The organism is Streptomyces sp. NBC_01451, from assembly GCF_036227485.1.
Lineage (GTDB): Bacteria > Actinomycetota > Actinomycetes > Streptomycetales > Streptomycetaceae > Streptomyces.
Genome location: NZ_CP109479.1, coordinates 745,823 through 803,493, shown reverse-complemented (window position 1 = coordinate 803,493; position 57,671 = coordinate 745,823). Strand labels below are relative to the sequence as shown.

Sequence of the window (57,671 nt, the reverse complement as noted above, 5' to 3'; positions counted from 1 at the left end):
ACGCCAGGAACACCACCGAGGCCACGATGTTCACCCAGCCCACCATGAAGCCGAGCCACGGGCTGAGCGAACGCCCCACCCACACATAGCCGTTGCCCGCGTTGGGCTCCACCCGGTTCAGCCGGGAGTAGGCGCCCGCGATGCCCAGGACCGGCAGGAACGCGAGCAGCATGATGGCCGGCAGATGCAGCCCGACCACCCCGGCGGTGACCCCGAGACCGATACCGATGCTGGTGGTCGCCGCCGTGCTGGACGCGGCGATGGCGACGCCGTCGAGCATGCCGAGGGACTTGCGCAGCGCGGGGTGCGTGGGCTGCGTGGGCGACGGGGTCGGCGTGGGTGGGGCAGCTCCGTAGGGCTGGGGATCGGTCATGGCGGTCTCCGCTCACACCTGGGGGCCTCGGTCGACCCCGGTGAACGCACATGAAACTGCCCGGGGCCTTAACAGGTCAACGGTGTTGTCATAAGGTGCCCGCACCGGTCGCCGCGCAGGGCCGGGTGCGACCGTGAGCGACCGCGCAGGAGGAGGCCCCATGAGCGAACGTGTCGTCCCGCCCGGTGCCAGGCGTCGCAGGCGCCCCACCAAACAGGGTGTCGTCCTCTCCGAGGAACTGATCGTCGAGACGGCGATGCGGCTGCTCGGGGAACACGGCGCCGAAGCCCTGTCCGTGCGCCGCCTCGGCCGCGCCCTCGGCGCCGACCCGAGCGCCCTGTACCGCTACTTCCGCGACACCGACGACCTGCTGCTCGCCATCGCCGACGAACTGATCGGCCGTACCCTGCGCACCTGGCGCCCCAGTGGCGACTGGCGCGCCGACCTGCGCGACCTCGGTCTGCGGATGCACGCCGGAGCGCTCGCGCAGCCGCAGGCGGCGGTGCTCAGCTCGTACCGGGTGACCGGACGGGCGTACGAGATCCAGGCCGTGGAGACCGGCCTCGGGGTGCTGCGCGGTGCCGGGTTCCCGGACGCCGAGGCGGTACGGATCTACCACGCCTTCGTCGACCAGGCGCTCGCCTTCGGCGCCCTCGACTCGGCGAACACGGCACTGCCGAAGGCCGCGCGCGAGGCTGAGACAGCCGTGTGGCGGGCGACCTACGCCCGGCTGCCCGCAGACACCCACCCGCACATCAACGCGACCGCCCGCCACCTCGTCACGGACATGCGCCGCAGCTCCTACCCGGCGGCCCTCGACCTCTTCCTGACGGCGGCGGCGGCCCGCCTCGCACAACTCACCGCGCCCGACGACGCGCCGCCCGTGTGATTCCCGTGTGCGGGGTACCCGCACAGAAGAGGGCAGCGGCGAACAGTCCCGCCCCGGACTCCGTGCGGAGGAAGAATGACCTTGGTGACGGCAGGCGTCGTGGTGCTGGACTGTGCCGAGCCCGAGAAGCTCGCCGCCTTCTACATGGAGTTGCTGGAGGCCGAGGAGACGGAGACGACCGTCAACCGGATCGAGATCAGGGGCGCCGGGGGAACCCGGATGGAGTTCCGCCTCGACGCGAACATGACTCCGCCGAGCTGGCCGCGCGCCGAGGCGTCCTTCCAGGTTCACCTCGACTTCCGCGTGTGCGATCTCGACGAGGCGGAACGCAGGGTGGTCGGCCTCGGCGGACGCGCGCTGGAGACGAAGGACGCAGGTACCCCGTTCGAGGAGCGCGGGTACGCCGACCCGGCCGGCCACTCCTTCACCCTCCGCCAGGTGACGTCGACGGCCCCCGAACAGCGTTGACGGCGGCACCGGACCGGGAGGAGCCGAGCGGCACGCCGTCCGCGGACCGGCGTACGCGTGTGACCGTGCTGGTGGCGCTGGGCGCCAACCTGCTGATCGCCGTCGCCAAGGCCGTGGGCGGCCTCCTCACCGGGTCGCCCGCGCTGCTGTCCGAGGCCGCGCACTCGGTGGCCGACAGCCTCAACGAGGTCTTCCTGCTCGCGGCCCTGCGCCGCAGCCGCCGCCCCGCCGACCAACGGCACCCCTTCGGCTACGGCAAGGAACGGTTCTTCTGGTCGCTGCTCGCGGCCGTCGGCATCTTCGTCATGGGCGGCTGCTTCTCCTTCTTCCAGGGCGTGGAGGCACTCAGCAGCGACAAGGAGGAGTCCTTCGGCGGCTATGTCGCGGGCCTGGTCGTGCTCGGGGTCGCGTTGCTCGCCGAGGGTGCCTCGCTGCTGCGGGCCGTGCACCAGGCGCGCGGGGAGCGCGGGAAGGCCGGGAAGGGCACAGCGGGCGGTGCGGGTGCTCTGCGGGACCCCGCCCTGCGTACGGTGATCGCCGAGGACGGCACCGCGGTGCTCGGCGTGACGTTCGCCATCGTGGGCATGGCCCTGCACATGGTCACCGGGCAGGTCGTGTGGGAGGCGTCCGCCTCCGTCGCCATCGGGGTGCTGCTCGTCTGCGTCGCGTTCTGGCTGGGCCGGGACGCGCGCGCCCAGCTCATCGGCGAGGCCGCCGACCCGGAACTGAGCCGCGAGATCCGCGCCCTGCTGGCGGAGCAGCCCGAGATCGACAGCGTGGAGGCGCTGTTCACGATGAAGATGGGTCTCGACTCCACCCTGGTGGCCGCCCGGATCGACCTCGTCCCCGGCCTCGACAGCGAGCGGGTCGAGGAGGTCGCCGTACGCATCAAACGCTCGGTCGCCCGCGCGGTCCCCGAGGCCGGTGAGATCTTCCTCGACGTCACCGACGCGGCGGCGAAGGAGGCAGCGGAAAGCCCCGCCGCGACGGGGGGACGCGGCGGGGCCTGAGACGCGGGTGCCCGGAGGCCGGGAGTTCACTCCTCCGGGCACCGAAAATGTCTCTGCCCGGCCGGGATCAGCTTCCGTCGGCCGCTTCGAGGACGAACACGGGGATCTCCCGGTCGGTCTTCTTCTGGTACTCGGCGTACTGGGGGAACGCGGCGACCGCCCGCTCCCACCACACGGCCTTCTCCTCGCCCGTCACCTCACGGGCGATCCTGTCCTGGCGCACCGGCCCGTCCTGTATGTCGACGTGCGGATCGGCGAGGACGTTGAAGTACCAGACCGGATGCTTGGGGGCGCCACCCAGCGACGCGACCACCGCGTACACACCGTCGTGCTCCACCCGCATGAGCGGCGTCCTGCGGATCTTGCCGCTCCGGGCGCCGCGGGTGGTGAGCAGGACGACCGGAAGGCCGGTGTCGAGCAGGGTCGTTCCCTCGGTGCCGCCGGAGCTCTCGTACAGCTCCACCTGCTCACGCACCCACTGTGTCGGACTGGCTTCGTACTCGCCCTCAAGAGGCATGGAGTTCGTCCCATCGTCTCGTCGCGTCGTCTCGCGTGTGACTGTTGTGCACGAGGGTCAACACGCGGGCGGGGCGGATTCATCCGCCGGCGTCGGGACGGCGGCCGGAACATCGACGTCAACATCGACCGGCACGTCGACCGGGACAGGCACCGGGTCATGGGCTGTGACCGTCATCATGTCGGCGACACCACCATCCGCACCGCCAGCGCCATGATCACCGCACTGGACACGAGGGCCGTCACCAGCCGCCCGCGGTGGCCCGTCAGAACCCGTCCGAGCAGCGCGCCGCCGGAGGCGATCAGCAACTGCCAGCTGGCCGATGCGAGGAAGGCCGCGAGCACGAACACGCCCTGCTCCCAGGGGGACACGGCGTCCGAGGCCCGGCTGCCGAGCACCAGCGCGGCGAAGTAGATCACGGTGGTGGGGTTGAGCAGCGTGATGCCGACCAGCATGAGGAACGCCCGCAGCGGGCTCGGCGGTGCGGTGTCGGCCCGTACGGAGAGCAGACCGGCACGGTACTGCCGCAGGGCGCCGGCCCCGCCCCGGACCGCGAGCGCGGCCAGCACCAGTGCGGAGGCCCAGCGCAGCGGCACCAGCACCGGCTGCAGGGCGCCGGCCAGGGCAGTCCCGCCGAGCGCGGCGAGGAGGGCGTAGAGACCGTCGGCGGTGGCGATGCCGAGCGCCGCGCAGAGACCGGTCCGAAGGGACGTACGTGCGGTGAGGGAGACGAGATAGGTCGTGACGGCTCCGACCGGGACGGCGATGCCGTACCCCGCGAGAAGCCCCGCGACGAGCGCGGCCGTCATGACCGGGGAAGCACGGGCCTCCAGGGGCGGCCGGGCTGCTGCTGGACCCGCACCGGACGAGCGGCGGTGAGGGACAGCGGCCGGGAGGCTTCGATCGTAGACATGGCGTGATCCTGGGGCCGGGGACCGGGTACCGGCAACTCATTTAGGGTTCCCGGATGACCAAGACGTCCGCGCAGGCCCCGAATCCCTTCCTCTACGTCATTGTCTGCGCCGCCGGGATCGCCTCCGACGTCGGCACGCTGATCACCGCCGCGCAGGAGCGGGACTGGGAGGTCGGGGTCATGGCGACACCCCTCGCCATGGGGTTCTTCGACACCGACGCGGTCGAGACGCAGACCGGACGCCCGATCCGGTCCGCCTGGCGCAGGCCCGGTGATCCGCGGCCCTTCCCGGCACCCGACGCCGTGCTCGTCGCGCCCGCCACCTTCAACACCGTCAACAAGTGGGCGGCCGGTATCGCCGACACCCTCGCCCTGGGCACGCTCTGCGAGGTGTGCGGGCTGGGGGTGCCGATAGCCGTACTGCCGTGCGTGGGCGAGGCGTTGGCAGCCCATCCCGCGTACCGGGCGAGTCTGGAGCGGCTGGGCGGGATGGGGGTGCGGTTCGGTGATCCGTACGCCGGTGACGTCCAAGTGGGCGATGGACGGCGGGAGTTCGATTGGGAGCGGGGTCTGGAGCTGCTCGGCGCACGGTGATCGGTCGCGCGGGACCGGTCACACGGTGATGTCGAGCGGTGCTCCCATCGGCAGCCAGCGGAACCGGTCCCGGATGTCCGCGGGTGCCCTCGCCAGCTCCGCCTCGATCGACCGGCGGCCCTCCTGGAAGTGGCGCCAGCCCTCGTAGTGCACGGGCAGGGCGGTCCGGGGCCGCAACTCGCCGCACAGGGACACCGCTTGGGCCGCCGTCATGGTGTAGCGGAGGGGGCCGGTGAGCGGGAAACGGACGCCGCCGAGGTGGAGGAGCGCCGTGCCGACGGTCAGACGGTGGGCCACCTCGCGTACGCCGCCGTGGAGGACGGTGTCCCCGGAGATCCACAGCGCGCCGTGCCGCTGCCCCTCCCAGCGCAGGGCGAAGCCCGTCACCTCGCCGACGACCACGCGGGAGAGGGGCGGGCCGTGCCGGGCCGGGGTCGCGGTGACCTCGATCGTCGGGCGGTCCGGGGCGGTCAGGCGGTACGTCGTCCAGGGGGCGAGGCCATGTGCGTCGCCGCCGAGCCTGCGCGCCCCGGACGGTGTCGTCAGGACGGTGCCCACCCCGGGCAGCAGGGCCCGGCCCGCCCGGTCGAGGTTGTCGCCGTGGTGGTCGTGGGTCAGCAACACGGCGTCCAGCGGGGGGAGTTCGGCGGCCGACAGTGCCGGTCCCGAGGTCTTCACCGACGAGGTGCCCCAGCCGAAGGAGTAGCGGCGCCCGGGCGGGTCGAACGTCGGATCCGTCAGCAGCCGCCAGCCGCCCGCCTCGATCAGCGCGGTCGGACCGCCGATGTGGGTGATACGGGCCTCGGTCATACGGGTTCCCTCCGGGTTGCGGATGTCCGGGGCGGCCGGTGTCCGGCCGCCCCGGGCTCCTCACGGTCTACCGGGCGTTCCGGACCGCCCACTCCAGGACGTCGTCCGCGATCTCCTCCCAGCCGGGGGCGGCGGGGAGCAGATGCGGCCGGCCCGGGTACTCCTTGATCTCCGTGACCGTCTTCGACTTGTAGTGCCTGGCGTTGGACTGCTGCACCCTGGGCGGCATCAGATGGTCCAGCTCGCCCGAGACGAACAGCAGCGGTGCCCGGTCGTCGTTGTGGTAGTCGACGTACGTGCTCTGGTGGCCGGGGCGCAGGGTGGCCAGGGCGCTGTCGAAGAAGATGCTGCCGGACGCCGGGACCGCGTACCGCTCGTACAGCCTCCTCGACTCGGCCTCCTCGAACGTGTTGGTGAACGCGTAGTGCCACTGCTCGAAGTTCAGCCCGACCGCCCGGTGCCGGTTGGCCGGGTTCCTCAGGACCGGGAAGGCCGCCTTGATCTGCGTCAGCGGCAGCACCGCGACCCCCTCCGTCGGCGCGGAGTTGATCGCCACGCCCGCCGCTCCGTGGCCCCGGTCGAGCAGCAGCTGCACGAAGACGCCGCCCGCCGAGTGGCCGACGAGGATCGGCGGCCTGTCCAGGGAACGGACGACGCTCTCCAGGCTCTCGACGATCTGCGGGACCGTGACCTGCTCGACCGGCGTCGGGTCGGCGTTGAGCGACTCCACCTCGGCCTCGAAGCCGGGGTAGGCGGGCGCGAGGACACGGTAGCCGCGCTTCTCGTAGTGGGCGACCCACTGCTCCCAGCTGCGGGGCGTGACCCAGAAGCCGTGGATCAGGACGATGGTGTCCGGTGTGCTCATCGGTGCTCCTCAGTCGGTGGCGCGGTACGCGGCCTTGATCTGGCGGACGACCGTGTCCGGGCGGGACATCATCACGACGTGCGAGGCCCCCTTGACCTCGACGGTCCGGCTGCCGGCCCGCTCGGCCATGAAGTGCTGCACGGCCGGCGGGATGACGTTGTCGGCGGTCGGGATGACGTACCAGGAAGGCAGGGACTTCCAGGCCGGTACGCCGCTGCCCTGGCTCAGCCCTTCGAGGCTGCCCGGGCGCTGGGTCGCCGCCATGACCTGGGTCGTCCTCCTGGGCAGGTCCTGGGCGAAGACGTCGTGGAACTTCGCCGGGTCGACATACCCGTCATGTCCGTCGGGCGCGCCCGGCTGCGGATACGTCCGGACCAGGAGAGCCGTCGGCAGTTTGCTGCCGGGGAACTTGTCGGCCAGGGCCAGCGCGGTCTCGCCCTGGTCGGGCGCGAAGGCGGCGACGTACACCAGTGCCTTGACGTTGGCCCGGCCGCGCGCCGCGTTGGTGACGACCTCGCCGCCGTACGAGTGGCCCACCAGGATCACCGGCCCGGCGATGCTCGCCACGACCGACGAGACGTACGCCGAGTCGCCCGCCAGGTCGCGATGGGGGTCCCCCCGGGTCGAGCGGGAGTCGGGACTTGGGGGAGGGTTGGCCGGGGCGATCACCGGGAAACCGGCGTCCTGGAGGGACGTGACGGTGGCGTTCCAGCCCGACGCGTCCGCGAACGCGCCGTGGACGAGGACGACGGTCGGCTTGGGAGCGCCCTTCTCCGACGAGGAGGGCGCGGGGAGGAGTGTGCGACGGCGCCGGTCAGTCCGACGACCGGGGCGCAGCTCGCGAGGACCGTGCCCAGGGTGCGGTGGAGTCGCATGCTCACGAAGTTCCTTTCAGGGATCAGGAGTTGAGGAAGTCGAGGAGATCGGCGTTCAGTTGGTCCCTGTGTGTGTCCGTGATGCCGTGCGGCGCGCCCGGATAGACCTTGAGCGTCGCCGACTTGATGCGGGCCGCCGACGCCTTGCCGCCGACGTCGATCGGTACGACCTGGTCGTCGTCGCCGTGAACGACCAGCGTCGGTACGTCGAAGGCGTCCAGGTCGGCGCGGAAGTCGGTGGCGGAAAAGGCGGCGATGCTCTCGTAGGCGTTGCGATGGCCGGCCTGGAGGCTCTGCCGCCAGAACGCGTCCCGGATGCCCTGCGAGACGTGTCCGCCGGGCCTGTTGTTGCCGAAGAACGGCCCGTCGGCGAGATCCCGGTACAACTGGGAGCGGTCGGCCAGCGAACCGGCCCGGATCCCGTCGAACACCTCGCCCGGCACCCCGCCCGGGTTGTCGTCCGTCTTCAGCATGAACGGCGGTACGGCGGACACCAGCGCGAGCTGTGCGACGCGCCCGGTGCCGTGCCGGCCCACATAGCGGGCGACCTCGCCGCCGCCGGTCGAGAACCCGACGAGGGTCACGTCCCGCAGGTCGAGGGTGTCGACGAGGGCGGCCAGGTCTCCGGCGTACGTGTTCATCTCGTTGCCGTGCCAGGTCTGGGTGGAGCGGCCGTGGCCGCGCCGGTCGTGGGCGATCACCCGGAAGCCGTGGGTGGCCAGGAACAGCTGCTGTGCCTCCCAGCTGTCCGAGTTCAGCGGCCAGCCGTGGCTCAGGACGACCGGGCGGCCCTGGCCCCAGTCCTTGTAGAAGATCTCCGCGCCGTCCGCTGCGGTGACGTATGGCATGGGTGTGTGCTCCCGTCTGCGGGACTCGTCCGACCCCCTGAGCCTCGTCGGGGACCGGCGGGCCCCGTATCCCGTGGAGCGCGTAGTCGTGACCCCGGATCAGAGTCCCGGGAGCTGGGCGAGCCGGCGCCGGGACGTCACGTCGAGCTTGCGGAAGATCTTCCGCAGGTGGTAGTCGACGGTGCTCGCACTGATGAACAGCTGGGCGGCGATCTCGGCGTTGGTCGCGCCGTCCTTCGCGAGGCGGGCGATGGTCAGCTCCTGCGGGGTGAGCGCGTTCGCCGTGCCGGCCGGTCCGCGCCGGGGGTGCTCACCCGTCGCGGCCAGTTCCCGGGCGGCGCGCGCCGAGAAGCCCGTGGCGCCCATCGCGTCGAACAGCCCCATGGCGGTGCGGAGTTGCTCGCGGGCGTCCTTGCGGCGCCTGCGTCGGCGCAGCCACTCGCCGTAGTGGAGACGGGCGACGGCCAGATCGGACCGTGCCCGGGTCCCGGACAGCAGGTCGATCGCCTCGGCGTAGAGCGGTTCGGCCTCGTCCGCGGAGGCGAGCAGGGCCCGGCAGCGGGCCAGCACCCCCAGCCCCCAGGGGGTGCCGGCGGCCGTCGCCCGGGAGGTGAGCGTCCGCAGGGTGGCCGTGGCGAGGACACGGTCGCCGCAGCGTACGGCGGCCTCGATCAGATGGGGGAGGATGCGGGAGTGGACGGCGCACCGGTCGTGCTCGACCAGCGCCCAGGTGTGGTCACGGGCCGTCGCGTAGTCACCGCGGCTCAGGGCCACCACGGTCATCCCGATACGGGCGATGGACTCGACGGCGCCGTTGCCGAGCCAGGTCCCCGCCTCCATCGAACCCCGCAGGACGGCGTCGAGTCCGTCGGCGTCACCGTGCCAGGCGACGAGTTCGGGATGCCGGTAGATCGCCCACACGTCGTCGGTCGCGCCGATCGCCGCCCGGATCTGGTTCCCCTCCGCGTGCAGGGCGTCGGCGGCGGCCAGCTCTCCGAGGTTCGTCTCGGACATCACCCACGTGTACAGGGCGATGTCCAGCTGGGTGAGCGCGCCGGTGGCCCGGGCGACGTCCGCCGCCCGGCGCATCACCGCGGTCTGTGTCTTCTCGTCCCACCGGATCATCGACATGGTGATGGCGGGCAGATAGGCGCGCAGTACCTCCTCGTCGGAGGTGCGCGGGTCCAGGACCATCGCGCAGGCCCGCCGCAGATGCGGGACGGCACTCGCGTAGCCGTCGAGGGCCAGCACGGCGAACGCCCGCAGCACGAGATCGACGCCGGTGGCGGGCCCGGAGCGGGGCAGCAGCGTCTCGATGGCCCGGGCGATCTCGGCCGCCGAGGTGTCCCGGATCAGATGTTCCGCGGTGATGACGCCCTGGATCGCCTGCAGGAACGCCTGGCGGGCCAGATCGGGTGCCCCCTCGGTGAGCAGCAGCGCGGCCCGCAGGCACAGCGCGGGCGCCCGCGAGAACGAGTCCGCGTCGCCGAGCGCCAGGATCGCGTACGCCCGGACCAGCAGTATCCGGCCCCGGCCCACCGCGTCGAGCCGGTCGACGTCCACCCCGTCGACCAGCGTCTCCGCCTGCAGGGGTGCCCCGGCCCGCAGCGCGGCCTCCGCCGCGGCCAGCAACCGCCCGGCCCGTTCACTCTCCTCGGGCGTGAGCTCGGCGGCCCGGGTGAGGAAGGTGGCGCGGGCCGCGAACCCGCCCCGGGCGCCCGCCCGGTCGGCCGCGCGCTCCACCTCCGCCGCGACCTCGGAGTCCGGGCCGAGCGCGGCGGCGGCCAGGTGCCAGGCCCGCCGGTCGCTGTCGGCGGGGCGGTCGGTGGCCTCGGCGAGTGCGCGGTGGGCGCGCCGCCGCTCCACGCCGGTGGCACCCCCGTACACCGCGGAACGCACCAGTGGATGCCGGAACGCGACGGCGGTCCGCAGCACCACCAGCCGGGCCGCCTCCGCCGGGCCGGACGCCTCGAAGCCGATCCCGAGCCGCCGCGCCGCTCCCGTGACATACCCGAGGTCGCCGCCCGGTTCGGTGGCGGCGAGCAGCAGCCAGGTCCGCGCGGCCGACGGCAGGGCGCGCACCCGCTGGAGGTAGTGAGCCTCCAACCGCCCGCCCACGGGCAGCGGTTCGGGCAGCGCGAGGCCGCCGGCCAGCTGGTCGGCAGACAGCTCCTGGCCGAGGTCCGCCAGCGCGAGGGGGTTTCCGGCGGTCGCGGCCACGATCCGCGCCGCGACCCGGGCGTCCAGCGGCCCGGCGACGGCCGCGCGCAGCACCTCCAGCGCGAACGGCTCGGCCAGCCCGGCGACTTCGGTCACGGGCAGCCCCGCCGGCACGTCGAACCCGGTGCGCGCGGCGAACAGCAGCCCGACGCCCTCCGCGTGCATCCGGCGCCCGACGAACGCCAGCACGCCGAGGGACTCCTCGTCGAGCCACTGGGCGTCGTCCACGAGCGCCAGCACCGGCCGCTCCTTCGCCGCCTCCGCGAGCAGGGTGAGGGTCGCGAGGCCGACGAGGAAGCCGTCGGCGGGCGGTCCGTCGGCCAGTCCGCAGGCCACCCGCAACGCCTCGCGCTGCACCGCGGACAGCGGCCCGGTCTCCTTCAGCCCTTCCAGGAACGGTACGAGCAGCCGGTGCAGGGCCGCGTACGGGAAGCCGGCCTCCGCCTCGACGCCCGCAGTCCGCAGCACCCGTAGTCCGGCGGCCTCGTTCGCCGCATGGTCGAGCAGTACGGTCTTCCCGATCCCGGCGTCCCCGCGCAGCAGCACGACCCGGCTCAGGCCCGCGCGAAGATCGCCGACAAGGTGACCGAGTTGCTCCCGCTCCGCCGCGCGTCCTGTGAGGATCAACCCAACACCCTTCAGCAAGGCCCCAGTTGGGGACGAGAGCGGGAATGCTCGGTTACGGTGAAGCGCTCCCATTCAAGCAGGGTCGGCGCCCTGCCCGGGGGCGGATGTCCCGGTTCGGCCTCAGCGCGTCCTGCGGACGTACCCGGCACTGCCCGGTGTCGACACATCGACGTCCCTGCGGACGATGCTCAGCCGGTCGCCGAAGGCCTGGCGGGCCTTGCGCAGCCCCGAGTCGGTGTACTCGATCACGACCACCCGGTCGTCGAACGCCGCCGCGTACTCACCGCACTCGTCGTACTCGCCGCACTCCTCCGCGACTGCGAAGTCCAGCCCTGTCTCCTTCCGGATCCCGGCCAGCTCCACGGTGTTCTTCTGGCCGATGGCCAGCCCGCGGGTGTGCGCGTGCCGGGAGAGGAGGGTGATGAAGGCGGTGGCGTCGTCGGCGGTGAGGAGGCCGTCGGAGCGGGTGTAGCTGTCGTAGTTGTCGGGCTCGACCGCGTCGAAGCCCTTGTCCGCGCAGCCGTCGATCCACTCGTTCACCCGCTCCGCGACCCGCTTGCGCTTCGCCGCCGTGCCGATGTCGAGCAGCGCCTCGTCCCAGTCCTCGTCGACGACGGTCTCGCCGTTCGCGTCGCGCAGCAGCAGATCGTCTGGCCACGCCCGCTCGTCGCCGGGCTGCGCCTGGAAGGCGTTGACGTAGCAGATGTTGTACAGGCCGGGCGCGGGAGTCGCCGTACGGTCGCGGCTGACGATGCGCACCCCCGCCGGGGGCGGGTAGGCGCCGCCGATCTGGTAGTCGAAACCGGCGTGCAGCGGCGGCAGTCCGACCTCGGCCGACGTGGTGGGGGAGGGCGTCGACCCGGGCCCGGCTCCGTTCGTCGTCTCCGGCGGGCCGCCGCACGCGGTCAGTCCCCACCCGGCCGCGCAGACGGCCGCCAGTACGACGGCCGTCGTCCGGATACCTCCGGCGCGGGGTGCACCCTCGGGGAACATGTCCGCTCCATCGATCGCGGGTACGACCACTACCGGCTGGGCGCACCTCTGCGCACCGGGCGCTCGGCCCGGCACGGACAAGATCAAAGCGTCCTGCGCATCCGTCGGTCAAACAGGCCCCGGTGCGCCGACGCGGGCCAGACCCAGTCACTTGACAGAAGCCCGCGGTCCGTCGTCCCGGACATGCTCGGGACGTGCCCTCGCACGCTCGTTGTCACCGGGTCAAGGAAGGCACGTCATGCGTATCGGCATCATCGGCGCCGGAGCCCTCGGGCAGGCCCTCGCGGTCCGGTTCGTGGCCGCCGGGGCGGAGGTGCTTCTCGGCGACAGCCTGGGACCCCGGTCCCTGCGGGGGCTCGTCGACTCGATCGGACCGGGGCTCACACCGGTGACCGTGGCGGAGGCGGCCGACCCCGAGATCGTCGTGCTCGCGGTGCCCTGGCGGGGGCTGTCCGAGGCGGTGCGGGCGGCCGATGTGTCCGACTGGCAGGAACGGATCGTCATCGACACCGTCAACCCGCTCGGCCCGCCCGACTTCCGGCTCGCCGACCTCCAGGGGCGCCCGTCCAGCGAGGTCGTCGCCGGTCTGGTGCCCGGGGCCCGCCTGGTGAAGGCGTTCAACACCCTGGCGCCGGCGCTCGTCGGAGCCGATCCGCGCACTCCGGCCGGACGGCGGGTGATATTTCTCTCCGGCAACCACGCGGGCGCCAACGACCGGGTCGCCCGGCTCGTCGAACACGTCGGCTGGGCGGCCGTCGATCTGGGCCCCCTGGCTGATGGGGGCCGCCTTCAGGAGTTTCCCGGCGGCCCGCTGCCGACGCTCAGTCTGCTCCTCCAGCCCTGAACCGAGGGCCGGTCCGGGAGCACTCCGGGAGCTCCCCGGGACCGATGGACAGCCGACTCACCGTTTATTGTCATGACATGATCGGAGACCTCGACCCGCTGGACTTATACCGCTCGCCGACCCTCGCCGACCGGTCGTTCGCAGCCGGTTCGGCAGGTGGACCAGCCACGTCGGCCGTCAGGCCGGACGGTTCCGCCGTATGAGCCCCTCCCGCTTCGGCGCGGAGTGGATAGTCGGCCGCGACCGCGAACTCGCCCTGCTGGACGACCTGGTGAACGAGGTCACGGCCGAACCCGCCGACCTGTTGGGGGGCCTGCCCGGCGTCCTGGTCGTGACCGGCGGACCGGGCGCGGGCAAGAGCGTCCTGCTCGACGCCGTCGGCCGCACCGCGCTCAGGGCCGGACTGCGTGTCCTGCGCTGCCGTGGCTGCGAAGGCGAGTCCGGGCTGGCGTTCGCCGGACTCCACCAACTGCTGCGCCCCGTACTGGACCTCGCCGGGGAACTGCCCGTACGCCAACGAGGCGCGCTGCTCGGTGTGTTCGGGCTGGACCCCGAACAGGCGCAGGACAAGGTTCCCGACCCGCTGCTCACCTCGCTCGGCACCCTCACCCTGCTCTCCGACGCGGCGAACCGGGGACCCCTGCTGCTCGTGATCGACGACGCCCACTGGCTCGACGTGGGCACGCTCGACGTCCTCGCCTTCGTCGCCCGGCGCCTCGAAGGGGAGCCGGTCGCCATGGTGCTCGCCGCCCGGGACAACGCCGTACCCCGGCAATTCGCCAGTGAGAGCCGGCAGTTGAACGTCGAGCCGCTGACCCCGGCCGCCGCCGGACGCCTCCTCGACCTCCAGCCCGAACCGCCCGTCGGACGCGCCCGCTCCCGCATCCTCGACCAGGCGGCAGGCGTTCCCCTCGCCCTCGTCGAACTCGCCCGCGCGGTCAGCCGCGACCCCGCCGCCGGGCAGGACGGCGCCACCGACGCACTGCCCCTCACCGACCGCCTGGAGGCGATCTTCGCCGCCGACCTGCCCGAACTCCCCGCGCCCACCCGCCGGTTGCTGCTCCTCGCGGCAGCCGCCGAGACGGCCGAACTGCCTGTGATCCTCTCCGCCGCCGGAGACACCGCCGCCCCGGCCGACTGGCGGCCCGCCGAGAGCGCGGGACTCGTCCGCATCGACGACGGCCGCCTCCACTTCCGGCACCCGCTGATCCGCTCCGCCGTCTACCAGTCCGCGACCTACGCCGAACGCCACGCGGCCCACACCGCCCTGGCCGGCGTTCTCGCCGGCGACCCCGACCGGCGCGCCTGGCACCTGGCCGCCGCCGTCTCGGGCGTCGACGAGGAGGCCGCCCAGGGCCTGGAGGACAGCGCGGGCCGCGCGCAGCGCCGGGGCGGTTACGCGGGTGCTGCCGCCGCCCTCGAACGGGCGGCCCGGCTCAGCCCCGACCCCCACGTCCGCTCCAGGCGGCTGGTCCGGGCCGCGACCATGGCGATGTACGCCGGACACCCGCGCTGGGTCGGAGAGCTGGCCACCCACGTCCTCACCCTCACCGACGACCCGGCCGTGCTCGCCCAGGCCTCGCTCCTGGCCGGCTGGGCGCTCGCGGTGACCACCCGCTTCGAGGACTCGCTCGGCTTCCTGCTGCCGGTCGCCGAGGCCGCCGTCGAGACCGACCCCGCCCTCGCCCTCGACGCCCTCGGCACGGCCACCACCCCCGCCTACCACTCCGGGGACCCCTCGTTCCGCGAGCGGATCCAGCGGATCACCGAACGCGTTCCGCCCCAGGACGACGAGGGGGAACGGGTGTGGGCGCTGGCCGGCTGCGATCCCGTACGCAACCGTGAGCAGGCATTGGCGCTGCTCAGGGGCACCGACTGGACCCAGGACCCGCCCGGACTCCCGCCCGGCGCCCTCCCCCAGGACCGCAGGCTGTCCCGGCTGATCGTCGTGGGGGCCGCCGCCTGGGTCCTGGACGAGACCGCCGAGGCCGTCCGTCTGCTCGGCGCCGCGCTGGACCATCTGCGGCGTTCCCCGACGGCCGGCGCCAACGCCACCGTCGCCAACGCGCTCGGGCTCGCGCTGTACGAGAGCGGCTCCTGGACCCGGGCCCGCACGATCTTCGACGAGTCGTACCGGACGGCGGCCGAGGCCGGCCTGGAGATCGTGGCGGCCGGCTCGCCCGTCGTCGGCGCCACCATCCTCGCCCGGCGCGGCGACACCGAGGCGGCCCGTGCCGCCGTGCAGCGCGCCGTCCACGGCGTCGATCTGCCCAACTCCCGCAGCCTCCAGGTACGGAGGCACTACGCCCTCGGCACCGCCGCCCTCGCCGAGGGCGACCACGCCGCCGCCTGCACCCGCTTCCGGGCCGTCTACACCCAGGACGCCGAACCCGAACCGGTGCACTTCCACGCCTCCGACTACTACCTGGCCGACCTCACGGCAGCGGCCGTGCGCACCGGCCGCGCCGACGAGGCACGCCGGATCGTCGACGCGACCCGCCGCCGCCTCGCGGCAGGCGGGATCTCCGCCCGGCTGGACGCCGTACTGCACCGGGCGGACGCCCTGCTTGCCGACGGAGACGAGGCGGAGGAGCACTTCACCGCGGCCCTCGCCGACCCGGCCGGCGAACAGTGGCTGTTCGAGCGGGCGCTGGTCCGCCTCGACTACGCGGAGTGGCTGCGCCGCCGACGCCGCTCGGTGGAGGCGCGCCCGCAGCTCACCGCCGCCCTCGACGCCTTCGAACGGGTCGGCGCCCGCCCCTGGACGGAACGCGCCCGCGCCGAACTGCGGGCCGCCGGCGTCACCCCCACCAGCAGCGCACCCCGCGACGTCCTCGCCGAACTCACCCCGCAGCAGCTCCAGATCGCCCGCCTGGCCGCGGCCGGTCTCACCAACCGGGAGATCGGCGAACGCATGTTCCTCTCGCCCCGCACGGTCGGCTTCCACCTCTACCGCATCTTCCCCAAACTCGGCATCACGGGCCGCGCCCAGCTCCGCGACACACTGCCGGAGTCGTCGGCGGCCCTGGAAGGCACCCCGGGCCCGTGATCGGGCCGGGCGTACGCTCCCTCTGACACCCCACTCGAAGGCAGGAGCAGCAACGATGCAGTACGTGAAGCTCGGTTCGACGGGCCTGGACGTGTCGCGGATCTGTCTGGGCTGCATGAGCTACGGCCTGCCCGACCGCGGCAACCACGAGTGGACCCTCGACGAGGAGGCGTCCCGTCCGCTGATCCGGCAGGCCCTCGACGCCGGGATCACCTTCTTCGACACGGCGAACGTCTACTCCGACGGCACCAGCGAGGAGATCGTCGGCAGGGCGCTCGCCGACTTCGCCCGCCGCGACGAGATAGTGCTGGCCACGAAGGTGCACGGCCGGATGCGGCCCGGGCCCAACGGCGGCGGCCTGTCCCGCAAGGCGATCCTGACCGAGATCGACCACAGCCTCACCCGCCTCGGCACCGACTACGTCGACCTCTACCAGATCCACCGCTACGACTCCGTCACCCCGATCGAGGAGACGATGGAGGCCCTGCACGACGTCGTCAAGGCGGGCAAGGCCCGCTACATCGGAGCGAGTTCGATGTACGCCTGGCAGTTCTCCAAGGCCCAGTACACGGCCCGCGAGCACGGCTGGACCCGGTTCGTGTCGATGCAGAACCACTACAACCTCCTCTACCGCGAGGAGGAGCGCGAGATGCTGCCTCTCTGCGCCGACCAGGGCGTCGGCGTCCTGCCGTGGAGCCCGCTGGCCCGCGGCCGGCTCACCCGCGACTGGGACACCACCACCGGGCGCAGCGAGACCGACGACTTCGGCCGCACCCTCTACCCGGAGGGCGACCGCACGATCGTCGACGCGGTCGCCCGCATCGCGGACCGGCGGAACGTCCCGCGTGCCCGCGTCGCCCTGGCCTGGCTGCTGCGTCAGAGCCCGGTGACCGCCCCGATCGTCGGCGCCACCAAGCCGCACCACATCGACGACGCGGTGGCCGCCGTCGACCTGGAACTCACCGACCAGGAGATCGAGGAACTGGGGCAGCCCTACACCCCGCATCCGGTCAGCGGCCACTGACGGGACCCCGGCGACGCGTCAGTGCGGTGCGGACGGCGACCCGAACTCCGTGCCGCACGGTCCCGCGCCCTCGCTCTCGCGCAGCCGGACCCGGTCGCCGTCCATGGAGATCGTGCGGTAGAAGTGGCCGATACGCTCGGCCGAGCGGCCCACGTAGTGCCCGATGAACGAGCGCCGGAACCGGTCGGCGCTCCGGTTGGGCTGCGAGCCGTGCACCAGGCTGCCGTTGAAGAACAGGACGTCGCCCGGGGCCATGTCGACCGGCACCGTGGCCAGACCGGGCGGCGGAGCCACGTACTCCCGGGCGAAGGACACACCGGCGTCCGCCGTCTCCGGACAGAACAGGTCCATGCGGTGCGTGCCCGGCACCACCTCCAGACCGCCGTTGTCCCGGTCGATCGTCTCGCACGCGATCCACGCGGCCACACAGGTGCCCGGCTCGACCCGCAGATAGAAGTTGTCCTGGTGCAGCGCCTGCCCCCGGGCGCCCGGCGGCTTGAAGTAGAACATGCTCTGCGCGGCCAGTACCTCCTCGCCGAGCAGCACCTCCAGGACGGCGCGCAACCGCGGATCCAACAGCCAGCCGAGGGACGGCTCGTGGAACTCGTGCGGCTGCATGACGCGCGGATAGGCGTCCAGCGGGTCGGCCGGGCGCCCGTCCTGTCCGGACGGGCGCGGCTCGAAATGTCCCGGCACCGGACCGGCCGCGTGCAGCGCCGTGAACTCGGCGCGCAGCGCGGCGATCTCGTCGGCCCCGAACAGTCCCCGCACAACGGTGAATCCGTCCTCCTCGAACCGCCGGCGCTCCTCCTCCGGCAGGATGGGGGCCCCGGGGGTACTGATGCCTGTGACTGTCATCGTCGACTCCTTCGGTCAGCTCTCACCGGCCGCCAGACTAGGGTTGCCACTCCCTGGGGAGGATGCCCATGAACGCTGACGGATTGTCCAGGACCGCTGTCCCCGCGCCGCCGCCCGGTCTGGTGACCGTCGGGCGCTACGACGAGGGGCCCGGTTACGCCGTCAACCGGCCGCAGGGCGCCGACAGCTGGCTGTTCACCTGGACGACGGACGGCCACGGGCTGCTGACCCAGGGCGCGGCCGAGGCGCGGGCCGGGGCCGGGGACCTGGTCGTCCTCGGCCCGGGGGTGCCCCACCGCTACCTGGTCCGGCCGGGTGCCCGGCACTGGCGGTTCTGGTGGACGCACTGCCAGGCCCGCCCCTCCTGGACGGCCTGGCTGAGCCCGTACGCCGTCGGCATGTACGTCGTCGCCCCGGTGCCGGAAGCGCTGCACGACCGTATGGCCACGGCGTTCGCGCGCATGCTGGCGGACGCCCGCTGGCCGGGCAGCGACACCCGGCCGCCCGGCTCCTCCGCCTCCGCCGCCCCGGCCGTGCCCGACGGTCCGACAGCCGTCGCCCACGGCGCCGCAGCCCGGGAACTCGCCCTCTGTTCCCTGGAGGAAATCGTGCTGCTGGCCTCCACGGCCGCCCGCCCCCTTCCGGAACGGCCGGGCGTCGACCCCCGGGTGAGCCGGGCGGAAGCGCTCATCGCCGCCGACCCGGCCGCTCCGCACACCGTCCGCTCGCTCGCCGAGGGGGTCGCGCTCTCACCGTCGCGGTTCGCGCACCTGTTCACCGAGCAGCTCGGCCGGTCCCCGATGCGGGCCCTGCGCGAGGCCCGGCTGCGCCATGCGGCCCGGTTGCTGGAGGCCACCGACCTGCCGGTGGAACGCGTCGCCCTCGCCTCCGGCTTCGCCAGCCCGTTCCACTTCAACCGGGTGTTCCGCGAGCGTCACGGGACGCCACCGGGCGCGTACCGGGCCCTGTGCAGACGCGATCCGGCGGAAACCACGCCCGCTATTGGTTTCGCGGCTGTTCCCGGACGGAGAGGCGAAGGAACCGGTCAACTGCCATGACGACGCTCTGGGTTGCGGCGGCGGTTCGCACGCCCGCAACCATGAGCTGCGGAAACGCACAAGAGGTGGTGACAGGACACCGGAGACGGGCGGTTTTGCGCCACCGGTGGAGAGCGTCCTTCAATGGTTGCGAAACGATGCTGAGCGAAGTGAATACCGTTTGCAATGAGGATGTTGATACAGTGGCAATCCCTAAAGGTGCATCCCATTGACACGCCGTCAACCGCTTTAGGTCACAGTGCAATGTGGAAAACGGCGTGATCTCTTGTTACGGCTCGATGAGCTGTGCAAAGGTGTGCACGTCGGCGTGCGGACAGTCTTTTTCCCCTGCACGCACGCGACGCCCCCGCTGACTCCCCGCTCCAAAAGAGCTGTCCGCTGCGGGCGTTCGCGATACCGATCCCCTGTTTGGTCGGATCCTGTCGTTTCGTCGACAGGGTCGCATACCTCTTGGTATGGACTAAAACCCGCGTTGTCCGTGGAGGAATACAGACGTGAAAGACGCAGGCCTGTCGAATTCCCCTACACCGGTTCCCGCGTACGACGCTTCGGATGTCGAACTCAGCGCGGAGCTGAAGAAGTGGACGGGGACGACGCCCGCGCTCCATCCCGTCGGTGAACTGCTCGACCGGCACTGGGAAGCGGCCTTCGCCTATGCCCGACTGTGCACCAGTGGCCCGCGCCCCGCCGGAATGCTCACCACCGCCGCGTTCACCCGCCTCTTCGGGGAATCGCTGCGCCAGAGCGGCCCCACCTCCGCGTGGCGGCCCCACCTCCTGGTCACCGTGCGCCGGCTGGCGGCGGAGTGGGAGGGCGACCACCGCCACGAAATGCTCCACCCCGAGCTGCGCACCAGACCCGGCGGCGAGAGCCGCGTCGCCGCCCGACTGCTGCCCGCGCCCGACCGGCGGCTGCTCTCCAGGGCCTTCCAGAACCTCCCGCAGTCGGCGCGCTGCCTGCTCTGGCACGCCGAGGTCGAGGCCGAACCGCTGGAGATACCCGCCGGCCTGCTGGGCCTGAGCGTGGAGGACGCCGCCGTCGAACTGGGCCGGGCCCGCGGACGGCTCCGCGAGGAGTGCCTGCACGTCCACCGCGAGGTCGTGCCCCAGGAGGAGTGCCGCCGCTACATCCGGCTGATCGACGTCACCTGCCGGCGCCGCAGCTTCGACATCGACCCCGACCTCGCCAAGCACCTCGCCGACTGCATGCACTGCCGGTACGCCGCCGACCAGTTGAACCAGTTCAACGGCGACCTCGCCCTCGCGCTGGCCGAGGGAGTGCTCGGCTGGGGTGCGCGCGCCTATCTGGAGTCCCGGCCGGGACGCGCCGCGGAGAGCGCCATCGTGGAGGTCGAACAGGCCCCCATCATCGAGATCGCCACGGTCGAGAGCGTGCTCCCGGTCCCGCGCGTCCTGGCCCAGGCTCCGCCCATGCCCGCGAACCCGCCGGTCTCCACCGAGCTGGTCGTCCGCCCCGGATCGCACCGGTCCGCGCACAAGGCGGCCCGGCGCGCGGTCCGTCGCCGCAACCGTGTCCTGGCCGCCGCGACCGTGAGCGCGCTGGTCCTCGTCCCGCTGGCCCTGTGGTCCGTCCTGGGTTCGGACGACGAGGACGGCCCGACCGCCGAGAACAGCCCCCCGGACACCGCTACCACCGGCTCCGACACGGCCGGCGATCCCTCCTGGGCCGGTTCGGGCGAGACCACCAAGGGCGCCCTGCGCGGCCGACTGCACAACGTCGAGTCCGGACTGTGCATCGGCATCGTCGGCGGCAAGGCCGTCCAGGGCGCGGAGGCCGAGCTGACCAGCTGCTCGTCGGAGGCCGGCCAGGAGTGGTCGTACGAGAAGGACGGCCTGCTGCGCAACGTCGCCGCCCCGGACCTCTGCCTCGACTCCCACCTCGGCTACTCGGTCCAGCTCGCCCCGTGCACGGGCGCGTCCCAGCCCGCCGCCAAGAACGTGCGCTACGACTTCACCCTCCAGGGCACCCTGGTCCCGCGCTGGGACCAGGAGCTGGCCCTGACCCCCGCCGACGCCGCGGACGAGGGCGACGCGCCGCTGGTCCTGAAGTCGCGCGAGGAGTCCGCCGACCAGCACTGGGTCTTCGACTCCTCGTCACCCTCGCTCCAGATGCAGGCCGTCAACTGGGACGCGGCGTCCGAGGCCGGTCCCCCCACCACCAAGAAGAGCCCCGAGCCCTCGACGACCCCGGCGCCGACCCCCACACCGGCCCGGCCGACCCCGACACCGTCGGCCGCCACCCCGACCCCCTCGGCCTCGAACCCGACGACCGTGCCCTGCTACTACTACGGGTACTACAACTGCGGGAACGGCCAGAACACCGGCGGCGGCAACTACGGCGGCGGCTACGGATACGGCTACCCCTACGGCGGCGGATACGGCGGCTGGGGAGGCCGCTGACGACCGGGCCCGCCCGCGCCTCAGCCCCCGAGGACGACCAGCGAGCCCCACAACGCCACCACCGCCGGGATCAGCGCGGCCGGCACGGAGATGAGCCCGAGCCGGGTGAACTCCCCGATCCCGACATCGCGCTCGTGCTGGTGCACGATGCGCCGCCACAGCAGGGTCGCCAGCGATCCGGCGTACGTGAGGTTCGGGCCGATGTTCACCCCGAGCAGCACGGCGAGCACCGCACCGGGACCGGCTGTGGCGGTCAGCGGCAGCAGCACGAGCACCGCGGGCAGGTTGTTGATCAGATTGGCGAGTACGGCGGCCAGCGCGGCGATCCCGAGCAGCGCGGCCAGCCCGGTTCCGTCGGGCAGCACCCGGCCGAGCGCCTCCGCGAGCCCGTTGTCCACGACCGCGCGGACCACGACACCCAGCGCCAGCACGAACGCGAGGAACCCGGGTGCCGTGGCGCGCAGCACTGTCACCGGGGTGGCCTGCCGGCGCAGAAGCGCGCGTCCGGACAGTACGAGTGCTCCCGCGAGCGCCGCCCACGCGGGATCGATGCCCAGCGCGGAGGCCACGACGAACCCGGCCAGTGTGCAGGCCACGGTGACGAGGGCGAACAGCGGGAGCGCGGGCGCGTCCGCCGTACCGGGGCCGGGGTCCGCGGGCGGCGTGTCCGGTGCCGGTGCGGCCAGGTCGGCGGCGAAGAACCGACGGAACACCAGGTACTCGGCGCCGATCGCGACCAGCCAGGGCAGCGTCATCAGAGCGGCGAACCGGGTGAAGCTCAGGCCGCTCGCGCTGAACGCCAGCAGGTTGGTGAGGTTGGAGACCGGCAGCAGCAGCGACGCCGTGTTCGACAGATGCGCGCAGGCGTAGGAGTGCGGCTTGGGCCTGACCCCTGTCCGGGCGGCCGTGGCGAACACCACGGGCGTGAGCAGCACGATGGTCGCGTCCAGGCTCAGTACCGCCGTGATCGCCGAGGCCAGCACGAAGACCGAGGTCAGCAGCCGTCCCGGCCGGTTCTTCGCCCACCGGGCCATCCACCCGCCGCAGGCCCGGAAGAGCCCCTCGACATCGCAGAAGTGGGCCAGGACCAGCACCGCCGCGAGGAAGCCGACCACCGGCCCGAGCCGCTCGGCCTCCTCCCACGCGTGTTCCGGCGAGATCGCGCCGGTGACGACCACCAGCCCGGCGGCGGGAACCGCCACGACCGCCTCAGGCAGCCCGAACGGGCGCACGACGGCGCAGGCCAGGACGGCGATGAGCAGGGCGATGGACAGGGCCTCGGCGGACGGGGCGTTCAGAGTTCGGTCCTCCGGGACAGGGATGTCGGTACCCCTCCATGAAAGCAGGCCCAGCTCACCGGCCCACCGACCGGGTCAGGATCCGGTACCGGGACCGAAGACCGTCAGGAACACCGACGACTCGTTCCCGCCGACCGGCACCTCGCCCTTCTCCCATGCCACCTTCAGCTGGTCCCGTTCGTCCGGCGGGGTCACCAGCAGCTCGGCCGGGGTCGCCGTCGCGGCCTCGCTGAGCTCCGGGTTCGCGAAGCTCAGGCCCGCCCAGGCACTGTCGCCCGGCGCCAGATGGACCGTTGTCACCTGGGCGTCGGAGCGCTTCGGGTCGGCGCCCAGCTGTTCGCCGGCCGCGTCCACGAAGGCGACGCCCGGGTAGCCGCGCAGGGTGCAGGCACGGGCGGAGTCGTTGGTGAGGACGACGGGGAAGTTCTTCTGCCCGGCGCCCGGATCGAGCCGCCCGACCGAGGCGCGCAGCTCGGAGGCACGGCAACGGCTGTCGCCGGTCGAAGGGGCGGTCGACGTCGAGACAGTCGTCGTGGTGGCGGTCGACGGGACGGTCGTGCCGTCGCCGGTGTCGCTGCCGCAGGCCCCGAGCAGGACCGGTAGCGCCATCGCGCTCATGAGCAGCGCGGTCCGACGGGCCGGCCGGGTGGTTCGGAAGGTCGCCATGTCCACACTCCTGGAGGTCACTGCGCGTACGGCGTCTCGTGCACCGTCACGAGTGTCCGGTGGGACCGGAACCCAAAAGCCCATGCGGCCCCGAATAAAACCGTCGTCAGTGAGAGCCGGGACTCACATCTCGTCGGTCAGGGACAACTCCGCCCAGATCGTCTTCCCGTCGGGCGTGTGGCGGCTGCCCCACCGCTCGGTGAGCTGGGCGACCAGCAGCAGACCGCGGCCCCCCTCGTCGAAGGTCCTGGCGCGCCGCAGGTGCGGGGCGGTGTGGCTGGAGTCGGAGACCTCGCAGATCAGGGTCGCCGCGTCATGGATGAGCCGCAGCCGGATGGGGTGCGAGCCGTAGCGGATGGCGTTGGTGACCAACTCGCTCACCACCAGCTCGGTGGTGAACGAGGCCTCGCTCAGGTCCCAGACGTCGAGCTGCTCGCCGACCTGTTTGCGGATCGGTCCGACGAGCGCGGGGTCGGCCGGGATGTCCCACGTCGTGACGTGGGAGGCAGGCAGCCCCTGGGTGCGGGCCAGCAGCAGCGCCACGTCGTCCGCCGCGCCACCCGGCGGGAGCAGGGTGTGCAGGATGCGGTCGCACGTCTCGTCGAGCGAGTCCGCGTACGCGGCCAGCGCGTCGCACAACAGCTGGTGACCGGCGTCGATGTCCCGCTCGCGGCTCTCGATCAGCCCGTCGGTGTAGAGCGCGAGGACCGTGCCCTCGGCGAGCTCCAGTTCCGTGGACTCGAACGGCAGCCCGCCGAGCCCGAGCGGCGGACCCGCCGGGAGCCGCACCTGCCGGGGCGTGCCGCCCGGGGTGAGCATGACCGGTGGGGGATGCCCGGCGCGGGCCAGGGTGCAGCGCCGCGACACCGGGTCGTACACCGCGTACAGACAGGTCGCCCCGACCTCGCCCGGGCCGCCCTCACTGCCGGCCTCGGCGGACAGCCGTACGACGAGGTCGTCGAGGTGGGTGAGCAGCTCGTCCGGGGCGAGGTCGATGTCGGCGAGCGTGCGTACGGCGGTGCGCAGCCGGCCCATGGTGGCGGAGGCCTGGATGCCGTGGCCGACCACGTCACCGACGACCATCGCGACCCGCATCCCGGACAGCGGGATCACGTCGAACCAGTCGCCGCCCACGCCGGCCCGCGCCGCCGGGAGATAGCGCGAGGCGGCTTCGAGGGCGGCGGTGCGCGGCAGGGTCCGGGGGAGCAGGCTGCGTTGCAGGGCGAGAGCGGTGTCGCGTTCGCGGGAGAACCGGCGTGCGTTGTCGATACAGACGGCGGCCCGGGCGGTGACCTCCTCGGCGAGCAGCGCGTCGTCTGCCGTGAACGGGTCGGGCCGCCGGTACCGGGTCAGGACGGCGACGCCGAGCGTCGTACCGCGGGCCGTGATCGGCACGGACATCATGGAGTGGATGCCGAATTCCTTGACCCGGTTGAGGCGGGCCTTGTTCCAGGCCAGCCGCTGTTCGAGGTCGTCGGAGGGCAGGGTGGCCACGATGGTGCGGCCCGCGAGGAGCGAGTCGGCCTGCGGTGAGAGGGCGGGGTACTCGTCCAGCTGTCCCGGCTTGGCGACGGCTTCGGGGCTGCCCGGGATGATCGACCGGTGGGCGGCCCGGCGGAGGCTGAGGGGCGCGCTCAGTTCGGCCGGGCGGTGGTCGCCGCCGTGCTGCGGCGGGTCCAGCAGGTCGACGCTGACGAAGTCGGCGAGCGCCGGGACACAGACGTCCGCCAGCTCCTGGGCCGTCCGGGTGACGTCGAGGGTGGTGCCGATGCGCACACTCGCCTCGTTGACCAGCTGGAGCCGCTCCCGGGCGAGGTACTGATCGGTGAAGTCATGGGCCGCGAGACAGACCCCCCGCACCCGCCCCTCGGCGTCCTTGAGCGGTGCCAGCCGGGCCAGCCAGGCGTGTGCGTGGTCCTCGCCGCCGGTGCGCAGATAGGTCTGGATGTCCTTCGGCCGGCCGCTGGTCAGTACGTCGAGCATGTGCTGCTCCAGCTCCGCGCTGCGCTCCCGGCCTCCTATCTCGGCGATTCTGAGCCCTCGGATGCGCTCCAGCGGCAGCCCGATGACCCCCGCCATGGCGTCGTTGACGCCGTGCAGTCGAAGCCGGTCGTCGTAGACGGCCGTCGCACAGGGCGCCTGGGCGAGCGCGGCCCGCATCAGCGGGTCGTCCTCGGGCCGGGAATCGTTCTCCAGGGGTGTGACGAGCAGCCAGTCGCCCCGGCCGCCGTCGGGGGCCGGCCGGTAGTGGGCGAGGAGCCAGGAGGACACCGTCCGGCCGTCGCGGTGACGCAGCGCGAGAGTGCCGTGCCAGATCTCCTCCGTCGGCGGCCCGGGCTTCCCGGAACCGTCGACGGCCAGCAGGGACGCGGCGGGACGGCCCAGCACCTCGGCCGCCGACCAGCCCAGCAGCCGGCGGGCGCCCTCGTTCCAGCCGGTCAGGGCGCCCCGCGCGTCGACGACGGCCCGCGCCGTGTCGGCATCGTCGAACGGGTACACCGGGCTCATCGTCGCCACTCCATCGTGAACACTCACAGTGAGCAGGGGATGTCACTGGTGTTCCACACTAGTGCGTTCTGTCCCCGCATGGTCAGTAACACCCATGTCCCCGGACCGCCGGGAAGGCCGCCGCGCGGGGCGGGATTCCGGCCGTTGTGACAGGTGGGGCCGAAGTACGTCACCGGACTCTTGACGGACGCATGTGCCGCACCGTCAGAATCTGTTTGTTAACGATCAATTGTGAGTACTTCTGGGCCCTGATGAGGGAGAGCCGCCGTGACAGTCACTCGCAGATCGGTGTTGGCCGCCGGTACGTCCGCCCCCGCGGCCGGAGCCCTGCTGGGCACCGCGGCCGACGCGCGGGCCGCCTCCGGCCGGTCCGGCCGCCGAACCGTCCCGCTGCGGGACGGCTGGCGCTTCGCGCTGGTCGACCCGGGCGGGATCACCGACCCCACGGGCGAGTACGCGAACGCTCCCGACCCCGCCTACGACGACTCGGCGTGGCGGACGGTCGCCGTCCCCCACGACTGGAGCATCGAGCTCGCCCCGACCACCGACCACGGCACCACCAGCGGCACCGGGTTCTTCCCCGGCGGCCTCGGCTGGTACCGCCTCGCCTTCACACTCCCGCCCGCGCTCGCCGGTAAGCGGATCTCGGTGGAGTTCGACGGCGTCTACATGGACTCCTACGTCTACTGCAACGGCACGGAGGCCGGCCGTCACCCCTACGGCTACACCGGATTCGCCCTTGACCTCACCGGCCTTCTTCACACCGACGGCACCACCGAGAACGTGCTCGCGGTGAAGGTGCAGAACCGGCTGCCCAGCAGCCGCTGGTACTCGGGCAGCGGCATCTACCGCGAGGCCCGGCTGGTCGTCACCGAGCCGGTGCACGTGGAGCGCTGGGGTACGTATGTCACCACCCCGGAGGTCGCCGAGGGCCGGGCCGTCGTCCGGGTTCGGACCTCCGTGGTCAACGCTTCGGGCAGCGCCGCCGAGGTCGAGGTCGTCTCCCGGATCGTGGATCCCCGCGGCCGTACGGTCGCCCGTACGTCCTCCACGGCCGCCGTCACCGACCGGTCGACCGAGACCCATGAACTCATTGTCCCCGAACCGCAGTTGTGGGACTTCGCGGCACCGCACCGCTACACCCTGAAGACCGGACTGCGGGTCGGCGGCATCACTGTCGACACCCACCGCACGACCTTCGGCATCCGGACCTTCCGCTTCGACCCGGACGAGGGCTTCCAGCTCAACGGCACCGCTCACAAGATCAGGGGAGTCGACCTCCACCACGACCTGGGCGCCCTCGGGGCCGCCGTCAGCGTCGACGCGATCCGCCGGCAGATGACCATCATGAAGTCGATGGGCGTCAACGCCTTCCGCACCTCCCACAACCCGCCCTCGCCGGAGATGATCCAGGTCTGCGAGGAGCTGGGCATCGTGATGATGGTCGAGGCCTTCGACTGCTGGCGCAGTTCCAAGACCCGCTACGACTACGGCCGGTTCTTCGATGAGTGGGCGGACCGGGACATCACGGAGATGGTGCGGGCCGCCCGCAACTCGCCCGCCGTCCTCATGTGGTCCCTCGGCAACGAGATCTCCGAGTTCACCTCCACCGCCGGCCTCACCATCGCGGACCGGCTCATCGCCGCCGTGAGGGCGTCCGACGACACCCGCCCGATCGTGATCGGCTCCCACCGTCACCGCAGCGTGCCGGCCCCCGGCACCCCGGGCGACCTGATCCTGGCGAAGCTCGACGGCCTCGGCCTCAACTACAACACCGCGGCCTCGGTGGACGCCCTGCACGCCCGCTATCCGCACCTGTTCCTCTTCGAGTCGGAGTCCTCGTCCGAGACCTCCACCCGGGGCACCTACCAGGAACCGGAACGCCTCAACACCGGCGAGAACCACACCCCGGGCCGACGCGCGGTCTCGTCGTACGACAACAATCTCGCCTCCTGGACGATGAGCGGTGAGTACGGCCTGAAGAAGGACCGGGACCGCAAGTGGTTCGCCGGCGAGTTCCTGTGGTCGGGCATCGACTACATCGGCGAGCCGACCCCGTACGACGTGTTCCCGGTGAAGGCGTCCTTCTTCGGCGCGGTCGACACCGCGGGTTTCCCCAAGGACATGTACCACCTGTTCCGCAGCCAGTGGACGAGCGAGCCCATGGTCCATCTGCTCCCGATGACCTGGAACCACGAACCGGGCGACACGGTGGAGGTCTGGGCCTACGCCAACGTCGACACGGTGGAACTGTTCCTCAACGGAAAGCCGCTCGGCACCAGGCGGTTCGACACCAAGACGACGGTCGACGGCCGCGTCTACCTGGAGACCACGGAGGCCACCGGTGACGACAAGACGGTCACCTCGGGCCCCTGGCCGGGCAGTTACACCAGCCCGAACGGCAGCGCGGGCAAGCTGCATCTGACCTGGCACGTGCCCTACGAGCCGGGCGAGTTGAGGGCGGTGGCCCGGCGGAACGGCCGGGTCGTGGCGACGGACGTCCTGCGGACGGCGGGCCCGGCACACGCGATACGCCTCACCGCGGACCGCGGGTCCCTCGCGGCCGACGGCCGTTCGCTGTGCTTCGTGACCGCCGACGTGGTCGACGCCCGGGGCGTGGTCGTGCCCGGAGCCGAGCACCTGCTCGCCTTCGAGGTCGACGGCGGCTCCCTGGCCGGGCTCGACAACGGGCGCGAGGAGAGTGCCGAGCGCTATCAGGCGAGCACCCGAACCGCCTTCCACGGCAAGGCACTCGCCATCGTCCGGGCGGGAACGGCGGCCGGGCGGCTGAAGGTCACGGCCCGGTCGGCGGGGCTGCGCACGGGCAGGGCCGAGGTCCGTACGACGCCGGCGCACGACGAGGCGCTGACGCCGGCCGCGCTCTTCACACCCGACCCGGGCCCGGGGACCCCCACCTACCCCGCTGCGGACGCCGGCTACTCCGGCCGCCCGGACACACTCCCCGCCGCGATGCTCGACGGCGCGCCGGGCACCGGCTGGTCCAACGCGTTCTACAAGTCGCCGACCGCGCTGCTGCCCGCGTTCAGCGGGGCCCGCGCCGAGGACTGGGTCTCGGTCGACTACGGACGGGCCCGCGACTTCACCCGGGTCGAGGTCTCCTTCACGGTGGACGCCATCCACAGCCTGCCCGCGTCGGTCGCCGTGTCGGTGCGGGACGGCGACCGGTACGTGCGGGTGCCGGACGCGGCCGTCCAGTGGGCAGACGCCTCCGACACGCCGACGGTGATCACCTTCGCGGCGGTACGGGGCACCGGCCTGCGGCTCGACCTGACGAGCCGTTACCCGGGGGAGACGCGCGGTGCGTTGCGAATCACCCGGCTGGAGGCGCCGGCGGGCTGATTCTCGCCCCCGCCGCCCCTGCCCGTCCTCGGGGCCTTTCAGCCCGTCCGGCGTTTGAGGACGAGGCCCCTTCAGGGCCGAAAGCGGGGGTCCGGGGGCGCGGCCCCCAGGGATGGGACGGGCGGGGCGGCGGGGGCGAACAACCCTGTACGCGCGCCCAGTACGGTCCACACCGTTGACGCGCCGCACGACCTCGCAGAGCATGGGCCACGTCCATTTATGGGAGCGCTCCCACCCTCCCCCCGAGGAGCCCAGACGTGAAACGACGCAGAACCACCCTGTTCTCGGTGACCGCCCTCCTCGCGGCGGCACTCACCGCACTCCCCGCCGGCCCGGCCGGTGCCGAGGAGATCGAACAGGTGAAGAACGGCACCTTCGACACCACCACCGCCCCCTGGTGGACGACCAGCAACGTCACCGCCGGCCTCTCCGACGGAGGCCTCTGCGCGGACGTACCCGGCGGGACCGCCAACCGCTGGGACGCCGCCGTCGGCCAGAACGACATCACCCTGGTCAAGGGCGAGTCCTACCGGTTCGCCTTCAAGGCGCTGGGCGCGCCCGCCGGACACGTCGTCCGGGCGATCGTCGGCCTGTCGGTGTCCCCGTACGACACCTACTTCGAGGTCAGCCCGCAGCTGAGCGTGTCGGGCGACGCCTACACCTACACGTTCACCGCGCCCGCGGACACGGCCCAGGGCCAGGTCGGTTTCCAGCTCGGCGGCAGCGCAGAGGCCTTCCGGTTCTGTATGGACGACGTGTCGCTGGTGGGCGGGGTACCGCCCGAGGTGTACGAACCCGACACCGGACCCCGGGTACGGGTCAACCAGGTCGCCTATCTGCCCGCCGGCCCGAAGAACGCCACGCTGGTCACCGACGCCACGCAGCCGCTGCCCTGGCAGCTGAAGAAGGCCGACGGGGCGACGGTGGCCCACGGCAGGACCGTGCCGCGCGGCACCGACGCCTCCTCCGGGCAGAACGTGCACACCATCGACTTCGGCTCCTACCGCAAGCGTGGCACCGGCCTCACGCTGGTCGCCGACGGTGAGACGAGCCGTCCCTTCGACATCGACGCGAGCGCCTACGACCGGCTGCGGCAGGACTCGCTGAAGTACTACTACACGCAGCGCAGCGGCATCGCGATCCGCGACGATCTGCGCCCCGGCTACGCCCGCCCCGCCGGCCACGTCGACGTGGCGCCCAACCGGGGCGACTCCGCCGTGCCGTGCCAGCCGGGTGTGTGCGACTACACGCTCGATGTCACCGGCGGCTGGTACGACGCCGGTGACCACGGCAAGTACGTCGTCAACGGCGGCATCTCCACGTGGGAGGTGCTGAGCACGTACGAGCGCGCCCTGCACGCCCGTACGGGGCAGCGGGACAAGCTCGGTGACGGCACGCTCGCCATCCCGGAGAGCGGCAACAAGGTGCCCGACGTCCTGGACGAGGCCCGCTGGGAGCTGGACTTCCTGTTGAAGATGCAGGTGCCCGACGGGCAGCCGCTGGCCGGCATGGCGCACCACAAGATCCACGACGAGCAGTGGACCGGGCTGCCGCTGCTGCCGAGCGACGACCCGCAGAAGCGCCAACTGCACCCGCCGACCACCGAGGCCACCCTGAACCTCGCCGCCACGGCGGCGCAGGCGGCCCGGCTGTACCGGCCCTACGACCGCGCGTTCGCCGCCCGTGCCCTCGCGGTGGCGCGCAAGGCCTGGACGGCCGCCCTCGCGCACCCCGGCCTCCACGCCGACCCGAACGACGCGACCGGTGGCGGTGCCTACAACGACACCGACGCACAGGACGAGTTCTACTGGGCCGCCGCCGAGCTGTACCTCAGCACCGGTGAGAAGGCGTTCGAGCGGTTCATCCTGAACTCGCCGGTCCACACGGCCGACATCTTCGTGCCCCTCGGCTTCGACTGGGCCAGGACCGCGGCGGCCGGCCGGCTCGACCTGGCGACCGTCCCGAACGGGCTGCCCGGCCGGGACAAGGTCCGCCAGTCCGTGATCAAGGGCGCGGACCGCTATCTGACCACGCTGGCGGCACAGCCGTACGGCATGCCCTACGCCCCCGACGCCAACGTGTACGACTGGGGATCCAACGCCCAGATCCTCAACAACGCCGTCGTCGTCGCCACCGCCTACGACATCAGCGGCGCCTCGAAGTACCGGGACGGCGCGCTCCAGAGCATGGACTACCTCTTCGGCCGCAACGCGCTGAACATGTCGTACGTGACGGGTTACGGCGAGGTCAACTCGCATCAGCAGCACAGCCGTTGGTACGCCAAGCAGCTCGACCCGAGCCTGCCCGGCCCGCCGGACGGCACGCTCGCCGGAGGCCCCAACTCCAGCATTCAGGACCCCTACGCACAGAGCAAACTCCAGGGCTGCGTCGGCCAGTTCTGCTACATCGACGACATCCAGTCCTGGTCGACGAACGAGCACACGGTCAACTGGAACGCGGCCCTGGCCCGAATGGCGTCCTTCGTGGCCGACCAGGGATAACCGGGCCGTGCCTCGCCCCCTCGGTACCTCCGCCTCACCGGGCTGACCTGCTGATATTTACGGGTAAGTACCGGCGAGGTACCGTGGGGGCATGCCAGCTCTCAACGTGGAGTTCAGTGACCGCGAGCTAGAGGACCTGCGGCAGATAGCCAAGGAGCGCGGTACGTCCATGAAGGCCCTCGTGCGTGAGGCGGCGGCGGCCGACATCGCCCGCCACCGTGCCCTGCAGGAGGGTGCGGAGGAGTTCCGGCGGTTCTTCGCGGCCCACGCCGACGAGTTCGCCGCCGCGTTCCCCGAGGACGAACCGGTCGCGCCGGGGCGTCAGGGACAGGTCGCCTGACCGATGGCTCCCGTCATCCACATCGACGTGCCCTGGCTGCTCCAGCGCCACGAAGAGGTCCTGCCGGACCAGCCCACGGTCAACGACTTCTCCGCCCTGGTGGCCGCGGTGGCACGGCACCGGGTCGATCCGCCGCGCCTCGGCGTGGACTCCGACCCGGCCTGGCGGGCCGCCGCGCTGCTGCACACCCTCGCCCTGCTCAAGCCGCTCCCGTCGGCCAACGCCCGCTTCGCCTGCGCCACCGCCGTGGCGTACATGTTCGTCAGTGACGTCGGCATCGACCCGCCCTACGGCGCCCTCGTCGACCTCGCACGCGACCTGATCTCGGGGAAGGTCGACGTCTACGGCGCGGCCGACCGGCTGCGCTCCTGGCAGATCTGAGCGGATCCGGGCAGTTGGGCCCCGTCGCCGGGCCGGGCCCGCCCTCGGGGCCGCCGACCGAGGGCGGGAAGAACGGGGTCGGCGGCCGTTTCGCGCGGGAGAGCCGCCTTTCCGCGCGGGGCCTCCGAGAAGGCCGGTTCCAGTGGACTGCACCGCCGTTCGCGCCGGGAGCGTGCGAGGCGCACCGGCGCGTGCACCCGGTTCACACGGGGCGCGGGGAAAATACCGAAAGCCGGTGCGCGTGCCGGAAGTTTCTCCTGTTGCTGACTTTCCTTCAATGAATGGATGTTGCCCAAGTGCCTTGTTGGCCGTGACCGACTTGTGCAATGGTGAACGACCTGTACAGGGGAGTGGCCGGACTCAATTCGCCGGTGGTGTTTCGGTGGCGGTCCAGCCCCACCGTCGGGGCGGGGACGCAGCCGGGAACCTCTGTGAGTTGCCCGCGCGTGGGAAGGAAACCGCTCAGTGCCCCACCCCCACCCCCCTCGTCCGTCCTACCCCCCGTACTCCGGTGGGGTTCCGGGTGAATCGGACGAGAGTCTCGCGGCCCAGCTCAGAAGCAGGCCTGAGGGTGAGACGGGTGTGCCCGTCGCCCTGCTGACCGCGCGACACTGGCAGGCGGCCCACGAGTACGCGGTCATCTGCCTCGCCACCTCGGCCCGGACCGCCTCCATGGTCACCGCGGCCGCCTTCCACCAGGTCCTGGAACGGGTGATGCGAGCCGAGTCGGCCGTCGCGCTGCGCCCGAGGTTCCTCGTCGCCGTGCGCGACATCGTCAGGGAGTGGTCCGCCGACGACCGCATATCCGATGTGCTGCCGGACCTGACGAAACCGGCGGGCGGTCGCGGTATGCGCGCGGCGAAGTCCATGACGGCGGAAAACCGAAAACTCGCGGAGCGTTCGTTCCAGGCCCTTCCCGGACTCGCCCAGTGTCTGCTGTGGCACACCGAGGTGGAGGGCGATCCGATGAATGTCCCCGCCGTCCTTCTTGGCATGGACACGAATATGGCGGCGGCGTCGCTGGAACAGGCCCGTGAACAATTCCGCGAGGGTTGTGTCCGCGCCCACCGGGAACTCGCGCCGTCCAAGGAATGCCGGTTCTACAACCGTCTCCTCGACATCCCCATCAGGCGCGGCGGCGCCCTCCTGCCCGATGTCCAGCAGCACGTGTCGGAGTGCCGCTACTGCCGCCACGCCGCCGAGCAGCTGAGCCACTTCGAGGGCGGCCTGGGCACGCTGCTCGCCGAGGCCGTGCTCGGCTGGGGTGCCCGGCGCTATCTCGACTCACGCCCGGGACGCAGCCAGAGCGGCACCCGGGTACGGGGTCATGCCCGGCACCGCGGCGGAGGCGGCGGTGGCCTGGGGCGGCTTCGACTTCTGTCACGGATTCCCTCCCCGCGCCGCCCGGTCCCGGGCGAGACCCGGAACAGGAGGACCCTGCTCACCAGCGTGGGCCTGGCCTCGGCCGTCGTCCTCGCGGTCGTGCTGGGCAGCGGACTGTTGCCGAAGGACGGCAGCGGCGCCGACCCGACGGCCTCCTCCAGCGCGACCGGCCAGGGCAGCGGGGCGCCCGACGCCTCGCCTACCCCGCCCGCGGTGTCCTCCTCGCCGCCCGCGACGGGCGGCAACCCCACCGCCGTCCGGCAGACCCGGCTGCGGAACGTCACCGCCGACCTGTGCCTCGACATCCGGGGCGGCCGGGCCACGGCCGGCGCCGTCACCAGGCTCGCGTCCTGCTCGACCGCGTGGACCCAGCTGTGGACGTACGAGGACGACGGCCTGTTGCGCAGTGTCGCCAACCCCGAGCTGTGCCTGGACTCGCACGCCGACGCCGGTGTCGTCATCCTCGGCCGCTGTGCCGCCGCGTCCGACGAGCGCGGTGACGACGTCCGCTACGACCTCACCGTGCGGGGCGAGTTGCTGCCCCGCTGGCAGGAGGGCCTCGCCGTCGCCCCCGCCTCCGACGAACCCGACACGGACGTGGTCGTCAAGGTCCGCGACGGCTCCGCGAACCAACGCTGGCTCACCGACACGGTGACCGCCAGCCCCGAGTCCCTGTCGATAGGCGGCTCTCCGGGCAGGGCGGCCCAGGTGGACGCGGACCCGAGGTAGGCCGTCTCCGCAGGGGGCGTACGGCCGGCGGGCGACCCGCCGGGTGACTCCGGTGCCGACGGCGATCAGGGTGCCGTCGGCGGGGACGGTGGTCCGGCCGGGGTGCGAGGGCGGCCCACCGCACCCGTGCGTCGCCGTGCGGTCAGTCTCCGGTCGCCGACCGGTGCAGGACGGCGGCCAGTTCGCGTGGGCGGGAGAACATGGGCCAGTGCCCGGTGTCCAGCTCGACCAGGTCCCACCGGTCGCTCTTGAGCAGTTCCACCACGTCCTGGCACGGTTCCGGGTCGTCTAGCAGACACTTGACGTAGGTCGCGGGAAGGTCGCTCATCGCGCCCGTGAGGACGGCAGGCTCGGTGAGGGTGGCCCCGGGGTGGGGCGTGGAGCCGCTCACGATCCGCGCGATCTGCTCGTCGGTGAGGTCCTGGCCCGCGAAGTGGTCCGCCGCCGGGATCGGCCAGAAGCCGTCGTTCTCGGCGATCGACGTCTCCACCCCGGTACTGTCCCAGCCCCACAGGAACGACTTTCCGTCGGCCGGGACGCTCGCGTCGACGAACACCACCCGCCTCAGCCGCTCACCCGTCCGCTCGGCGGCCTGCCCGACGGGTATCCCCGCGTAACTGTGCCCGACGAGCACGACATCCCGCAGATCGAGGCGTTCGACCTCCTTGACGATGTCCCGTACATGCGTCTGCTGTCCGGCCGGCTCGCCCCGCCGCTCCGCCAGCCCCGACAAGGTCAGCGGGTGCACCCCGTGCCCGGCGGCGCGCAGCTCGACCACCACTTCGTCCCACGCCCAGGCACCGAGCCGCGCACCCGCGACCAACACGACTTCGCTCATGCCGCACAACGTAGCGCGAGCCTCCGACAACGCCTCCGGCACCGGTGGCGGGATGAGCCACCTGGCTCTATGAACACAGGGGGTCGTCCAGGGGACGGCTCGGGGCCGAACCGGAATGTTTCAGGCCGATTAAAAAAGCAGGTGGATCCGGCCACTCGGTCGCCTCGGGTGATCAACGGCCGCTCAGTTACGGGCTTCACGCGTTCGAATCACGTAACTTCACGCCACTGATTCAATACGCAAGGTTACTGAAACGCATGGGGTCGAGATGAGTTTCGGCGCCGGACTCGGCAGACTCACGCTCGCCGATCCGGCCCGACCGGCTGGGATCGAGTACCCATGCGGACCGTTGGACCTTCGATTCGCATCTTCGAACTGAGCGGAAGGATGCACACAATGCCGAACACCGCGCGCTGGGCAGCGACTCTGACCCTGACGGCCACCGCCGTCTGCGCCCCCTTCACAGGGGCCGCCGTCGCCGCCCCGGGCTCCGCCCCCTCCGGGCTCTACGCACCCTCGGCCCTGGTGCTCACCACGGGGCACGGTGACACCGCGGCCACCGTCACGCCCGAGCGTGCCGTCACCCTGACCTGTGCCCCGACCGCCTCGGGCACCCACCCGGCCGCGTCCGAGGCCTGTGCGGAACTCCGGGCCGCCGGTGGGGACTTCGACCTGCTGGCGCCCAGGGGCGACGTGAAGTGCACCAAGCAGTTCGACCCCGTGGTCGTCACCGTCGAGGGCGTGTGGCGGGGCCGGCGGGTCGCCTACGAGCGGACTTTCGCGAACGAGTGCGTGAAGAACACCTACGGGACGGCCGTCTTCACGTTCTAGGGACCGGGGTCGCGCGCTGCCGTGAGCAACGCAGGGCGCACGCGGATGGGGAGTGCGAACCCTGTGTCGCGGGAAGCCGCGCGATCTCGCAGCAGGGCCGGTCGGTGGTGTGGGGCCACCGGCCGGCCCATCGGCATATGCGCGCGAAGGCGGGACCGCTTCCCCTACTCCGGCTCCGGGATGCCGGGGAGGGGCGGGAAACGGTGGAGCAGCAGGGCGGCGCGCAGCAGCCGGTGGAGGCGGGGTGTGTCGCAGACCAGGCGCAGCCGTCCGCCGCGCTCGCGGGCCCGGGTGTCGGCGCGGCACAGTTCGCGCAGGCCGGAGCAGTCGAAGAAGCCGACCTGCCGGAGGTCGACCAGGACGTCGGGGCCGGCGCGCGAGGTCGCCGCGTCCAGATGCTCGGCGAGGAAGCCCGCGGTCGCCAGGTCGATCTCGCCGAAGACCTCGACCACGGTGAACGGCCCGTTCGCATAGGTACGGGCATACGGGTTGGCCGTCGGCGTGAGGGCCCCGGACGAGTCCGGGGCCGTGTGTGCGGGCGGCCGGGGGATGCGGTCGTCGGCTTCCGGCGTCATGGCTGCTCCACCTCGGCGGGGGCGCATTCGATCTCGGTAGCTACCCCGGTTGCGTCCGGACCATCCCTGACACGCCGTGCGCAAGATCTAGTTCACTCGACAAGGTGAATTATGGCTGTACTGATTGACATTCCGTGCACTGTGCACTTACTGCTCGGGACGCCGCGACGGACGAAGGGGCCGCCGTCTCCCTACGGACGGCGGCCCCCTCGGCCTCGGCGACCCGGGCGGGTCACATGTGGACGACAGGTGCGGCGTTCTCGTCCTGGACCGGGACACCGGGGCGGTACAGCAGGGAGGTGATCAGGGCGCCCGCGGCGAAGAAGCCCGCCGACCACCAGAAGGCGGTGGTGTAGCTCTCGATCGTCGACTGGGCCTGGACCAGCTTGTCGGCCGCGTTCCGGCCGGACAGGTAGTTGGTCGCGGCGCTCGCGGCGAGCGTGCTCAGCAGCGCCGTACCGATCGAACCGCCCACCTGCTGCATGGTGTTGACCGTGGCGGAGGCCACGCCCGCGTCCTCGGCGCCGATCCCGCTGGTGGCCAGCTGCATCGCGGGCGGCATGATGGCGCCCATGCCCGCGCCGATCACCAGCAGTTGCGGGAGTACGGCGGTGCTGAAGGACGAGCCGACGCCGATGCCGGTCAGCCAGGCCATGCCGGCCGCACCGAGGGCGAAGCCCGCCGGGATGATGATCTTCGGCCCGAAGCGGGGCACGAGCATGGTGGTGGACACCTGGGCCGCGACCATCAGGGCCGCCATCATCGGCATGAAGGCCAGGCCGGTCCTGGTCGGGCTGAAGCCGAGGTTCAGCTGCAGGTAGTAGGTGAGGAAGAGGAAGACGCCGAACATCGCGGCGCCGGAGATGAGCACCGTGAGGAACGAGGCCGCACGATCGCGGTCCAGCAGGACGCGCATCGGCAGCAGCGGGTGCTTCGCACGGGTCTGCCACCGGGCGAACGCCGCGAGGAGCAGTACGCCCGCGGTCAGGAAGCCCCAGGTCTGCGGTGAACTCCAGTCGTGCGTCTCGGCGTTGGAGAAGCCGTAGACGACGGAGAAGAGACCGGCGGAGACCAGCAGCGTGCCCGGGACGTCGATCCTGGAGTTGGCGGCGTCACGGTGGTTGCTCAGCAGCATCCAGCCGCCGACGAAGGCCACGACGGCGAAGACCAGGTTCACGTACAGCGTCCAGCGCCAGTCGAGCGCGTCGGTCAGCAGGCCGCCGAGCAACAGGCCCACCGCGCCGCCGGCCCCGGCGATGGCGCCGTACACGCTGAACGCGCGGGCCTTCTCGCGCGCGTCGGTGAAGGTCGTGTTGAGGAGTGAGAGCGCGGCCGGTGCGAGCAGTGCGCCGAAGACACCCTGGAGTGCCCGGGCGACGACCAGCATCTCGAAGCCGTTCGCGGCGCCGCCGAGGACCGAGGCGCCGGCGAATCCGGCGACGCCGATGAGGAAGGCGGGCTTGCGCCCGAACAGGTCGGCGATCCGGCCGCCGAGCAGCAGCAGGGAGGCGAAGGCCAGCGCGTACGCCGTGACGACCCACTGCCGGTTGCCGTCGGAGAAGCCGAGGTCGGCCTGTGCGGAGGGAAGCGCGATGTTCACGATGGTGGCGTCGAGGACCACCATCAGCTGCGCGATTCCGATGATCGCGAGGATCCACCACCGCTTCGGGTTCGGCGCGGCGGACTCCTTGTCCGTGTCGTGCCCGACGCCCTTCGGGGCGCCTTCGGTAAGGGACTGGGGCATTTGAGCACACTCCAGGGAAGGTCGCTCGTGGAGTGGAGCGACGAGTGGTGACGGAAGGCGAAGGGGACCGGGAGTTACGAGTATGTAAACGAAACGGTTTCGTACACCCGGCCCCTTGAGGTTAGACCATTTCCATCGAAACGGCAAAGTATCGAAACGGCAAAGTATCGTTAGGGGTGATGTGTCGATGCGCCCGGCGGCAGCCCGGAGGCGGCTTCGCTTCGCGGCCCCTCGCTACGCCAGCTGCCGTCGCACCAGTTCGTGCAGCCGCCCGCCCGTGTCCGCCAGCAGCTCGGCCGGGGTGCCCTGCTGGGCGACCTTGCCGTCCTCCATCACGATCACCCGGTCCGCGTCCAGCACCGTGGACAGGCGGTGGGCGATCACGATCCGGGTGGCGTTCAGCGCGCGGGTGCTCTCGATGACCGTGCGCTGGGTCTCGTTGTCCAGGGCGCTGGTCGCCTCGTCGAAGAAGAGGATGCGCGGCCTGCGGATCAGCGCCTGCGCGATCATCAGCCGCTGGCGCTGGCCGCCCGAGACCGCGCCGCTGCCCTGGACGATGGTGTGCAGGCCCATCGGCATCCGCTTGATGTCCTCGGCCAGACCCGCCATCCCGGCGGCGGCCATCGCCTCCTCCGGTGTGTAGGGCTCGGTGCCGCAGATGACGTCCAGGATCGAACCCGTCATCGGCTGGGCGTGCTGGAGCACCACGCCGCACTGGCGCCGTACGGCCGACTGGTCGAGGGCGCCCAGGTCCTGGCCGTCGTACAGCACACTGCCCGAGACCGGTCTGTCGAAGCCGATCAGCAGGCGCAGCAGCGTCGACTTGCCGCAGCCGCTGGGGCCGACGATCGCCACGAACTCGCCCGCCCGCACCTGGAAGGACACGTCGTCCAGGACGAGCGGGCCGTCGTCCGTGTAGCGGAAGGAGAGACGGCGGGCCTCGATCGCGCCGGTCAGCACACCCGGCCGGGTGCTGGCGACGCGTACCTCCGGGGTCGCCTCCAGCACCGGCTTGATCTCCTCGTACAGCGGGAGCGCGGCCACGCCGGAGACGAAGGCGCCGGTCAGCTGGGTGACCGAGGTCAGGAGCATCGTCACCGAGGTGTTGAAGGTGAGGAAGGCCGCCGCCGACATCGCACCGCGCGCCGGCCCCGCCAGCAGCATGAACATCAGCAGGGTGCACACCGGCAGGTACACCGCGCCCAGCACCGTGGTGAGGTTCTTGATGCGGCCGACCTTCTGCTGAAGCTCGCGGCTGCGCGCGAACTCGCCCGCCCAGGCCGCGTACGCGTAGTTCTCGGCTGCCGCCACCCGTAGTTTGGGCAGGCCTCGCAGGGTCTGGAAGGCCTGGTTGTTCAGCTTGTTGGACAGCGCGATCAGCCGCCGCTGCCAGCGCACCTGCCACAGCCCGAGACCCAGGAACACGGCGGCGATCACCACGAGCATGCCGACCGCAGCGAGTGCCATCGGGACGCTGTAGTAGAGGAGCAGGCCGAGGTTCATCGCCGCCACCGTGACCGACTGCGTGACGACGGGAGCAACTCCCGCCAGCAGCTTGCGGATCGCGCTGATGCCCATCGCCGCACTCGCCAGCTCACCGGTCGAGCGCTCGGTGAAGAACTTCGTCGGCAGCCGCAACAGGCGGTCCCAGACGGCCGGTTGGAGCGTCGCCTCGATCCGGCCCTCCATGCGGAGCAGGGTGAGGTTCTGCAGCAGGGTGAAGGCCGCAGCCACCACACTGCTGATCATCACGGCGAGACAGAACTGGACGATCAGCGTGGTCTGCGCCTTCGGCACGAACTCGCCGAGCACCTTGCCGGTGGCGACGGGCACCAGAGCGCCGATGGCGATCGTCACCAGGCTGCTCAGCAGCAGGTTCACCACGTCGCCCCGGCTGCCGCCCATGCTGAACCGGAGCAGCCGCAGCGGGCTCATCCCGCGTTCGGGCAGCGGGCGGTAGAACATCACCGCCCGCTCCTCGAACTCCGCCGCGTTCGCCTTCTCCACCGGTGTCTCGCGTCCCGACGAGGGGTGCACGGCCACATAGCCGCCGCGTCGCCACAGCAGTGCGACCGGGGTGCCCGACAGACTGCGGTGACCGATCAGCGGGCCGACGTCGTCGTGCCACCAGCGCCCGTCGAGCCGGACGGCCCGGGTACGGACACGGGAGGCGAGCGCGATCCGCTCGACCGGGTCGAGCCGGTCGCTCTCGGTGCCGCTCCGCGCGGGCTCGGCGAGTGTGATGCCCGCCGCCTCGGCGACGAGTTTGCAGGCCGCGTACGTGGCGTCGGCGTCGGCGGCGGTCGTGCGTTTCGCCGACGGCCTCCCGATCGACGCCAGCAGCGTCCGGTCGGCCTGCGCGCGGACGGCCTCGCCCGCCCTGATGCCGGCCGCCGTACGGGTCTCGTGGCTGCGTTCCAGCTGCTCGATCCACCGGTCGAGGGTGGTGAGCAGCCGGTACTGCTGGTCGACCATGCCCTGCCAGACCCCGGGGTCCATCAGCAGGTCGGCGGCGGCCTCCGCCCCGTACAGCGACCCGTACCGGACGCTGCCCGGCGGGACCTGCATCCAGAACACGTCGTCGTCGGCCGGCGCGGCGGCCCGTTCCGAGGCCATCGGTGCCTGGAAGAGGACCGACAGGCCTCGGCCGACGCCCAGGGCGAGGGCGTACTCCAGCGGGCTGGTCGCCGGGGGCACGTACCGGGCGTTGCCGTACTCGTCGTACGACCAGGTCTCCGTGTCCGGCGACCGGTACAGCTCGCGCAGCCCGATGCGGTGCACCACGCAGTCGCGCACCGGGCGGGCGACCAGCGTGTGGTCCGGGCCGGTGACCGGGCCGAGCAGCAGCGCGCCCGCCTCCAGCCGGCCGATGTGGTGCCACTGGCCCTGCTCCACGGCGTCGACCGCGTACAGGTCGAGCGCGCCGGCCGCGACCAGCCACAGCACCTGCGGGCCTTCGAGATCGAGGCGCCCCTGCCCGGACAGGTCGAACCGCGTTCCCAGCTGTCCGAGCGCGGCGAGGACGACATCGGCGTCGCCTTCGTGGACCGTCGTCATCTCATCGCTCCCTGACCAGCTCGGCGTACGCCCCGCCGGCCGCCACCAGGGCGTCGTGCCGCCCGCGTTCCACGATCGTGCCGTGCTGGAGTACGACGATCTCGTCGCTGTCGCGCACGGTGGAGAGCCGGTGGGCGATCACCACACAGGCACAGCCGCGTTTGCGCAGGTTGTCGATCACCCTCTGCTCGGTCTCCGCGTCCAGCGCGCTGGTCACCTCGTCGAGGACGAGAATGCTCGGGTTGCGCACCAACGCCCGCGCGATCTCCAGGCGTTGACGCTGACCGCCGGAGAAGTTCCGCCCGTCCTGCTCGACCCGGCTGTGGATCCCGCCCGGGCGGCGCGTGACGACGTCGTACAGTGCCGCGTCCTCAAGTGCCGCCACCACCGACTCGTCGGGGATCGACGGGTCCCACAGCGCCACGTTGTCGCGGACACTGCCCTCGAAGAGGAACACGTCCTGGTCGACGAAGGACACCGAGGCGGCCAGCGCGCCGCGCGGAATGTCCTCCAGGCGCTGCCCGTCGATCCGGATGACGCCCTCCCAGGGCGCGTACAGACCCGAAATCAGCCTGGAGACAGTCGACTTGCCGCTGCCGGAGCCACCGACCAGCGCCACCTGCTGCCCCGGACCGACGGTCAGGTCGAAGCCGGTCAGCAGGGGCTTGTCGAGCGGGCTGTAGCCGAAGGTGATGTTCTGCAGCTCGACGTGGCCGTGCAGTCGGCGCGTCGAATCGCCGCCGCCCGGGCGGGCGTACAGCGGGTCCGCCCGGAAGTTCTCGACGTCCTTGAGCCGGGCCACGTCCGCCGCGAAGTCCTGGATGCGGCCCGCCACACCGTTGAGCCGGGTGAGGGGTGCGGTGAACCGCACGACCAGGGCCTGGAAGGCCACCAGCAGACCCACGGACATATGGCCCTCGACGGCCCGCATCCCGCCGATCCACAGGATCAGCGCGCTGTTCAGCGTCGCGAGCGTCGGCGCGACCACCCCCAGCCAGGCACTCGGCACGCCGAGCCGCTGCTGCTCCTCCAGCGTGGTCGCGTGCTGCCCGGCCCACTTGCGGAAATACCCCTCCTCGCCACCGGTCGCCTTCATCGTCTCGATCAACTGGAGCCCGGAATATGCGGTGTTGGTCAACCGGGCGTTGTCCGCGCGCAGTTTGGCGGTCCGGGTCGCGCGCAGCCGGATCACCACCCGCATGGCCACGATGTTGAGCAGCGCCACACCGATGCCGACGGCCGTGAGCTGCGGGTCGTACGTGTAGAGGAGCACCGCGTACAGCACGACGACGAACGCGTCGACACCCGCCGCCGCGAGGTCGCGGGCCAGCGTCTCGGCCACCGCGTCGTTCGACTGGAGGCGCTGGACCAGGTCGGCCGGGCTGCGCTGGGAGAAGAAGGTGACCGGGAGGCGCAGCAGATGGCGCAGGAAGCGGGCGCTGCTCAGGGTCGAGGAGATGATGCGGCCGTGCAGCAGGTTCGCCTGCTGCAGCCAGGTCAGTACGAGGGTCAGTGCCACGCACGCGCCCATCGACGCGAACAGCACCTCCAGCATCGAGGTCCGGCCGCCGATCAGGAACGTGTCGATGTAGGTGCGGCTGAGCGCGGGCATCGCGGCGCCCACCGCCACCAGCAGCAGACTCGCCAGGATCGCGGCGGGCATCGTGCCCGAAGTGCCGCGCAGCCGGGCCGGCATGGCACCCAGGACGCCCGGTCTGCGCCCGCCGCGCTCGAAGTCGGGGCCCGGCTCCATGACGAGGACGACACCGGTGAAACTGGAGTCGAAGTCCTCCATCGGCACGAACCGGCGGCCCTTGCCGGGGTCGTTGACGTACACCCCGCGCCGGCCGAGGCGGCGGCCCATGCCGTCGAGGACGACGTAGTGGTTGAACTCCCAGAACAGGATCGCGGGCGCGTCCACCTCGGCGAGCGCGGCCGTGTCCATCTGCATGCCCTTGGCCGTCAGACCGTAACTCCGGGCCGCCTTCAGGAGGTTGCTGGCGCGTGAGCCGTCCCGCGACACACCGCAGGCGATGCGCAGCTCCTCCAGGGGGATGTGCCGCCCGTAGTGACCGAGGACCATGGCGAGCGAGGCCGCGCCGCACTCCACGGCCTCCATCTGGAGGATCGTCGGAGTGCGCACGGACCTGCCGCTGCCCTTCGGAACCGTGCGGCGGGGCGGGGCCGAGCGGCGCCTGGCCCGGGAGTTCGGCGCGGCGCTCACGGCAGCAGCCAGTCGACGGGACGCTGGTCGGCCAGCCGGATCGAGCCCGAGGCCAGGGTCATGGAGGTGAGCGCGAACGGCGGTCCCTCGGCGGAGGACCACCGGTAACCGCTCTTCGTGGCCGGCGACTTGTCCAGCTTCACCAGCACGGCGACCGGCCTGCCCTTCTTGGTGAACTGCTCGCCCAGCTGGCTGTCGCCGAGGAACGCGCCGATCTGCTGCTCGGTCTGGGCGGCCCGGTCCACCGACTCCACATGACCGCGCAGTACCCCGTACTGCTGGGTGGGCGCGGTCTGGACACTCAGGTCGACGGCCGCGTTCGCGGGAATCGTGGCGGCGCTCTCGGCCGGGACGTACACCGTCGCGTACAGCGGGTCGCTCGCGCGGGCGACCTTCTCGACGGCCGCGATGTTCGTGCCCGTGCCGATGATCTGGCCGATCGTCGCGGCGAGCGCGGTGAGCCGGCCCGCGGCGACCGAGCGGACGACCTCCTCCCCGGAGGCGGTACGGACCTTCAGCACAGGGGAGTTGGCGGGCAGCCGGGCGCCCTCCTCGGCGAGGACCGCGGTGATCTGGCCCGCGACGGGGCTCTGCAGGACGTAACTGCCCTCCCCGTGCGTGAGGATGGCGGGCGCGCTCACGGTGGAGGAGACGGACCCCGTGACCGCCCACACCGACGCGGCGGCCATGACGACGACCGTGACGGAGAGGACCAGCCAGCCCTGGGGGCGTGCGAAGCGCACCGGAAGATCCAGCTCTTCGGCCGACTGGAGCTTGGCGAGGGCCTGTTGGCGGAACTGCACGGGACTTTCCCTCACCTGCGAGCGGATGAATACCGGCGGCGGACGAACCGTGTGCCGGGTGGAGCGCCCAGGCACCCGAGAGTCCCGGAACCGGGAAACGGTTCCGGGACTCAGCGGCGCAAGGCGTCGGTCAGAGACCGGCGACCAGGCCGGTGACCGCACCGGTGTTCAGGCCGGTGAGGCCCTCGACCGTGCCGGTGACCGAGCCGACCAGCGGGAGCGCGCCGGGGGCAACGCTGTCCACCAGGTTCGTGACGGTGCCGACGGCGTGCAGGGACAGACCGCCGGAGACGGCGTCGAGGGCGGCGTCCGACAGCTCGGCGGTCTCAACCTGGGGGGTGGAGTTCATGATGGAACTTCCCTTCATATGGGGATTTCACAAGGGGGGAGCGGCCCCCTCTGGGGGACAGACGACGGCCGCGGCCGCAGGGCCACCCAGGCTCGTTTCCGGAACCTCGGCGGCCCCTGCGATGCGATGGATCAAAGCACGCCCGCACAGCGCCCTTCCAATCAACCAACCGCCCCACCAGGGCATTTGAGACCCGCAGGCCTCACACCGTGAGGGTGCGCGCACGCCTTGGCGGCGACTTCTTCACATGACGCACGGCATCGGTGCACCTCGGCCCTTGCGGTCGGGCGGCGGCGTCGGTCACCGGTACAAGGCGGAATCGGACAGTCCGGTACCAAAGGCGTGGCGTGTGACGAGGAGATGTGCGGAACCGTCGCATGGGGTGACCTGACTGGGTATTCGATGTGCAGATTCGCTGGAGCCGTGATTCGCACCGGTTTGACCGACCCGAAGTCATGTGGTGATTACGGAAAGTCCTTTTCTGTGAACACCCTGTGTGTTGAATCAGTCCAGGAGGGCGTACACCGTGCTTGCGCGGGCCGCGAGTTCACCGGATTGCGCGTCGGTCAGCGAGATGTCGGCGAAGGCCATTCGGCGGCCGAGCTTCGTGAGGACCGCCTCGATCAGGACGTCGGATCCGGTCACCGCGCGCTGAAACGTCGTGGACATCTGCACCGTCGTCATGGGGACGAAAGCCCCGCGCGCCGCCGACACGGCGATCACGGTCGAGGTGTCGGCGGCTGCCATCAGGGCCTGCCCCGACAGCGCGCCGCCCTGCCGTGCCAACCGGGCCGACCAGGGCATTCGCAGCAGCGCGCGGTGGTCGTCCAGCTCCTCGACCGACAGGCCGAGATCGAGCACCCAGGGTGCGAAGTTGGCGGAAAGGATCTTGTCTGCTTCGTCGGGCGTCATCGTCATATGGGTGATTGTTCCCGGCAGCCGTTGGTCAGGCCCGGGCAATGGCCGATTCGCTGTTTCGCAAAGGGAGTTGGCAAATAATTTGAACGCCCCGAGCAACCCGTCCGTACCTACAGCCATCCAGGCGCCCCAGTCGGTCGCCGAGAAACGTTCGGCGGCTAAGACCCCGCCCCGCAGGAGGTCAGAAGTTGAGTCACAAGCGAGTTCCGAAGCGTAAGGCCGCGATAGCGGTGGGCAGTGTCGCGGCGCTCGGAGCGGCAGCCCTGCTGCTGCCCAACGCCATGGCGTCCCAGACCGACGCTGCGGACGGCGCGGCTCCGAAGACCCTGAAGGCGACGGACGCCTCGGATCTGGCCTCGCAGTTGCAGGAGTTGCTGGGGGACGCCTTCGCCGGCTCCTACTACGACACCGACAAGCAGCAGCTGGTCATCAACGTCGTCGAAGGCGACAACAACGTCATCATCCAGGCCAAGAAGGCCGGCGCCGCTGTCCGCGAGGTCGACAACAGCATCGCCGAGCTGAAGGCCGGCGCGCAGACGCTGAAGGCCGAGGCGACCATCCCGGGCACCGCCTGGGCCCTCGACCCCCGCACCAACAAGATCCAGGTCACCGCCGACAGCACGGTCACGGGCGCCAACTGGAACACGATCGAGTCGACCGTCAAGAGCCTCGGCGCGGGCATGGCGACCATCAAGAAGACCGAGGGCACCTTCAAGACGTTCGTGGAGGGCGGCGACGCCATCTTCGCCGGCGGCGCCCGGTGCTCCCTCGGCTTCAACGTGGTGACCGGAGACGGCACGCCCGGCTTCCTGACCGCCGGTCACTGCGGTGTGGCCGCGGCCGAGTGGTCGGACGCGGAGGGCGGCGAACCCATCGCCACGGTCGAGGCAGCCACCTTCCCGGGCGACGGTGACTTCGCACTCGTGAAGTACAACGACCCGGCGACCGTGGCGGCCAGCACCGTCGACGTCGGCAACGGCCAGACCGTCGACATCCTCCAGGCCGCCGAGGCCGCGGTCGGCCAGCAGGTCTTCCGCATGGGCTCCACGACGGGCCTCAACGACGGCGAGGTCACCGGCCTCGACGCCACCGTGAACTACCCCGAGGGCACGGTCACCGGCCTCATCCAGACCAACGTCTGCGCGGAGCCCGGTGACAGCGGCGGCTCGCTGTTCACCCAGGACGGCAGCGCGATCGGTCTGACCTCGGGTGGCAGCGGCGACTGCACCGTCGGCGGCGAGACCTTCTTCCAGCCGGTCACCACCGCCCTGGAGGCCGTCGGCGCGACCCTCGGCGCGGGCGACGCGGGTGCGGGCGCCGGTGAGGAGGCCGGTGCCGGTGAGGAAGCGGGCGCCGGTGAGGAAGCCGGTGCCGGTGAAGAGGTCGGCGCGGGCGAAGAAGTCGGCGCGGGCGAGGAAGCGGGCGCCGGTGAGGAGGCCGGTGCCGGTGAGGAAGCCGGTGCGGGCGAAGAGGCCGGACTCGGCGAAGAGGTCGGCGGCGACGAGCTCGGCGGCGTCGACGACCAGACCGGCAACGGCGCGGACGACGGCACCGGCCTGGGGAACAACGAGAACCACTGACCAGCAACACCAGCAACACCAGTAGTTCCGGCCGCCATTGACACGGTCCGGCCCTCCGGCGGGAGGGCCGGACCGTTCCGCGTGCGCGGGGCCGTCCGGCGGACAGCAGGCCTGAGGACAGTGGCGACCGATCGGTACGGGCGTGGGTGCGCTTCGGTGACCGTCGGCTCCGGCGCGGTCCGGTCCCGCGGCGCGGGCCGCGCGCGCAGGTGCGCGTGCCGGGCCGCGCGTCCTCGGCGCGATCCGCCGGGAGGACCTGGGCCACCGGCACAGGAGAGTCCCGGGTCCGGCGTCGGCGTCCGTCAGTTCTCCGCCCGCGCCCTCAGCAGAAGCAGCGCGATGTCGTCCACCCGGTCCGTCACCCCCGCGCCGAACTCGACGAGCCCGTCGGCCAGTTCGTCCAGCGGCCGGTCCCCGGTCTCCGCGAGCCGCCGGCCGAGCGCGGCCAGCGTCTCGTCGATGTCGACGCCCGGGGACTCGATCAGCCCGTCGGTGTACAGGGCGAGGACACAGCCCGGCAGCAGGTCGACCTCGGTCGTCGGGTACGTGGCCGAGGCGTCGATCCCCAGCAGGGGACCCCCGGCCAGGTCGAGCACCCGCACCTGCCCGTCCGGGTGCCTCAGCAGCGGCTGCGGATGCCCCGCGCGGGCCATCACGGCCCGGCCGGTGCCCGGATCGAGCCGAAGATACAGACAGCTCGCGAACAACTCGGTGCCGAGGTCGATGAGCAGCCGGTTGGTGCTGCGCATGACCTCCTCCGGCGCCTGGCCGACGGTCGTGTACGCCCGTACGGCCGTACGGAGCTGGCCCATCAGGCCGGCCGCCGTCACGTTGTGCCCCTGGACGTCGCCGATCACCGCGGAGGCCCGCCCGTGCGAGCACACCAGGTCGTAGAAGTCGCCGCCGATGTCCATGCCCTGGGTGGCGGGCAGATAGCGCGCGGCGGCCTCGAAGCCGGGCAGCGACGGCAGGGAACTCGGCAGCAGGGCGGCCTGGAGGCCGTGCGCGACCCGGTGCTTGGCGTCGTACAGCAGGGCCCGTTCCAGAGCCTGGGCGATCAGGCCGCCGAGACTGGTGAGGACGGCGCGCTCGTCGGCGGGGAACGGGTGCCGTTCGCCGTAGCCCAGCACACAGGTGCCCACCGGACGCCCGGACGCGATCAGCGGGAGATACGCCCAGGCCGCCATCGGGCCGGGCACCTCTCCCACCGCCGGATACAGCCGCTCCAGCTGCCCCCGGGACTCGAAGAAGGCGGGCACTCCGGTGGTGAGCACCTGGATGCCCGGAGTCTGCTCCGTCAGCGGCAGCCCGTCGAACCGCTCCACCAGCCGGGGGTCGGCGAAGCCGCGATGCCCCACCACGTGCATGCGCCCGCCCCGGGAGCCCAGCATCACCAGGGTCTGGCAGCCCACGGCCGGCATGATCTCGTCCGCGACCAGCTGGATGACGTCCTGGACGCCCGCCGCCTCGGTGAGTGCCCCGGCCAGGGACAGCACCTGGGAGATCGTGACCAGACTGGACGGCCCGCCCGGTCGCCGGCCGGCCCGGTCCAGTTCGGCCACCGCCCGCGCCCGGGTGATCCGGACGCTCAGCCCGGTCGCGCTCGGATACAGCCGGAACGACAGCCAGTCGCCGGGCGGGCGCAGCGCCACGAACGAGGTGACGTGCAGGCTGAACAGCGCGGCACGGTAGCGGTCCTCGTACACCGGATCGTCGAGCCAGGGCACCGACACCCACAGCCGGTTGCCCAGCAGAGCGCCCGCGGGGACACCCAGCAGGTCCGCGCCGGCCGCGTTGACGAAACCGACCCGCCCGTGCAGGTCGAGCGAGCACAGGCCGTACGGCAGCCGCGCCACCATCCGCGCCGCCTCGACCGTGCCGAGAGGGTCGGCCGTCGGAGCCTCGGGCGAGATGGCCAGCAGATCCGCCTCGCGCCGCAGCGGACGGTGCTCGGCTGCGGCACGCTCCAGACGCAGCGCCAGCCGGTCGCAGGCCGAGCTGAGCTGCCGGCGCTCCCGGTCGGACAGCCCCGGCGGATGCGAACCGGGCCAGGTCAGGAAGATCGCCCCGTACACCGTCGAGGCGGTCGCCACCGGGACGGCGGCCAGCGCGAAGGGGTAGGGCAGCACGACGGCGACCCGCGGGTACCGCCGCGCCATCTCCTCCTCGCCGCCCACCCAGATGAACCGGCGCTCGCGGGCCGCCTCCGCGACGGGGACCGGCGAGCCGATCCCGACCCGCTCCCAGGGCGCCGCGAACGCCCGGGGGAGCCCCGCCATGACGGCCATCTCCAGCACCGACCCGCCGGGAGCCAGCAGGTACACCCCACCCGCGAGGGCCCGGACGTCCTCCATCATCCCGGCGAGCGCCAGCGACAGCAGCGGCTTCCCGAACGAGGCCGAGCGGGCGTCCGCCCCCGGCCGTCCGCGCGCGGAGGCCCGTCCATCGGCCATCGGGACCACCTCCTCGCCCGGCCCGGTGCTTCCGACTCAAGGCTCTGTCCACTCGGCCCTTCGCGCACGGCGAGCGGGCTCCGGCACACCCCCGGACCGGCGTGCGGGGCCCCTGGTGCGCGCCCCACGCACGCTGTTGGCCAGTTCTGCATGCCCCGGAGCCGTCTCGAGAGGCGAGAGCCGAAAAGAGGGCACACGCGACAGCGGTGAACCGAGCCGAGGCGAGTGAAGGAGCGGCAGTGATCGGAGTGCTTCTGGTGCACGACGCGTGTCTGGTGAGATCCGTCCTGGCGGAGTGGCTGAGCAGGGAGCCCGATCTCGGGGTGTCCGACACCTCCTGGCACAGTGCCGCGGGCAGAGTGCGATCGCTGCGGCCCGATGTCTGCGCGGCCGACCTGGAGAACCTGGACTCCTACGGCTCACCGCCGCTGGGCGAGTTACGGGGCCGCGGGGCGGGCGCGCCCGCCCCGCGGCTGCTGGTGCTGGCCAGCGGCGCCAGGCCGGGCCTGCTGAAGCGGGCGGCCGAGGCGGGCGCCCTGGGCTACGTCGACAAGGACAGGGAGGGCGCGCCGGAGCGGCTGGTGTCCGCCATCCGGAAGGTCGCGGCAGGGAAACGTTTCGTCGACGACTCGCTCGGCTTCGGCTTCCTCAGGGCCACGCAGATTCCGCTCACCCCGCGAGAGCTGAGCGTCCTGTCACTCGCCGCGGAGGGGTCGTCCGTCGCGGAGATCGCCGGCAGCCTGCACCTGTCCCACGGAACCGTGCGCAACTACATGGCGGCCATCACCCGCAAGACCGGAGCCCGCAACCGCGTCGACGCCATCCGCATCTCGCAGGGCGAGGGCTGGCTGTGACGGCCCCGACCCCGTCGCCGACCAGCTGCCCACCAGGTCACGGTAGAGGGACGAGCACTCCAGCAGTTCGGCGTGTGTCCCGTACGCGCAACTCCGGCCGTCCATGACGAGGACACGGTCCGCACGGCGCGCCGAGGCGATCCGGTGCGCGACCACGACCAGGGTGGTGCCGGCCCGGGCGGCGAAGGCCCGTTCGGCGCGTTCCTCGGCCTCCGGGTCCAGATGACAGGTCGCCTCGTCGAGGAGCGCGACGCAGGCGTACGAGAGCCAGGCCCGCGTCAGCGCGATCAGCTGCCGTTCGCCGGCCGAGAGCGCGGCCGGGTCGACCAGGCCCCCGGGGCCGCCGTGCCGGGCGAGCAGCGGGGCGAGCCCGACCGCCTCGGCGGCGGCCAGCAGTTCGGCCTCAGGCACGGGATCCGGCCGCAGACAGCCGAGGTTCTCGGCGAACGTCCCGCTGAACACGTACGCCTCCTGGGGAATGACGACCCGGTGCGCGTGCGCGGTGTCACCGGGCACCGGATGCCCGCACAGCCGGATCGCGCCGTACTGGGGTTCGAGGAGTCCGGCGGCCAGGGAGACGAGGGTGGACTTCCCGATGCCGCTGGGGCCGACGACGGCGAGCCGCGAGCCCGGGGGCAGGCTGAGGGTGAGGCCCTCGACGACGGGCGCGCAGGTGGGCCCGTAGGCGAAGGTGAGACCGGAGAGAGTGAGAGCGGGCGCCCCCGCGGGGGTGTGGGCGGGGCGGGGGTGCGGACCGCTGCCGTCGACCGCCACCGGACCGGCCGGCACCAGGCGGCGCAGTACCACCGCGAGCCGGGAACCGCTCGCGCCCATGCCGTGGACCAGGTTCTGCAGGGCGGGCAGCAGGGACTGGGTGACATAGGCCAGCGCGCCGACCAGCGCACCGGGTGTGACGCCGCTGCGCAGCAGCCAGGGCGCGGTCAGCAGCAGCAGGACGACGGGGAGCTGTCCGCCGACGGCGACCGACGCCACGCGCGGCACTGCCCAGCGGGCCAGGGAGCGGGCGGCCCCCAGCTCGGCCGCGATCCGTTCGCCGGCATCGGCCGCGACCCGTTCCTCCGCACCCGCGGCGGTCACGTCCCGCAGTCCGGCGCAGATGTCGCCGAGCCGGTCGGCGAGGCGTTCGTCGGCGACGAGGAACACCTCCTGGCGGTGGGCCAGCGGGCGCATGCTCGCCGCGAACAGACCCACGCCGACGACCAGCGGGGGCACGACCACCAGCAGCAGCGGCGGTGCCAGCGAGCCCAGCCCGATCAGCGCTCCGGCGGCCGTGAAGACGAAGGAACGGGAGACCATCACCACGCCCGCGAAGGTGTCCCGGGCGATCTCCACCTGCTGGGTCAGCGCGGAGAGCGACCCGCCCTCCGCCTCCCGCACCCCGCGCGCCACCACCCGCTGCACGAGCCGGTCCCGCAACGGTTCGACGAGCGCGGCGACCGCCCCGTACACCCGCCCCGTGCCGTACGCCCCGACGGCCACCGCGAGCGCGGCGACCCCGAGCCACCCGAGTCCGGTGCCCGTCCGGCCGCGCAGGAACCCCTCGTCGAGGGCGCGGGCGAGGGCATACCCCATGAGGAAGGTCTGCGCCGTCTCCAGAAGCGACCACAGCACGAGCCGCGCCACGACCCGCCGCTGCTGCCGCAGAAACCGCAGTCCACGAGAGCGTAAGCCGTACCTTCCGGCCGGCGGCCGTCGGGCGCGTTCAGCCTTCCGCATCCGTGAACCCCCTCCGGCAGGCCTTCTCGCGCCAAGGCTGTGGACGTGTCCGGGGCGGGTGGCCGTGTGCCGCCGTCTCCGCGGGACGCGCAGTCCGCGCGCGGAGGCCGGAGCTTCCGGCCGGTAGCTGTCGGGCGCGTTCAGCCTTCCGCATCCGCGAACACCTCCCGGTAGGCCTTCTCGCGCCACAGCTGCGGATGTGTCCCCAGCGCCCGCACCCGCCCCCCGTCCAGCCAGGCCACCGTGTCCGCGCGGGCCGCCGTGGAGACCCGGTGGGCGACGATCACCCGGGTGCCGCCGGGGGAGTGGTGCAGCAGGGCGTCGACGACCTGGTGTTCGGTGACCGTGTCGAGGCTCGACAGCGCGTCGTCGAGGACGAGCAGCCTGCTGTCGCGGGCCAGCACCCGGGCCAGGCCGAGCCGCTGCCGCTCCCCTCCGGACAGGGGCGCGTCCCGGCAGGGGGTGGCGTACCCGTCGGGCAGCCGGCGTACGAACGTGTCGGCGCGGGCGGCGGCGGCACCGGCCCTGATCCGGTCGGGCGGCGCCGCCCGGACGCCGAGGCCGATCGTGTCCGCGACGGTGCCGCCCAGCAGCGCGGGGCGTTCGAAGGCGCAGCCGATCGCGCCGCGCAGCTCGTCGTGGTCCAGCTCGGGCAGCGGCACGCCGTCGAGGAGCACGGTTCCGCCGTCGGGATCGGCCAGGCGTCCGGCGAGTGCCGCCAGGAGGGACTTGCCCGCGCCGGAGCGGCCGACCACGGCGAGTGTGCTGCCTCCGGGCACGACCAGGTCGACCCCGTCCAGGAGCGTACGGCCGCCGCGGCGGGCGGTGACCCCGCGCAGCTCCAGGCGGCCCTGCCCCGGAGGCAGCCGGCGGTGCCCGTACGGCGTCACCGGCTCGGCCAGTACCTCGCCGAGGCGGCGGGCCGACGCGCGGGCCCGGACCAGCCCCGACAGCTGCCCGACCAGGACGCCTGCCCCGGCCGCCAGGACGGCGTACCGCGAGGCGGCGAGCATCTCGCCCACCGTCAGCCGGCCGCGGACCAGCAGGACACCCGCCACGGCCACGACCCCCAGCTGAAGCAACGGGGCGAGGGCGACCGCCCGGGCCGCCGCTCGGCCCTGCACGTGCCACATCCGGTGGCCCGCGCGGGTGAGGCCGGGCAGGGGCCGCAGGACCCGGGCCACCTCACGGTCCGCCGTGCCGCAGGCGGCGATGGTGCGGGATCCGCCGATCGCCTCCGCGAGCCCGCTCGCGATCCGCCCCTGGGCCCGCTGGTAGTCGGCCACACACCGTGACGTGTCCTGGGCGAAGGTCCGCAGCAGCAGGGCCAGCAGGGGCGCCCCGGCGAGGAACACCGCCGCCAGCCAGGGGTCGAGCAGGCCGAGCGCCGCCACCGCTCCGACCGGTCCGGCGACCGCGGCCAGCAACGCGGCGAGGGAGGCGGGCGCGGTCCCTGCCTGGGCGGCGTTGCCGACCAGCCGGGCCACCAGGTCACCGGACCCGAAGCGTTCCCCGGCCCGTGGTCCCACGGCGAGCAGATGCCCGGTCAGCCGGTGCCGCAGCCACGCCGTGGCGCGGGCGCTCGTGGTCCCGCTCAGCACGGTCTCGACGGCGTCGAGAACGGCGAGCAGTACGACGATTCCGGTGCACCACAGGACCCAGCGCGCGGCGCCGGTGCCGTCCGGATGCGTCAGCAGCACGTCGAGGGCCCGCCCCAGGGTCAGGGGCAGGGCCAGGCTCAGACCCGTCGAGGCCGTGGCGACCAGGAAGAGGACCGCACAGCTCGCCCCGGTGCGGCGCACGGCCGCACGCAGCGGTGAGGCGGTGTCCGCGGCCGGGGTCCGCCGGCCGTGGGCGGTGGTTGTCGTCATCGGGGGACCCTCCGACGGGGGCTGACGGACCGCCGGGCGGCCGTCCCACGAATGGGAGTGACCGCCCGGCGTCCTTGCGGAAGTGCTCAGAGACAGAGGGTGACGCTGGCCGCGCTGACGCAGGACAGCAGGCTGAGCGTGCTGTTGGCGCCCGTGGCGGCGGTCTCGTCGGACTCCATCGTCTGAAGGTCGAGCAGTGCCATGTCGATTCCTTTCGTCGTTCCCGGTGGGTCCCGGGTACTTCCTGTGGGGACGGGTGTCGCGTCACGACTCCTTGCGCGGAGCCGCGTTCTGGTGCCGCCGTAGTGGCGGCAGGAAGGGCAGAGCGGCGGGGGCCGTCCCGTCGAGGGCCGCGCCGAGCGCGAGCAGACAGCCCGCCGTGCCGGTGCCCAGGTCCATGGAGAGCCGCATCATCTGGTGCCCGGGGAAGGCCAGTTGGCCCTGGTACGACATCGCGTACCAGCCGAGCCCCGCGACCTGTTCCCGCTGCCGTGCCTCGGGGGCGCCGGTGCGGGCGAGGTGCAGGATCATGCCGGCCCTGCCCTGGAACAGGCCGGGCTGCGCGTAGAAGCGGGAGGCGGCGGCGGTCAGGATCCGGTTCCGGGCCTGCTCGAAGCCCTCGCGCCGGTCGGAACGGGCCGGGGAGCGACCCTCGGCCGCGTCCAGCGCCAGGTAGTCGTCGAGGACCAGGCCGATCCCCACGCTGCCCTCCGCGAGGTACGGCATGGTCCGCCATCCCTCGTCGACCTCGAGACCGCCGCCCCGCTGGACGACACAGCGGTCCAGGTCGCGGCGCAGCGCCGTGCCGGCCGCGTCGAGCAGCGCGGGGTCACCCGTCGCCTCGTACTGCCGGAGGAACAGCAGCGCGGGCCCGCTCGCACCCCGCAGCAGACCGGCGCGGCGCTTTTGCGGGTCGGGGAGCGGCTCGTCCAGACGGCTCACCAGGATGTCCGTGACGTCCTGGGCCCGCTCGGCGAACTCCCGCTCCCCGGTGGTGCGCGCCAGCGAGCCGAGGACCAGGCCCAGCCCGGCGAGGCCGCCACGCAGGTCCGAGGAGAGCTTGTGCCACTTCTCCCGGAGCACGATGTCGATCAGGTCCAGCGCGCGCGGGCGGTGCCCGAGCAGGTCGAGGACATGGGCGACGCCCGCGAGACCGTCGTACAGCCCCAGCGGCGTGCCCACCGGCACGGGGTCGGTGTGTGCCAGCAGCCAGCGCTCGCCCTCCTCGTACCGCTCGGCGCCCGCCTGGGACAGCGCGTACAGCACCCCGGCCGCGCCGTGCGCGACTCCGAGTCCGCCGCCGTCGGAGAACTGGGTGATGTCGCCGGGGAAGAGCCGGTCGTCGCGTTCGGGGGTGGCGGAGGCGAGGACGGCCTTGACCATCGAGTCGCGGCTGTACGGCCAGTCGCCGGGTTCGACGGGAACCGCCGGCGGCACGGGCGCGGGGCGGCCGGCTCCCGGCGCGGACACGTCACGGGTGATCTCGGCGACCGCCTCGGCCAGGAACCCGGCCGGTACGTCCGGGAACTGGCCGGCGATCACCTCGGCCAGGTGGGCCGCCTTGCCGCGGTCCACCACGAACAGCGTGGTCAGGGGCATGAAGAGCGCGAGCCGCAGACACGCCAGCGCGTACCGGTCGACATCGGTTCCCCGGCGGTCGGGCGGGGCGAAGAACCCGGGGTGGGCGACGACCTGACGGCCCCGCTCCTCGGTCGGCGCCGCCGCCTCGAAGTCGACCAGGGACACCGACTCCTCGTCGGGCGCGACCATGATGTTGAAGATGTGCAGGTCGTTGAAGACGATCCCGCGCGCGTGCACCGCCTCCACGGTCTCCTCGACCGCGCGGTGGATACGCAGCGCCCACCGCGTGTAGGCGGCCACCGCCTCCGGATCCGGGTCGTGGGTGAGGAGCGGGTGGCGCTCGGCGAAGAACGCGTTGAGCGGACGCCCCTCGATGAAGTCCATGACGAGGAAGCGGTGCTCCCCGAGCGTGAACCAGTCACGCACCTCGGGCACCGTCCCGAGCCCCGACACCCGTTCCAGCGCCGCCCGCTCGCGCTCCAGCCGGGTGACCGCGTCCGCGCCGTCCGCCGCCAGACCCGCGTGCGGACGCCCCTCCTTCAGGACGACCCGGCGCCCGTCGCGCGTGTCGGTGCCGACGTACACACCGCCGCCGTTGGAGAAGTGCAGGGCCTTCTCGATGCGGTAGGGCAGGTCGCTCACCGTCGTCGCGTTGCGGGCCGCCAGCTGCGCCTCCAGGAACCGGGGCAGCCGCACCCACTCCGGGACCTGGAAGGAGGGCGCGCGCCGGTCCGGCACCAGCCGGCCTTCGCCGTCCCGGACCGCCGGCACGAGCGAACCGCGCTCGTCGACGACGAAGGAGCGGGCGAACGCCCCGTATCGGACGTACAGCGGACCGTCGTGCCAGCGCAGATCGGTGAGGATGTACGGGCCCTCGCAGCCCTCCAGCAGCGCGCCCAGCTCGGTCAGCACCCGGTGCAGGAGATCCTCGTCGGCCGGGTAGACCGTCACGAACTTCCCGCTGCCGTCGCGGCCCGCGTACTTGGTGTTCCGCAGGTGCAGCAGCTGGGGGCCCGGCAGGAACTTGAACGGGATGCCGCGCGGCACGCAGTAGTCCCACACCGCCGCGGCGATCCGCTCCGCGTTCGCCCGGGTGGCCGAAGCGTGCACCTTCCAGCCCTGGGCGGGTCCGGGCAGCGGGTCGCCGTCCGGACCGAGCGGCGTCAGTGCCAGCCAGTCGCCGATCCGCCCCGCCCGCCAGCCCTCAGGCACCGCACGGCCGGCCGTCTCGAACAGGGGTGTGGCCCCGCCGGCCGCGGACAGCCGGTCGGGCGTCTCGTAGAAGTGCTGGTCGGCGAGTGCGTACACCTCGTACCGCTGGTCCATGCCCACCTCCTCGATGGCTTGCACCGAGCCTTCCAGTCCGTGCACGGGTCCCGACAGTCACGGCTGTCACGAGACCACTGTGCGGAACGCACAGGTGCGGCCGGGCCGAACACCGGGAGCGTCAGGGGCTGCGCCTGCGCCCCATACGCGCTGTAATGACGACGTGGTCAGTGAGGAGGAGGGACGCGGAACGAGAACGGCGCGTGCCGAGCTCGCCCTGAAGTCGCTCACCGTCGAACTCGACCCACCAGAGCGCCTCCGCCGGGTCCTCGAACAGGCGCTCGTCTTCGCGGGCGCGAGCGTCGCCGCCGTCTACACCCCGGGCGACACCGGTGACGTCCTGTGTCTCGTCGAGTCGGCCGGAGTGCCGAGGACGCTGTACGGCCTGCGCGACAGCTACCCCGTGGCCGCCCACTCGCCCGCCGCGGACGCCCACCGCACCGGACGGCCGGTCTGGCTCGGCCCCGCCGAACTCGCCGAGTGCGCCGAGTCCCGGCGGATGCCGGCCG

The 57,671-nt window shown here is 72.3% G+C and carries 43 protein-coding genes and 1 pseudogene (2 of these 44 running past the window's edge); 18 read left to right on the top strand and 26 right to left on the bottom strand.

The window, feature by feature from the left end; all coding sequences use genetic code 11:
• Positions 1 to 373, bottom strand: the 5' portion of a protein-coding gene (locus OG595_RS03535; RefSeq protein WP_329267653.1) for an APC family permease. Its footprint begins 1,175 nt before the window's first position; 373 of the gene's 1,548 nt are visible here — the first part of the coding sequence; its start codon is at positions 371 to 373; the stop codon falls past the left edge of the window.
• A 160-nt stretch (positions 374 to 533) separates the two neighbouring features.
• On the opposite strand from OG595_RS03535, the gene OG595_RS03530 reads away from it, so the two are divergent.
• The 3 genes from OG595_RS03530 (at position 534) to OG595_RS03520 (ending at position 2,740) form a co-directional block, all read left to right on the top strand.
• Positions 534 to 1,262, top strand: a complete 729-nt coding sequence (locus OG595_RS03530) for a helix-turn-helix domain-containing protein (protein ID WP_329267651.1) — start codon at positions 534 to 536, stop codon at positions 1,260 to 1,262.
• A 75-nt stretch (positions 1,263 to 1,337) separates the two neighbouring features.
• A complete protein-coding gene (locus tag OG595_RS03525; protein ID WP_329267649.1) occupies positions 1,338 to 1,730 on the top strand; it encodes a VOC family protein in 393 nt (130 codons plus the stop codon).
• Entirely contained in the window at positions 1,727 to 2,740 is a 1,014-nt protein-coding gene (locus OG595_RS03520; RefSeq protein WP_329267647.1) for a cation diffusion facilitator family transporter, read from the top strand. Before OG595_RS03525 ends, OG595_RS03520 begins: the two co-directional genes overlap by 4 nt.
• A 67-nt stretch (positions 2,741 to 2,807) precedes the next feature.
• On the opposite strand, the gene OG595_RS03515 is transcribed toward OG595_RS03520, so the two are convergent.
• Together OG595_RS03515 and OG595_RS03510 are read right to left on the bottom strand one after the other, a co-directional pair.
• On the bottom strand, positions 2,808 to 3,257 hold the full coding sequence (locus tag OG595_RS03515) for a nitroreductase family deazaflavin-dependent oxidoreductase (RefSeq protein WP_329267646.1): 450 nt from the start codon (positions 3,255 to 3,257) through the stop codon (positions 2,808 to 2,810).
• Between the two features lie 176 nt (positions 3,258 to 3,433).
• Positions 3,434 to 4,066, bottom strand: a complete 633-nt coding sequence (locus OG595_RS03510; RefSeq protein ID WP_329267644.1) for a LysE/ArgO family amino acid transporter — start codon at positions 4,064 to 4,066, stop codon at positions 3,434 to 3,436.
• A gap of 158 nt (positions 4,067 to 4,224) precedes the next feature.
• On the opposite strand from OG595_RS03510, the gene OG595_RS03505 reads away from it, so the two are divergent.
• Positions 4,225 to 4,764 (top strand): flavoprotein, encoded by a 540-nt coding sequence (locus OG595_RS03505; protein WP_329267643.1) that lies wholly within the window; start codon positions 4,225 to 4,227, stop codon positions 4,762 to 4,764.
• 18 nt (positions 4,765 to 4,782) lie between these two features.
• Here the strand turns inward: OG595_RS03505 and OG595_RS03500 are convergent, their stop codons facing one another.
• The 6 genes from OG595_RS03500 to OG595_RS03475 form a co-directional block, all read right to left on the bottom strand.
• Positions 4,783 to 5,574 (bottom strand): MBL fold metallo-hydrolase, encoded by a 792-nt coding sequence (locus tag OG595_RS03500; RefSeq protein ID WP_329267642.1) that lies wholly within the window; start codon positions 5,572 to 5,574, stop codon positions 4,783 to 4,785.
• 67 nt (positions 5,575 to 5,641) lie between these two features.
• Positions 5,642 to 6,439 (bottom strand): alpha/beta hydrolase, encoded by a 798-nt coding sequence (locus OG595_RS03495; RefSeq protein ID WP_329267640.1) that lies wholly within the window; start codon positions 6,437 to 6,439, stop codon positions 5,642 to 5,644.
• Positions 6,440 to 6,448: 9 nt separating this feature from the next.
• Positions 6,449 to 7,276, bottom strand: a complete 828-nt coding sequence (locus OG595_RS03490) for an alpha/beta fold hydrolase (protein WP_329282613.1) — start codon at positions 7,274 to 7,276, stop codon at positions 6,449 to 6,451.
• Between the two features lie 61 nt (positions 7,277 to 7,337).
• Entirely contained in the window at positions 7,338 to 8,162 is an 825-nt protein-coding gene (locus OG595_RS03485) for an alpha/beta fold hydrolase (RefSeq protein WP_329267639.1), read from the bottom strand.
• Positions 8,163 to 8,261: 99 nt separating this feature from the next.
• Complete coding sequence (locus tag OG595_RS03480) at positions 8,262 to 11,009, bottom strand: helix-turn-helix transcriptional regulator (protein WP_329267637.1); 2,748 nt, start codon at positions 11,007 to 11,009, stop codon at positions 8,262 to 8,264.
• A 120-nt stretch (positions 11,010 to 11,129) separates the two neighbouring features.
• Positions 11,130 to 12,002 carry an endo alpha-1,4 polygalactosaminidase gene (locus tag OG595_RS03475; RefSeq protein WP_329267636.1) on the bottom strand — a complete coding sequence of 291 codons (873 nt, stop codon included), beginning with the start codon at positions 12,000 to 12,002 and terminating at the stop codon, positions 11,130 to 11,132.
• Positions 12,003 to 12,240: 238 nt separating this feature from the next.
• Between OG595_RS03475 and OG595_RS03470 the strand changes: the two genes are divergently transcribed.
• From OG595_RS03470 to OG595_RS03460, 3 genes are all read left to right on the top strand, one after another.
• A complete protein-coding gene (locus OG595_RS03470) occupies positions 12,241 to 12,846 on the top strand; it encodes an NADPH-dependent F420 reductase (protein ID WP_329267635.1) in 606 nt (201 codons plus the stop codon).
• A 199-nt stretch (positions 12,847 to 13,045) separates the two neighbouring features.
• Complete coding sequence (locus OG595_RS03465) at positions 13,046 to 15,895, top strand: helix-turn-helix transcriptional regulator (RefSeq protein ID WP_329267632.1); 2,850 nt, start codon at positions 13,046 to 13,048, stop codon at positions 15,893 to 15,895.
• Between the two features lie 55 nt (positions 15,896 to 15,950).
• Entirely contained in the window at positions 15,951 to 16,919 is a 969-nt protein-coding gene (locus OG595_RS03460; protein ID WP_329267630.1) for an aldo/keto reductase, read from the top strand.
• A gap of 18 nt (positions 16,920 to 16,937) precedes the next feature.
• Here OG595_RS03460 and OG595_RS03455 read toward each other — a convergent pair whose 3' ends face one another.
• Positions 16,938 to 17,777 carry a phytanoyl-CoA dioxygenase family protein gene (locus tag OG595_RS03455; protein WP_329267629.1) on the bottom strand — a complete coding sequence of 280 codons (840 nt, stop codon included), beginning with the start codon at positions 17,775 to 17,777 and terminating at the stop codon, positions 16,938 to 16,940.
• 68 nt (positions 17,778 to 17,845) lie between these two features.
• Here OG595_RS03455 and OG595_RS03450 point away from each other — a divergent pair, with 68 nt between their 5' ends.
• Both OG595_RS03450 and OG595_RS03445 read left to right on the top strand, forming a co-directional pair.
• The gene (locus OG595_RS03450; protein WP_329267626.1) at positions 17,846 to 18,835 is read left to right on the top strand and encodes a helix-turn-helix domain-containing protein; all 990 of its coding nucleotides are present in this window, start codon (positions 17,846 to 17,848) and stop codon (positions 18,833 to 18,835) included.
• A gap of 494 nt (positions 18,836 to 19,329) precedes the next feature.
• Positions 19,330 to 21,255 carry a ricin-type beta-trefoil lectin domain protein gene (locus tag OG595_RS03445; RefSeq protein ID WP_329267623.1) on the top strand — a complete coding sequence of 642 codons (1,926 nt, stop codon included), beginning with the start codon at positions 19,330 to 19,332 and terminating at the stop codon, positions 21,253 to 21,255.
• A gap of 20 nt (positions 21,256 to 21,275) precedes the next feature.
• Here OG595_RS03445 and OG595_RS03440 read toward each other — a convergent pair whose 3' ends face one another.
• The 3 genes from OG595_RS03440 to OG595_RS03430 form a co-directional block, all read right to left on the bottom strand.
• Positions 21,276 to 22,553: an arsenic transporter gene (locus OG595_RS03440; RefSeq protein ID WP_329282611.1), complete on the bottom strand. Its 1,278-nt coding sequence runs from the start codon at positions 22,551 to 22,553 to the stop codon at positions 21,276 to 21,278.
• 75 nt (positions 22,554 to 22,628) lie between these two features.
• Positions 22,629 to 23,219 carry a DUF4232 domain-containing protein gene (locus tag OG595_RS03435; RefSeq protein ID WP_329267619.1) on the bottom strand — a complete coding sequence of 197 codons (591 nt, stop codon included), beginning with the start codon at positions 23,217 to 23,219 and terminating at the stop codon, positions 22,629 to 22,631.
• 123 nt (positions 23,220 to 23,342) lie between these two features.
• Entirely contained in the window at positions 23,343 to 25,727 is a 2,385-nt protein-coding gene (locus OG595_RS03430) for a SpoIIE family protein phosphatase (RefSeq protein WP_329267618.1), read from the bottom strand.
• 267 nt (positions 25,728 to 25,994) lie between these two features.
• Here OG595_RS03430 and OG595_RS03425 point away from each other — a divergent pair, with 267 nt between their 5' ends.
• From OG595_RS03425 to OG595_RS03405, 5 genes are all read left to right on the top strand, one after another.
• Positions 25,995 to 29,087, top strand: coding sequence for a glycoside hydrolase family 2 TIM barrel-domain containing protein (locus OG595_RS03425; protein WP_329267617.1), 3,093 nt, complete (start codon positions 25,995 to 25,997; stop codon positions 29,085 to 29,087).
• A gap of 257 nt (positions 29,088 to 29,344) precedes the next feature.
• Entirely contained in the window at positions 29,345 to 31,588 is a 2,244-nt protein-coding gene (locus OG595_RS03420) for a glycoside hydrolase family 9 protein (protein WP_329267615.1), read from the top strand.
• A 91-nt stretch (positions 31,589 to 31,679) separates the two neighbouring features.
• On the top strand, positions 31,680 to 31,928 hold the full coding sequence (locus OG595_RS03415) for a hypothetical protein (protein ID WP_053745132.1): 249 nt from the start codon (positions 31,680 to 31,682) through the stop codon (positions 31,926 to 31,928).
• Between the two features lie 3 nt (positions 31,929 to 31,931).
• On the top strand, positions 31,932 to 32,309 hold the full coding sequence (locus tag OG595_RS03410; RefSeq protein ID WP_164311823.1) for a toxin Doc: 378 nt from the start codon (positions 31,932 to 31,934) through the stop codon (positions 32,307 to 32,309).
• Between the two features lie 465 nt (positions 32,310 to 32,774).
• Entirely contained in the window at positions 32,775 to 34,421 is a 1,647-nt protein-coding gene (locus OG595_RS03405) for an RICIN domain-containing protein (RefSeq protein ID WP_329267608.1), read from the top strand.
• 142 nt (positions 34,422 to 34,563) lie between these two features.
• On the opposite strand, the gene OG595_RS03400 is transcribed toward OG595_RS03405, so the two are convergent.
• Positions 34,564 to 35,259: an alpha/beta fold hydrolase gene (locus tag OG595_RS03400; RefSeq protein WP_329267605.1), complete on the bottom strand. Its 696-nt coding sequence runs from the start codon at positions 35,257 to 35,259 to the stop codon at positions 34,564 to 34,566.
• Positions 35,260 to 35,655: 396 nt separating this feature from the next.
• Here OG595_RS03400 and OG595_RS03395 point away from each other — a divergent pair, with 396 nt between their 5' ends.
• On the top strand, positions 35,656 to 36,090 hold the full coding sequence (locus OG595_RS03395) for a protease inhibitor (protein WP_329267602.1): 435 nt from the start codon (positions 35,656 to 35,658) through the stop codon (positions 36,088 to 36,090).
• 164 nt (positions 36,091 to 36,254) lie between these two features.
• Here OG595_RS03395 and OG595_RS03390 read toward each other — a convergent pair whose 3' ends face one another.
• The 7 genes from OG595_RS03390 to OG595_RS03360 form a co-directional block, all read right to left on the bottom strand.
• Positions 36,255 to 36,665, bottom strand: a complete 411-nt coding sequence (locus OG595_RS03390; protein WP_329267599.1) for an STAS domain-containing protein — start codon at positions 36,663 to 36,665, stop codon at positions 36,255 to 36,257.
• A gap of 232 nt (positions 36,666 to 36,897) precedes the next feature.
• A complete protein-coding gene (locus OG595_RS03385; RefSeq protein WP_329267596.1) occupies positions 36,898 to 38,409 on the bottom strand; it encodes an MFS transporter in 1,512 nt (503 codons plus the stop codon).
• A gap of 234 nt (positions 38,410 to 38,643) precedes the next feature.
• Positions 38,644 to 41,466 (bottom strand): NHLP bacteriocin export ABC transporter permease/ATPase subunit, encoded by a 2,823-nt coding sequence (locus OG595_RS03380; RefSeq protein ID WP_329267594.1) that lies wholly within the window; start codon positions 41,464 to 41,466, stop codon positions 38,644 to 38,646.
• A gap of 1 nt (position 41,467) precedes the next feature.
• On the bottom strand, positions 41,468 to 43,690 hold the full coding sequence (locus tag OG595_RS03375) for an NHLP family bacteriocin export ABC transporter peptidase/permease/ATPase subunit (RefSeq protein ID WP_329267592.1): 2,223 nt from the start codon (positions 43,688 to 43,690) through the stop codon (positions 41,468 to 41,470).
• The gene (locus OG595_RS03370; RefSeq protein WP_329267590.1) at positions 43,687 to 44,493 is read right to left on the bottom strand and encodes an HlyD family efflux transporter periplasmic adaptor subunit; all 807 of its coding nucleotides are present in this window, start codon (positions 44,491 to 44,493) and stop codon (positions 43,687 to 43,689) included. Before OG595_RS03370 ends, OG595_RS03375 begins: the two co-directional genes overlap by 4 nt.
• A 130-nt stretch (positions 44,494 to 44,623) precedes the next feature.
• Complete coding sequence (locus OG595_RS03365; RefSeq protein ID WP_329267588.1) at positions 44,624 to 44,842, bottom strand: type A2 lantipeptide; 219 nt, start codon at positions 44,840 to 44,842, stop codon at positions 44,624 to 44,626.
• A 504-nt stretch (positions 44,843 to 45,346) separates the two neighbouring features.
• Positions 45,347 to 45,760 (bottom strand): PaaI family thioesterase, encoded by a 414-nt coding sequence (locus OG595_RS03360; RefSeq protein ID WP_329267585.1) that lies wholly within the window; start codon positions 45,758 to 45,760, stop codon positions 45,347 to 45,349.
• A 188-nt stretch (positions 45,761 to 45,948) separates the two neighbouring features.
• Between OG595_RS03360 and OG595_RS03355 the strand changes: the two genes are divergently transcribed.
• Positions 45,949 to 47,340, top strand: coding sequence for a S1 family peptidase (locus OG595_RS03355; protein ID WP_329267583.1), 1,392 nt, complete (start codon positions 45,949 to 45,951; stop codon positions 47,338 to 47,340).
• A gap of 302 nt (positions 47,341 to 47,642) precedes the next feature.
• Here the strand turns inward: OG595_RS03355 and OG595_RS03350 are convergent, their stop codons facing one another.
• Positions 47,643 to 49,793 (bottom strand): SpoIIE family protein phosphatase, encoded by a 2,151-nt coding sequence (locus tag OG595_RS03350; RefSeq protein WP_329267580.1) that lies wholly within the window; start codon positions 49,791 to 49,793, stop codon positions 47,643 to 47,645.
• Positions 49,794 to 49,894: 101 nt separating this feature from the next.
• Here OG595_RS03350 and OG595_RS03345 point away from each other — a divergent pair.
• Positions 49,895 to 50,563 (top strand): annotated as a pseudogene (locus OG595_RS03345) (response regulator transcription factor); the annotation flags it as partial.
• Here OG595_RS03345 and OG595_RS03340 read toward each other — a convergent pair.
• The 4 genes from OG595_RS03340 to lanKC form a co-directional block, all read right to left on the bottom strand.
• Positions 50,489 to 52,384, bottom strand: a complete 1,896-nt coding sequence (locus OG595_RS03340; RefSeq protein ID WP_329267578.1) for an ABC transporter ATP-binding protein — start codon at positions 52,382 to 52,384, stop codon at positions 50,489 to 50,491. The pseudogene OG595_RS03345 and the gene OG595_RS03340 overlap by 75 nt on opposite strands.
• A gap of 140 nt (positions 52,385 to 52,524) precedes the next feature.
• A complete protein-coding gene (locus tag OG595_RS03335; protein ID WP_329267576.1) occupies positions 52,525 to 54,255 on the bottom strand; it encodes an ABC transporter ATP-binding protein in 1,731 nt (576 codons plus the stop codon).
• A gap of 86 nt (positions 54,256 to 54,341) precedes the next feature.
• Positions 54,342 to 54,458: a SapB/AmfS family lanthipeptide gene (locus OG595_RS03330; protein WP_329267574.1), complete on the bottom strand. Its 117-nt coding sequence runs from the start codon at positions 54,456 to 54,458 to the stop codon at positions 54,342 to 54,344.
• Positions 54,459 to 54,519: 61 nt separating this feature from the next.
• Positions 54,520 to 57,162 carry a class III lanthionine synthetase LanKC gene (lanKC, locus tag OG595_RS03325; protein WP_329282609.1) on the bottom strand — a complete coding sequence of 881 codons (2,643 nt, stop codon included), beginning with the start codon at positions 57,160 to 57,162 and terminating at the stop codon, positions 54,520 to 54,522.
• A 163-nt stretch (positions 57,163 to 57,325) separates the two neighbouring features.
• Between lanKC and OG595_RS03320 the strand changes: the two genes are divergently transcribed.
• Positions 57,326 to 57,671: the 5' end (the start) of a SpoIIE family protein phosphatase gene (locus tag OG595_RS03320; protein ID WP_329267572.1), read on the top strand. It continues 2,123 nt past the right edge of the window; the window shows 346 of its 2,469 coding nt (coding positions 1–346); it begins with the start codon at positions 57,326 to 57,328; its stop codon lies beyond the right edge, outside the window.

Bases quoted from the DNA above. Each gene is read 5' to 3' on its own strand.
- OG595_RS03380 (WP_329267594.1), bottom strand. From the start codon at position 41,466: ATGACGACGGTCCACGAAGGCGACGCCGATGTCGTCCTCGCCGCGCTC.
- OG595_RS03475 (WP_329267636.1), bottom strand. From the start codon at position 12,002: ATGTTCCCCGAGGGTGCACCCCGCGCCGGAGGTATCCGGACGACGGCC.
- OG595_RS03340 (WP_329267578.1), bottom strand. From the start codon at position 52,384: ATGCGGAAGGCTGAACGCGCCCGACGGCCGCCGGCCGGAAGGTACGGC.
- OG595_RS03530 (WP_329267651.1), top strand. From the start codon at position 534: ATGAGCGAACGTGTCGTCCCGCCCGGTGCCAGGCGTCGCAGGCGCCCC.
- OG595_RS03430 (WP_329267618.1), bottom strand. From the start codon at position 25,727: ATGAGCCCGGTGTACCCGTTCGACGATGCCGACACGGCGCGGGCCGTC.
- OG595_RS03415 (WP_053745132.1), top strand. From the start codon at position 31,680: ATGCCAGCTCTCAACGTGGAGTTCAGTGACCGCGAGCTAGAGGACCTG.
- OG595_RS03410 (WP_164311823.1), top strand. From the start codon at position 31,932: ATGGCTCCCGTCATCCACATCGACGTGCCCTGGCTGCTCCAGCGCCAC.
- OG595_RS03435 (WP_329267619.1), bottom strand. From the start codon at position 23,219: ATGGCGACCTTCCGAACCACCCGGCCGGCCCGTCGGACCGCGCTGCTC.
- OG595_RS03465 (WP_329267632.1), top strand. From the start codon at position 13,046: ATGAGCCCCTCCCGCTTCGGCGCGGAGTGGATAGTCGGCCGCGACCGC.
- OG595_RS03450 (WP_329267626.1), top strand. From the start codon at position 17,846: ATGAACGCTGACGGATTGTCCAGGACCGCTGTCCCCGCGCCGCCGCCC.
- OG595_RS03335 (WP_329267576.1), bottom strand. From the start codon at position 54,255: ATGACGACAACCACCGCCCACGGCCGGCGGACCCCGGCCGCGGACACC.
- OG595_RS03525 (WP_329267649.1), top strand. From the start codon at position 1,338: ATGACCTTGGTGACGGCAGGCGTCGTGGTGCTGGACTGTGCCGAGCCC.
- OG595_RS03455 (WP_329267629.1), bottom strand. From the start codon at position 17,777: ATGACAGTCACAGGCATCAGTACCCCCGGGGCCCCCATCCTGCCGGAG.
- OG595_RS03350 (WP_329267580.1), bottom strand. From the start codon at position 49,793: ATGGCCGATGGACGGGCCTCCGCGCGCGGACGGCCGGGGGCGGACGCC.
- OG595_RS03365 (WP_329267588.1), bottom strand. From the start codon at position 44,842: ATGAACTCCACCCCCCAGGTTGAGACCGCCGAGCTGTCGGACGCCGCC.
- OG595_RS03360 (WP_329267585.1), bottom strand. From the start codon at position 45,760: ATGACGATGACGCCCGACGAAGCAGACAAGATCCTTTCCGCCAACTTC.
- OG595_RS03510 (WP_329267644.1), bottom strand. From the start codon at position 4,066: ATGACGGCCGCGCTCGTCGCGGGGCTTCTCGCGGGGTACGGCATCGCC.
- OG595_RS03500 (WP_329267642.1), bottom strand. From the start codon at position 5,574: ATGACCGAGGCCCGTATCACCCACATCGGCGGTCCGACCGCGCTGATC.
- OG595_RS03330 (WP_329267574.1), bottom strand. From the start codon at position 54,458: ATGGCACTGCTCGACCTTCAGACGATGGAGTCCGACGAGACCGCCGCC.
- OG595_RS03515 (WP_329267646.1), bottom strand. From the start codon at position 3,257: ATGCCTCTTGAGGGCGAGTACGAAGCCAGTCCGACACAGTGGGTGCGT.
- OG595_RS03385 (WP_329267596.1), bottom strand. From the start codon at position 38,409: ATGCCCCAGTCCCTTACCGAAGGCGCCCCGAAGGGCGTCGGGCACGAC.
- OG595_RS03460 (WP_329267630.1), top strand. From the start codon at position 15,951: ATGCAGTACGTGAAGCTCGGTTCGACGGGCCTGGACGTGTCGCGGATC.
- OG595_RS03400 (WP_329267605.1), bottom strand. From the start codon at position 35,259: ATGAGCGAAGTCGTGTTGGTCGCGGGTGCGCGGCTCGGTGCCTGGGCG.
- OG595_RS03470 (WP_329267635.1), top strand. From the start codon at position 12,241: ATGCGTATCGGCATCATCGGCGCCGGAGCCCTCGGGCAGGCCCTCGCG.
- OG595_RS03505 (WP_329267643.1), top strand. From the start codon at position 4,225: ATGACCAAGACGTCCGCGCAGGCCCCGAATCCCTTCCTCTACGTCATT.
- lanKC (WP_329282609.1), bottom strand. From the start codon at position 57,162: ATGGACCAGCGGTACGAGGTGTACGCACTCGCCGACCAGCACTTCTAC.
- OG595_RS03390 (WP_329267599.1), bottom strand. From the start codon at position 36,665: ATGACGCCGGAAGCCGACGACCGCATCCCCCGGCCGCCCGCACACACG.
- OG595_RS03395 (WP_329267602.1), top strand. From the start codon at position 35,656: ATGCCGAACACCGCGCGCTGGGCAGCGACTCTGACCCTGACGGCCACC.
- OG595_RS03495 (WP_329267640.1), bottom strand. From the start codon at position 6,439: ATGAGCACACCGGACACCATCGTCCTGATCCACGGCTTCTGGGTCACG.
- OG595_RS03485 (WP_329267639.1), bottom strand. From the start codon at position 8,162: ATGCCATACGTCACCGCAGCGGACGGCGCGGAGATCTTCTACAAGGAC.